The sequence below is a fragment of the Sphingomonas sp. genome, assembly GCF_029239295.1.
Taxonomy (GTDB): Bacteria; Pseudomonadota; Alphaproteobacteria; order Sphingomonadales; family Sphingomonadaceae; genus Sphingomonas.
Genome location: NZ_JAQZBC010000011.1, coordinates 1 through 57,671 on the forward strand (window position 1 = coordinate 1; position 57,671 = coordinate 57,671).

At 63.7% G+C, this 57,671-nt stretch carries 49 protein-coding genes and 2 pseudogenes (1 of these 51 running past the window's edge); 24 read left to right on the forward strand and 27 right to left on the reverse strand.

All coding sequences use genetic code 11. From position 1 onward, the window contains the following. Window positions 1-173: 173 nt before the first annotated feature. From K0S66_RS11430 to K0S66_RS11435, 4 genes and pseudogenes are all read right to left on the reverse strand, one after another. Complete coding sequence (locus K0S66_RS11430) at window positions 174-674, reverse strand: MucR family transcriptional regulator (RefSeq protein ID WP_301075528.1); 501 nt, start codon at window positions 672-674, stop codon at window positions 174-176. 244 nt (window positions 675-918) lie between these two features. Continuing rightward, window positions 919-1,092: a transposase domain-containing protein gene (locus K0S66_RS16815; RefSeq protein WP_366520825.1), complete on the reverse strand. Its 174-nt coding sequence runs from the start codon at window positions 1,090-1,092 to the stop codon at window positions 919-921. Window positions 1,093-1,104: 12 nt separating this feature from the next. Next, a pseudogene (locus K0S66_RS16820) lies at window positions 1,105-1,167 on the reverse strand (hypothetical protein); the annotation flags it as partial. Then, window positions 1,148-1,735, reverse strand: a complete 588-nt coding sequence (locus K0S66_RS11435) for a transposase (RefSeq protein WP_366520823.1) — start codon at window positions 1,733-1,735, stop codon at window positions 1,148-1,150. The pseudogene K0S66_RS16820 and the gene K0S66_RS11435, both read right to left, overlap by 20 nt. A 90-nt stretch (window positions 1,736-1,825) precedes the next feature. Between K0S66_RS11435 and K0S66_RS11440 the strand changes: the two genes are divergently transcribed. The 3 genes from K0S66_RS11440 (at window position 1,826) to K0S66_RS11450 (ending at window position 4,109) form a co-directional block, all read left to right on the forward strand. Then, entirely contained in the window at window positions 1,826-3,031 is a 1,206-nt protein-coding gene (locus tag K0S66_RS11440; protein WP_301075529.1) for a cellulase family glycosylhydrolase, read from the forward strand. A 218-nt stretch (window positions 3,032-3,249) separates the two neighbouring features. Further along, a complete protein-coding gene (locus K0S66_RS11445; protein ID WP_301075530.1) occupies window positions 3,250-3,612 on the forward strand; it encodes a hypothetical protein in 363 nt (120 codons plus the stop codon). Then, window positions 3,609-4,109, forward strand: coding sequence for a lysozyme (locus K0S66_RS11450; RefSeq protein ID WP_301075531.1), 501 nt, complete (start codon window positions 3,609-3,611; stop codon window positions 4,107-4,109). The genes K0S66_RS11445 and K0S66_RS11450 overlap by 4 nt, the downstream gene beginning before the upstream one ends. Window positions 4,110-4,990: 881 nt before the next feature. Here the strand turns inward: K0S66_RS11450 and K0S66_RS16825 are convergent. Further along, window positions 4,991-5,428 (reverse strand): winged helix DNA-binding protein, encoded by a 438-nt coding sequence (locus K0S66_RS16825; protein ID WP_366520824.1) that lies wholly within the window; start codon window positions 5,426-5,428, stop codon window positions 4,991-4,993. A 416-nt stretch (window positions 5,429-5,844) separates the two neighbouring features. Here K0S66_RS16825 and K0S66_RS11455 point away from each other — a divergent pair, with 416 nt between their 5' ends. Further along, window positions 5,845-6,156, forward strand: coding sequence for a CoA transferase (locus tag K0S66_RS11455; protein WP_366520826.1), 312 nt, complete (start codon window positions 5,845-5,847; stop codon window positions 6,154-6,156). A gap of 42 nt (window positions 6,157-6,198) precedes the next feature. Next, window positions 6,199-6,507 carry a hypothetical protein gene (locus tag K0S66_RS11460; protein WP_301075533.1) on the forward strand — a complete coding sequence of 103 codons (309 nt, stop codon included), beginning with the start codon at window positions 6,199-6,201 and terminating at the stop codon, window positions 6,505-6,507. Between the two features lie 77 nt (window positions 6,508-6,584). Here the strand turns inward: K0S66_RS11460 and K0S66_RS11465 are convergent, their stop codons facing one another. The 4 genes from K0S66_RS11465 to K0S66_RS11480 all read right to left on the reverse strand — a co-directional run bounded on the left by K0S66_RS11465 (window position 6,585) and on the right by K0S66_RS11480 (window position 14,173). Then, window positions 6,585-8,519, reverse strand: coding sequence for a glycoside hydrolase domain-containing protein (locus tag K0S66_RS11465; RefSeq protein WP_301075534.1), 1,935 nt, complete (start codon window positions 8,517-8,519; stop codon window positions 6,585-6,587). 5 nt (window positions 8,520-8,524) lie between these two features. Further along, complete coding sequence (locus tag K0S66_RS11470) at window positions 8,525-10,084, reverse strand: sulfatase (RefSeq protein ID WP_301075535.1); 1,560 nt, start codon at window positions 10,082-10,084, stop codon at window positions 8,525-8,527. Beyond that, window positions 10,084-11,508, reverse strand: a complete 1,425-nt coding sequence (locus tag K0S66_RS11475; RefSeq protein ID WP_301075536.1) for a sulfatase — start codon at window positions 11,506-11,508, stop codon at window positions 10,084-10,086. The genes K0S66_RS11470 and K0S66_RS11475 overlap by 1 nt, the downstream gene beginning before the upstream one ends. 181 nt (window positions 11,509-11,689) lie before the next feature. Continuing rightward, window positions 11,690-14,173: a TonB-dependent receptor gene (locus K0S66_RS11480; RefSeq protein WP_301075537.1), complete on the reverse strand. Its 2,484-nt coding sequence runs from the start codon at window positions 14,171-14,173 to the stop codon at window positions 11,690-11,692. A 262-nt stretch (window positions 14,174-14,435) separates the two neighbouring features. Between K0S66_RS11480 and K0S66_RS11485 the strand changes: the two genes are divergently transcribed. Together K0S66_RS11485 and treF are read left to right on the forward strand one after the other, a co-directional pair. Beyond that, complete coding sequence (locus K0S66_RS11485; protein WP_301075538.1) at window positions 14,436-15,377, forward strand: alpha/beta hydrolase fold domain-containing protein; 942 nt, start codon at window positions 14,436-14,438, stop codon at window positions 15,375-15,377. 3 nt (window positions 15,378-15,380) lie between these two features. Beyond that, the gene (gene treF / locus K0S66_RS11490; RefSeq protein WP_301075539.1) at window positions 15,381-16,973 is read left to right on the forward strand and encodes an alpha,alpha-trehalase TreF; all 1,593 of its coding nucleotides are present in this window, start codon (window positions 15,381-15,383) and stop codon (window positions 16,971-16,973) included. Window positions 16,974-17,152: 179 nt separating this feature from the next. Here treF and K0S66_RS11495 read toward each other — a convergent pair whose 3' ends face one another. The 3 genes from K0S66_RS11495 to K0S66_RS11505 all read right to left on the reverse strand — a co-directional run bounded on the left by K0S66_RS11495 (window position 17,153) and on the right by K0S66_RS11505 (window position 24,926). Further along, window positions 17,153-18,349, reverse strand: a complete 1,197-nt coding sequence (locus tag K0S66_RS11495) for a GTP-binding protein (RefSeq protein ID WP_301075540.1) — start codon at window positions 18,347-18,349, stop codon at window positions 17,153-17,155. A gap of 228 nt (window positions 18,350-18,577) precedes the next feature. Further along, a complete protein-coding gene (locus K0S66_RS11500; protein ID WP_301075541.1) occupies window positions 18,578-24,640 on the reverse strand; it encodes a N,N-dimethylformamidase beta subunit family domain-containing protein in 6,063 nt (2,020 codons plus the stop codon). Between the two features lie 61 nt (window positions 24,641-24,701). After that, on the reverse strand, window positions 24,702-24,926 hold the full coding sequence (locus K0S66_RS11505; RefSeq protein ID WP_301075542.1) for a hypothetical protein: 225 nt from the start codon (window positions 24,924-24,926) through the stop codon (window positions 24,702-24,704). Between the two features lie 23 nt (window positions 24,927-24,949). On the opposite strand from K0S66_RS11505, the gene K0S66_RS11510 reads away from it, so the two are divergent. Next, window positions 24,950-26,032 (forward strand): helix-turn-helix transcriptional regulator, encoded by a 1,083-nt coding sequence (locus tag K0S66_RS11510; protein WP_301075543.1) that lies wholly within the window; start codon window positions 24,950-24,952, stop codon window positions 26,030-26,032. A gap of 56 nt (window positions 26,033-26,088) precedes the next feature. Here the strand turns inward: K0S66_RS11510 and K0S66_RS16830 are convergent, their stop codons facing one another. The 5 genes and pseudogenes from K0S66_RS16830 to K0S66_RS11535 all read right to left on the reverse strand — a co-directional run bounded on the left by K0S66_RS16830 (window position 26,089) and on the right by K0S66_RS11535 (window position 29,254). Then, the gene (locus K0S66_RS16830) at window positions 26,089-26,565 is read right to left on the reverse strand and encodes a transposase (RefSeq protein WP_366520827.1); all 477 of its coding nucleotides are present in this window, start codon (window positions 26,563-26,565) and stop codon (window positions 26,089-26,091) included. A gap of 37 nt (window positions 26,566-26,602) precedes the next feature. Continuing rightward, a pseudogene (locus K0S66_RS11520) lies at window positions 26,603-26,824 on the reverse strand (IS5/IS1182 family transposase); the annotation flags it as partial. Window positions 26,825-26,904: 80 nt separating this feature from the next. Continuing rightward, the gene (locus tag K0S66_RS11525) at window positions 26,905-27,330 is read right to left on the reverse strand and encodes a transcriptional regulator (RefSeq protein ID WP_301075545.1); all 426 of its coding nucleotides are present in this window, start codon (window positions 27,328-27,330) and stop codon (window positions 26,905-26,907) included. 818 nt (window positions 27,331-28,148) lie between these two features. After that, the gene (locus tag K0S66_RS11530) at window positions 28,149-28,607 is read right to left on the reverse strand and encodes a hypothetical protein (RefSeq protein WP_301075546.1); all 459 of its coding nucleotides are present in this window, start codon (window positions 28,605-28,607) and stop codon (window positions 28,149-28,151) included. A 95-nt stretch (window positions 28,608-28,702) separates the two neighbouring features. Beyond that, window positions 28,703-29,254 carry a DoxX family protein gene (locus tag K0S66_RS11535; RefSeq protein WP_301075547.1) on the reverse strand — a complete coding sequence of 184 codons (552 nt, stop codon included), beginning with the start codon at window positions 29,252-29,254 and terminating at the stop codon, window positions 28,703-28,705. Window positions 29,255-29,450: 196 nt separating this feature from the next. Between K0S66_RS11535 and K0S66_RS11540 the strand changes: the two genes are divergently transcribed. From K0S66_RS11540 to K0S66_RS11555, 4 genes are all read left to right on the forward strand, one after another. Next, complete coding sequence (locus K0S66_RS11540) at window positions 29,451-29,840, forward strand: hypothetical protein (protein WP_301075548.1); 390 nt, start codon at window positions 29,451-29,453, stop codon at window positions 29,838-29,840. Between the two features lie 354 nt (window positions 29,841-30,194). After that, the gene (locus K0S66_RS11545) at window positions 30,195-31,343 is read left to right on the forward strand and encodes a zinc-dependent alcohol dehydrogenase (protein ID WP_301075549.1); all 1,149 of its coding nucleotides are present in this window, start codon (window positions 30,195-30,197) and stop codon (window positions 31,341-31,343) included. 12 nt (window positions 31,344-31,355) lie between these two features. Then, a complete protein-coding gene (locus K0S66_RS11550) occupies window positions 31,356-31,901 on the forward strand; it encodes a hypothetical protein (RefSeq protein WP_301075550.1) in 546 nt (181 codons plus the stop codon). Window positions 31,902-32,239: 338 nt separating this feature from the next. After that, window positions 32,240-33,019, forward strand: a complete 780-nt coding sequence (locus tag K0S66_RS11555; protein WP_301075551.1) for a DUF2243 domain-containing protein — start codon at window positions 32,240-32,242, stop codon at window positions 33,017-33,019. 39 nt (window positions 33,020-33,058) lie between these two features. Here K0S66_RS11555 and K0S66_RS11560 read toward each other — a convergent pair whose 3' ends face one another. Then, entirely contained in the window at window positions 33,059-33,418 is a 360-nt protein-coding gene (locus tag K0S66_RS11560; RefSeq protein ID WP_301075552.1) for a hypothetical protein, read from the reverse strand. Between the two features lie 136 nt (window positions 33,419-33,554). Here K0S66_RS11560 and K0S66_RS11565 point away from each other — a divergent pair, with 136 nt between their 5' ends. After that, complete coding sequence (locus K0S66_RS11565; RefSeq protein ID WP_301075676.1) at window positions 33,555-35,426, forward strand: M1 family metallopeptidase; 1,872 nt, start codon at window positions 33,555-33,557, stop codon at window positions 35,424-35,426. Between the two features lie 25 nt (window positions 35,427-35,451). Here K0S66_RS11565 and K0S66_RS11570 read toward each other — a convergent pair whose 3' ends face one another. Further along, window positions 35,452-36,351, reverse strand: coding sequence for an MBL fold metallo-hydrolase (locus K0S66_RS11570; RefSeq protein ID WP_301075553.1), 900 nt, complete (start codon window positions 36,349-36,351; stop codon window positions 35,452-35,454). A 66-nt stretch (window positions 36,352-36,417) separates the two neighbouring features. Between K0S66_RS11570 and K0S66_RS11575 the strand changes: the two genes are divergently transcribed. The 3 genes from K0S66_RS11575 to K0S66_RS11585 are packed head-to-tail and all read left to right on the forward strand — an operon-like array spanning window position 36,418 to window position 38,045. After that, window positions 36,418-36,735: a metalloregulator ArsR/SmtB family transcription factor gene (locus tag K0S66_RS11575; RefSeq protein ID WP_301075554.1), complete on the forward strand. Its 318-nt coding sequence runs from the start codon at window positions 36,418-36,420 to the stop codon at window positions 36,733-36,735. A 4-nt stretch (window positions 36,736-36,739) separates the two neighbouring features. After that, window positions 36,740-37,258: a rhodanese family protein gene (locus tag K0S66_RS11580; protein ID WP_301075555.1), complete on the forward strand. Its 519-nt coding sequence runs from the start codon at window positions 36,740-36,742 to the stop codon at window positions 37,256-37,258. Window positions 37,259-37,265: 7 nt separating this feature from the next. After that, window positions 37,266-38,045, forward strand: coding sequence for a sulfite exporter TauE/SafE family protein (locus K0S66_RS11585; protein WP_301075556.1), 780 nt, complete (start codon window positions 37,266-37,268; stop codon window positions 38,043-38,045). 39 nt (window positions 38,046-38,084) lie between these two features. Here K0S66_RS11585 and K0S66_RS11590 read toward each other — a convergent pair whose 3' ends face one another. Continuing rightward, window positions 38,085-40,547: a zinc-dependent metalloprotease gene (locus tag K0S66_RS11590; RefSeq protein WP_301075557.1), complete on the reverse strand. Its 2,463-nt coding sequence runs from the start codon at window positions 40,545-40,547 to the stop codon at window positions 38,085-38,087. A gap of 141 nt (window positions 40,548-40,688) precedes the next feature. On the opposite strand from K0S66_RS11590, the gene K0S66_RS11595 reads away from it, so the two are divergent. The 4 genes from K0S66_RS11595 to K0S66_RS11610 all read left to right on the forward strand — a co-directional run bounded on the left by K0S66_RS11595 (window position 40,689) and on the right by K0S66_RS11610 (window position 44,514). Next, entirely contained in the window at window positions 40,689-41,417 is a 729-nt protein-coding gene (locus K0S66_RS11595) for a hypothetical protein (protein WP_301075558.1), read from the forward strand. 145 nt (window positions 41,418-41,562) lie between these two features. Then, complete coding sequence (locus K0S66_RS11600; protein ID WP_301075559.1) at window positions 41,563-42,306, forward strand: carbon-nitrogen hydrolase family protein; 744 nt, start codon at window positions 41,563-41,565, stop codon at window positions 42,304-42,306. A 140-nt stretch (window positions 42,307-42,446) separates the two neighbouring features. Beyond that, complete coding sequence (locus K0S66_RS11605) at window positions 42,447-42,977, forward strand: MOSC domain-containing protein (RefSeq protein WP_301075560.1); 531 nt, start codon at window positions 42,447-42,449, stop codon at window positions 42,975-42,977. Window positions 42,978-43,047: 70 nt separating this feature from the next. Further along, window positions 43,048-44,514 carry a DcaP family trimeric outer membrane transporter gene (locus K0S66_RS11610; protein WP_301075561.1) on the forward strand — a complete coding sequence of 489 codons (1,467 nt, stop codon included), beginning with the start codon at window positions 43,048-43,050 and terminating at the stop codon, window positions 44,512-44,514. 173 nt (window positions 44,515-44,687) lie between these two features. Here the strand turns inward: K0S66_RS11610 and glf are convergent, their stop codons facing one another. After that, window positions 44,688-47,042, reverse strand: coding sequence for a UDP-galactopyranose mutase (gene glf, locus K0S66_RS11615; RefSeq protein ID WP_301075562.1), 2,355 nt, complete (start codon window positions 47,040-47,042; stop codon window positions 44,688-44,690). Window positions 47,043-47,252: 210 nt separating this feature from the next. Between glf and K0S66_RS11620 the strand changes: the two genes are divergently transcribed. Then, on the forward strand, window positions 47,253-49,394 hold the full coding sequence (locus K0S66_RS11620; protein ID WP_301075677.1) for a family 1 glycosylhydrolase: 2,142 nt from the start codon (window positions 47,253-47,255) through the stop codon (window positions 49,392-49,394). Window positions 49,395-49,449: 55 nt separating this feature from the next. Here the strand turns inward: K0S66_RS11620 and K0S66_RS11625 are convergent, their stop codons facing one another. From K0S66_RS11625 to K0S66_RS11635, 3 genes are all read right to left on the reverse strand, one after another. Beyond that, window positions 49,450-50,040: an NAD(P)H-dependent oxidoreductase gene (locus tag K0S66_RS11625; protein WP_301075564.1), complete on the reverse strand. Its 591-nt coding sequence runs from the start codon at window positions 50,038-50,040 to the stop codon at window positions 49,450-49,452. A 131-nt stretch (window positions 50,041-50,171) separates the two neighbouring features. Then, window positions 50,172-51,110 carry an SDR family NAD(P)-dependent oxidoreductase gene (locus K0S66_RS11630; RefSeq protein ID WP_301075565.1) on the reverse strand — a complete coding sequence of 313 codons (939 nt, stop codon included), beginning with the start codon at window positions 51,108-51,110 and terminating at the stop codon, window positions 50,172-50,174. A 31-nt stretch (window positions 51,111-51,141) separates the two neighbouring features. After that, the gene (locus K0S66_RS11635; RefSeq protein ID WP_301075566.1) at window positions 51,142-52,008 is read right to left on the reverse strand and encodes a glucose 1-dehydrogenase; all 867 of its coding nucleotides are present in this window, start codon (window positions 52,006-52,008) and stop codon (window positions 51,142-51,144) included. A gap of 265 nt (window positions 52,009-52,273) precedes the next feature. On the opposite strand from K0S66_RS11635, the gene K0S66_RS11640 reads away from it, so the two are divergent. From K0S66_RS11640 to K0S66_RS11650, 3 genes are all read left to right on the forward strand, one after another. Further along, on the forward strand, window positions 52,274-53,749 hold the full coding sequence (locus K0S66_RS11640; RefSeq protein WP_301075567.1) for an NAD(P)/FAD-dependent oxidoreductase: 1,476 nt from the start codon (window positions 52,274-52,276) through the stop codon (window positions 53,747-53,749). A gap of 71 nt (window positions 53,750-53,820) precedes the next feature. Next, window positions 53,821-54,468, forward strand: a complete 648-nt coding sequence (locus K0S66_RS11645) for an NAD-dependent epimerase/dehydratase family protein (RefSeq protein ID WP_301075568.1) — start codon at window positions 53,821-53,823, stop codon at window positions 54,466-54,468. A gap of 56 nt (window positions 54,469-54,524) precedes the next feature. Continuing rightward, window positions 54,525-55,499, forward strand: a complete 975-nt coding sequence (locus K0S66_RS11650) for an NADP-dependent oxidoreductase (protein ID WP_301075569.1) — start codon at window positions 54,525-54,527, stop codon at window positions 55,497-55,499. A 74-nt stretch (window positions 55,500-55,573) separates the two neighbouring features. On the opposite strand, the gene K0S66_RS11655 is transcribed toward K0S66_RS11650, so the two are convergent. The 3 genes in view from K0S66_RS11655 to K0S66_RS11665 are tightly spaced (each overlapping or abutting the next) and all read right to left on the reverse strand, a layout consistent with a single transcriptional unit that may run on beyond the window. Then, complete coding sequence (locus K0S66_RS11655; RefSeq protein WP_301075570.1) at window positions 55,574-56,800, reverse strand: TolC family protein; 1,227 nt, start codon at window positions 56,798-56,800, stop codon at window positions 55,574-55,576. Further along, window positions 56,797-57,096, reverse strand: coding sequence for a DUF3240 domain-containing protein (locus K0S66_RS11660; protein ID WP_301075571.1), 300 nt, complete (start codon window positions 57,094-57,096; stop codon window positions 56,797-56,799). Before K0S66_RS11660 ends, K0S66_RS11655 begins: the two co-directional genes overlap by 4 nt. Continuing rightward, on the reverse strand, window positions 57,093-57,671 hold the end of the coding sequence (locus K0S66_RS11665; protein WP_301075572.1) for a CusA/CzcA family heavy metal efflux RND transporter. Its footprint extends 2,493 nt past the window's final position; 579 of the gene's 3,072 nt are visible here — the last part of the coding sequence; the start codon falls outside the window, past its right edge; it ends in the stop codon at window positions 57,093-57,095. Before K0S66_RS11665 ends, K0S66_RS11660 begins: the two co-directional genes overlap by 4 nt.

The following is a 57,671-nucleotide window of genomic DNA, read 5'->3' on the forward strand; positions in this document are numbered from 1 at the left end:
CAGAACCGAAAACTTCCCGCACCGCCCGCGCCCTCGTCAAAGACGATAAGCATCCCGGCTACGGCCAAACGGGCAAGGCGGCCCTCACGCCACGCTTACGCTCCAAACGTGACAGTTTGCGAACCAAGTAAGGTCGAGCCGAAGAACGGCCCGACCCATCAGGCACTCGCGCGTCAGTTAGAGGCCGACTTGTGACTGAGCTTCAGCGTGCCACCATACGCCTTACCGGAGCTTCGCGTCATGCCGGGCTTGCGACCCAAGCCGATCTTTTTCGCCATGGCGCTACGTGCTTCCGAGTAACTTTCAGCAACCATCGGATAGTCCGGCTTCAATCCGTACCGCGCGCGATACTCCTCGGGCGTAAGGCCGTGGCCGGAAAGGTGGCGTCGCAGGGTCTTGTAAGGCTTGCCATCGATCATCGACAGGATGTGATCCTTTGACGCGAGAGATTTCCGAACTGAAACGGCGGGCGTGTACTCGTTCGTCGTTTCCGCTGGCACTTCTTCAAGGGTCGCGATTGGGAGCTGGTGCAGCGCTGCATGCACTTGTTGCAGGAAAGACAACACCTCAGTTTCGTCTGCTCGGGTGTTCGGATTGGAAAGCCACGCGGTGGTCAGCTGTACCGCAAGGTCGACCATGTCAACCGTCGGATCATGCTGCGAATTTACACTCATTTAGTACACCTTCATAGGGGAGGGGGTCCGCTGCCATCCCTGCGTGGTGTTTTCAAGGTCAACATGCGGGTCTTTGCGCTAAGATGTAGAAAGCGTAACGCGTTACCGCAAATATTGTTATGCAGCGCTACCGCCTCGTTACCTCGGTCAAAGTAATACTCGCCTGCGTAAGGTGGCGTGAGGACCGCAGTTTATGTGGCTTGCGCTGTTGTCTGGTCTGTCTGGGGCACCCAGTTCCACGGCGTCAGCTCGAGCAGCGACTGGTGGGCCAGTCGCCGGCGACCCTGGCGATGACATCGGCGATATAGGCCTGCGGGTCGACGCCGTTGGCCTTGCAGGTCTGGACGACGGTGTAGATGGCGGCGGCTCGCTCGCCGCCTGCGCGCGAACCCGCGAACAGCCAGTTGCGCCTTCCCACGGCGACGCGGCGCAGGGCCCGCTCCGCGATATTGGTGTCGGTCTCCAGGCGCCCGTCACCCAGGAAGCGGCACAGCGCCGGCCAGCGTTTGGTGCCATAGGCGATGGCTTGGCTTTGCCATGTCGGACTTGGGCGACAGGCGGCGAAGGGCAGCGTCGAGCACCTCGCGCAAGGCGTCGACCAGCGGCTGACCACGCACCTCCGCCTCGACGGCATAGAGCGTGCCGATGCGCTCCAGGATATCGGTGGTCAGCGGGGTTGGTGAGCGTTCGTGCAGGTCGAAGACCTTGCGCCGGAAGTGTGCCCAGCATGCGACCTCCGTGACGCCACCGCGGTACAGGGCTTCACAGCCGGTATAGGCATCGGCCTTAAGAAAGCCGCGAAAGCCGGCGAGATGCGCCTGGGGGTGCGCGCCGGTGCGATCGGGCGTGAAGCGAAACCATGTTGCGGGCGGTGTCGTGCTGCCAGACGCCTGGTCGTCGGCGGCCAGCTTACCCAGCCGCGCCTGCTTGCGCCACGTATAGCTCAGCCTGCTCGACACCTCGCGCCGGGTGATGGCATCACGGACCCGCACGCCCGGACGGAACGCCTCGGCCAGGATCTCCAGCTTCTCCGGGTCCGACCAGCTCCGCCGGCCGGACACCCGACCGACCACCTCCACACGACCAGTGGCCTGACACCCCTGTAAAGCTGGCCGCCTAAAGATTGAGGGCAACCAACGAAAGGAAAGCCGATGCTAGCATACATTCGGAAAGCGGTGATCATGTGCGCGGCGCTGTTTGCCTCGGCGGTCGGCGGCCAAGTCCTGAAGGCGCCATACACACTCCTCGACAACACGAAGGATGGCCATACCAAGCTGGTCGCGCTGGTGTCCAAGACGAACGCGGCGGTGAAGAAGGGCGCTGTCGTTGTCACGTGCCGTGACGCGCCGCCGTTCGTCTATGCGGTAAAGGGTACATCTTGCCCGGCGATGACGCGACCCGTAGAGCCTATTGACCAGCATCAGGCGCTGCTTAACCGCGGCGACCTTTGGGGCGTAAACATCAGCGGGTTGGAGTTTGCAACCGAACTGTCGGTGGTCGAAGCTGACATTGATTTTTACGCTGATGCTGGCGTCAAGAGCATTCGCCTGCCGATCAAGCGTGATCGTCTGCTAACGGAGCAAAAGCTTGCTGCACTGGATGCGCTCGTAAAGCACGCCACGGGTCGCGGTATTGTCGTCGTGCTGGACGAGCATAGTTTCGGCAACATTGGCGATCCTCGCATTCGCGATTTCTGGCTTCGGGTAGGCCCGCGATACAAGGGACAGCATCTCGTCTGGTTCGACCTTCAGAATGAACCCGGTGGTGGCACATGGGAAACGTGGGGACCGGATAGCCGCGAGTTGATCCATGCGTTGCGTGCGGCAGGTATTGATAACGTGATGGTTCTCGAATGGCGGCAGTCATCCGGCGCATCGCGCGCCGACAAGAACGAACTCTCGTCCGAACCATGTGTAAGCGCGCTGTGCAGCCTGAGCCGTGCTGGCGTGAAGACGCTGGCCGACTTGGATCCGCTCAAGCGCACTGTTCTCTCACCTCATCGCTACTTCGACAAGGACGGTTCCGGAACCAGCAAATATTGCCGCACTGATCTGTCACCGAACGGAGCATTCGGGTCGTCAGTGAGCATGGCTCAAAAGCTAGGTGTCAACCTTTATCTGGGTGAGTTCGCGTGGGGTAGCTACGCAGACGACTTCCCGGAGAGCTGCCGGACCCTTGCGCCGAAGCTGATCGAGTATCTGAAAGCGACGCCGGAGTTTATCGGTGGGGCGTCGTGGGGGTGGGGGCCGCGCTGGTCCAAGTCTTACATCTTCCGAGGCGAGCATCCGGATGACCCCGCGCGAACTTGGGCGACCGCTAACGGCCAGTTTGTGCGGTCGCTCATGGAGGCGAACTGATGTCGGACAAGGAAGCCGAGGCTGTGTGGCAGATCCGGCGCATCATGCCAACATGCCGCCCGGGATGCCCAAGGCGCGACTGCTTGAGGCGCTTGCGGCTGTGCCGGCGTGCTGAGCCGTTCCTTACCCACACACCGGAAAGCAATACGCGCTTCCAGTACGATATCATCAAAGGACGGCCGGAGAGCGTCCGCGATTTCGCCGGCAGCGTTCGGTAGATGCAGAGCACGCAGGTCGGGATGCTAGAGCGCCTGGCCAAGCTGGACGCCAACCGCGTTGGTGAAGCCATCGCGAAAATCGAGGTGGTGGGCGACGCGGTAAAGGAGCGCGTCGAGGTAGCAGTCGAGGCGGTCAAAGATCGGGTCGACAAGCTGAAGGCGGATAAGGACCGGTGCGATGGTGCCGGCTCCTTCGTCAGCCTGCTGTTCAAGTACGGGCCAACCGCCTTATCGCTGCGGACGCTGCTGTACTTGGCGGGGCGATCGATCGGCGTCGTCCCTGCCCCTCCGATGCCCGCAGTGCGGATCGAAGCGTCGGGCAATCCCGACAATAACGAACCCCGCTCGGGAGATACGCCATGAGCAACGACAAGCTGCGCGTTGGACCTGTGTCGCTTGCCACGATCCACCATTTCGAAAGCTGCCGGCTGGAAGCGTATCGGGATGCGGTGGGCGTGCCGACGATCGGCTGGGGCAACACCTATTATCTCGACGCCTCCAAGGTCCGCATGGGCGACAAGCTCACCCAGGCGCAGGCAGATGACCTTTTCGCACGCATCCTTGAGCGGGATTTCTCGGCGCCAGTTGGCAAGGCCCTTGGCGAGGCTCGGACCACACCCGCTCAGTTCGGCGCCATGGTCTGCCTCGCGTACAACATCGGGACTACGCGCTTCAGCCAAGCGCGGTATTCGCCGTGCTGTTGCAGGTTTATTTTCTCGCGAAGTCTCGATCAGCTCGTGAAGCTCCTAAGCCTTGAACCGCCCCCTTCAGATCGGGTCTTCCGATGCTCGGTCGTCTGTCATGCCGTCATCCAAGACGTAGTGATCGCGCTGGAGACGGTGACGCGAAGTACCTGCTGAAGAGCAAGGAGGCGTGGTTTCACTGCCGCCAGCCGGTCAAGTACACCGTCGGCTGGATTGACGAGGTAACGAAGCCGCAGCCGTAAGCGGAAGAGGCACCCAAACTTCGGGGGGTCAGCATGCCTCTTCCTGCCCAACGCGGGAGTTCGGCGCCGTGCACATCATGTCTGCATGGTTCCCTCCGCTCTGGCAATCACCCCAGCCGGTAGACTCATCCATTGCTGAGGCGTATTGCCAGAGCACGATTGCCAGAAGGACCTCCATAGCTGGAGCCGCTTCTACAATTGCGCGAGCGGGACGAAGGCCATGTGTAGCAAGTGCAGGCGGATAGCCGTCGCGAACGGCGAAGAATGGAGGGTGGTCGCGAAGAAGTAAGCGCGCGTGGGCGGTGTTAAGTTCAGGACGATTGGCCACTTGTCGAAGCTCGATGCGCAGCTGGGGATCACCTGCAACGGCTGCGGGCATCAGATCGTGATGGAGCGTCGGGGGGCTTCTTCCGGCACAAGGGCTGAAACGCGACCTTAGAGGCGTCCGGCTATCGGCTTCGCTGTCGCAAATGCGGGCATAAGGGAGCCTCGTTGCGCGCAGTGCAGCTCAAAGAGCGCGGCAAGGTGCCGATGCCGAAGGTGCCGTGGGAGACGTAGCTGCGGCCTAACAAAAAATAGCGGGGCGACGGCTGTGGGCACGCTCGCCGGGCAGTCCACCTCGCGCCGTCGAGGCTTGAAGGCCCAAGCACTCAATCGCGGATAAACTGGCCAGTTGGATATAAAGGGAAACCACGCAAGCGTCGACCTAGGATAGCGCCACTACTAGGACAGCAAACACCACCAGCATCTCGAAGAATCCGACCAGGAAGCGGCGGTTGATGAGGCGTCCGATCCCTAGCTCAAGCGCCGGTTGAGTGGCTGGCGCCCGGATGTCGAAAGCGCCAGAGCCAACCTCATACAGGCTTCAGGCGTCAAGCTGAGCAAGCTCCGCCGACCATCCTGCGGGTCGCCTGACCGGCTCAAGAGGTTCATTGCCACAAGCTTGTCGATCCACCGGATCGCCGTGGTCTGGGGAACATACGAGGCAATACATGCCGATGTCAGGCACGTGGACTTACCCTCCGCTCGATCAATCAGCAAAGCGAGCATGATGTCCCAAGCGGGATCTCCGAACAAACCGAGCCCATCGAAGTGGAAGTCTCGTTGTCGGCGCGCGCTGTAAATGGCACGGGCTGCCTCAATATGATCCACACCGATGCCGCAATCTGCAAGCATGTCGCTAGGCTGAGACCGCTCTTGATATTTCGAATCGGTATCGAAACGGTTAGCCATATGCGCTATTCCCCCTACAGGGCCGCTCTAACGCGGATTATGCACCCCTGAATTAACCAAAAGTAGATCAACCTATGACGAAAATTGCAAGTGCACACGACGAGTTGACGAGGAGAGTTCGTGAGGCACTCACCATCTCTGATCATCTAGGGCTTGTGGATACTAGTATTGCCCTCAATGCCGCCCTGGTTTCCTTGGATGGGAAAGGGACACCAGGCTTGGATCAGATGCCGGGCGGTGAACGCGGGCCGATTGTCGCTGGTTCCAAGCCAGTAAGGCCGTGACAGGCACTTAGCCAACTCGATCTGTTATGGAGTAGGCGTTGGGCGGTCGATGATCCTCAATGCAGCGTCACAGGCCTGACGACTGCATGGCGCTAACCCGACGATCCCGAGAGCTTCAGCGACTCGGTTACCATCTACCCCGATCATGTGGCGGCACCGCTCGGCGGGCTCACCCCGGTGGCGCTGCTGATCCGCCGTGAACGAACCGGCCGCGGGAGACAGGCCAGCATCGCTCAGGCCGAGGTCATGCTCGCCCAGATTAGCCGGGAGATCGGGCTGGCGATGGAGGGCAAGCAAGCCGATGCTCGGTCCGCCGTCTACCCCTGCCGTGGGGATGACGACTGGATAGGGATCTCGCAAAGGAACGGGGCTGAGGCTGCGGCGATCGCGTCCGTATGCGGGGCGCGCCGCTTGAAGAATGGGCAGCATCGCTGGCGCCGATGATGCGGCACGACAGCTTCAGGCGGCGGGGGTGCCGTCGCGCGGATGCTGCGCGTCGGCGATCTACCATCGTCGGACTACTTCGCCGAGCGCGGCCCTTTACGAAAGGAACATCATCCGCTGCTGGCGGAGCCCGTCACGTCGGAAGCGCAGCAATGTCTCGGCCAGCTACCCGATCCGGAGATGCGGCCCGCACCGTTGATGGGCGAGGATGGTGATAAGGTGCTACGCGAGTGGCTGGGCGTGGACGCTGACGCGATAGAGCGTTTGGTGAAGGCAGGGAGCGTGGAACGGGAAAACCCGGGGGAGCGCAGCGTGATTGAGGTGGTGCTCGCCGGAAATCACCCGACCTAGACGAGTGGCGAAGGCAGCGGCGTGACCTGCAGCCCGGCATCGCCCTCGACGATGCTGTGGAACAGACGATCGCGTATCTAGTCGTCGGCCAAGAACGTGAGGAGCATGCGCGTGCCGTCGTAGCGACGCAGTGTTGCGCGTTTGACGAGCGGCGGCGCGGCCACGAGGCTCGGGGTCCCGGGGAGGATCGGGTATAGGCCCAAGCTGCCCCAGATGTACCATGCCGTCATGGCGCCGGCGTCATCGTCCATCCCGTCCGCAAAGCCCATTGGCGCGAGGGCGAAGCTGCGGCCATGCCAGGGGCGGGGGCGCTTTCCCTCATTGGCATAAGGGTGATCGACCGGCTGGGTGAGGTAGCGGTGGATGATCGCGCTGGTCGCCGCCGGCCGGCCGAGCGCGGCGTAGAGCCAGGGGACGTGGATGTCGGGCTGGTTGGTCATGTTGTAGAGGTCGCGGGCGAAGAAGGTGTCGAGTTCGCGCAGGAAGCGGTCGCGGCCCAGCGTCTCGACCATCCAGTCGAGATCGAACACCGGCGCCCAGCGATACTGCCAGAGCGTGCCCTGATAGAGGCCGCGCGCCTTCACCACGTCCGCGTCGGCGCCGAGGTTCTCGAAGGTGGCGCGCCACATCGGGCGGTATGCGAGCGCCTTCGCACGGAAGCGGGCGGCGGTGGCGGTGTCGCCCAGATCGGCGGCGAGCTCCGCGATGGCCCAGTCGTCATAGGCGGCCTCGATCTGCTGATCGGGCGTGTCGCGCTGAAGCGTATCGGACTCGCGCACCATGCCAGCGAGCGCGGCGCGGGCGTCGAAGCCGGTGATGCCGCGGCGGCGGAAATCGAGCAGCGCGACGCCGGCATGCTCGGTGCGGACGGTGAGGAAGGGCTCGGTCCTGGTCGCCCAGCGCTGCTTGCCCTCGCCGTAGAGCGCGACGAGCGAGCGGGCGATGTCCGCCGCGCGGGCGGGATCGATGAGCGCGATGAGCGGGAGCTGGGTGCGGTAATTGTCCCACAGCGCCCAGCTGGCGTAGCGCGTCTCCCCCGGGAGGGAGCGGTGGATGCGCCCGTCGCTGCCGCGATGGCGGCCGTCCGGATCCTGGATTGCGACCGGCGTCTGCATGGCGCGGTAGAGCGAGGTGTAGAAGAGTGCGCGGCGATCGCGCGGGGCCGTGACGTCGAGGCGGGAGAGCTCGTGCTGCCAGCGCGTGTGGGTGGCGGCGAGGACGGCGGCGAAGGGGCGGGCGCCAAGCTCGGTATCGCGCACCACCGCGGCGGCGGCGGGATCGACGGTGGAGAGCCCGGTGCGAACTTCCACCACCGCCCCGCGCCTGAGAGCGAGCGGCAGGGTGGCGACGGCGCCGGCGACGGTGGCGGCGGGGGCTGGCGTGCCGTCGATCGTGACGCGGCTGGCGCTGTAGATGGTGTAGGCGCCCTCGTCGCACACGGTGCCCGCGGTCATGCTGGCGCGAAGATCTGCGGTGATGGTGGCGGCGTGGCGGCGGGTGTAGGCGTTCGCCGCGTCGAGGCGGAGGACGTAGCGGCCCGGCTTCGTGACGGTGAAGCGCAGCAGCCCGGCGCCGCGCGTCGCGGTCATCTCCGCGGTGATGCCGTTGGCGTATGTGACGCGGTAGCGGCCGGCGGAGGCGCGCTCGCTTCCCTTATCGAGCGGGGCGAGCGGCGGGGCGCCCTCCGGGAGCAGCGAGACGAGCAGGTCCCCGCCGCCGCCGCCGCAGCCGACGCCGACCGCGCGGGTGTGGGAGAAACCGTGCAACTGGCGCGCGGCGAAGTCATAGCCTGCGTGGTTCTTGGGGTGCGTGTCCGGACCCAGCTGCACCATGCCGTAGGGCGCGACGGCGGCGGGGGTGAGTTGGCCAAAATCGCCGAGCGTGCCGACGAAGGGATCGACGAGGTCGACCGCCTTCTCCCGCGCGGCAGCGGGCGCGGCGACGAGGAGGGCGGTGGCGGCCGCGAAAGCCGCGCAGACGCGGCGCCATCGCGCGCGGCAGGCGAGCATCATCGGTATCACTTGTGCGGCGGACGGAAGAAACTGGGCGGGAATGGCGCCATGGCGGGGCCGTTTGGATCGCGCAGCTCGTTGCGCTCGCCAGCGTCGGCGCTGAGCGGGATCTGCATGCCGTTGGTTTCCTCGAGCAGGCGGAAGAGCTTGGCGCTCATCCGCTCGGCGAGATCCTCATGACCGGGGCGGGCGAGGAGATTGTCGTTCTCGTGCGGGTCGACGGCGAGATCGTAGAGCTCGTCGAGATCCCAGATGCCGTGGAAGTGGATGTACTTGTAGCGATCCTCGCGCAGCGCGTGGACGGTGGGCGTCTGCGGGAAATTCCGTTCCCAATAATATTCGTACATCAGTTCCTTGCGCCACGGCACCCCGGGCGCGCCGCCGCTTGCCGGCGGGACGGTGACCAGTGGGAGCATGTTCGATCCGGCGAGGCCGTCCGGCGCCTCCAGCCCGGCGGCGGCGAGCATGGTGGGGGCGACATCGATGTTGGCGACGACCTGTTCGACGGTGCCGGCGCCGAACAGCGACGGGCAGCGCATCAGCATCGGCACGCGCATCGATTCCTCATAAGCAGCGCGCTTGTCGATCAGGCCATGCTCGCCAAACATGAAGCCATTGTCGCCCATGTAGAGGATCAACGTGTCATCGAGCTCGCCGCGCTGGTCGAGCAGATCCATGATCCGCGCGATGCCTTCGTCCACCGCGAGCAGCGTTTCCATATAGCGCTTGTAATAATCCCCGATGTCGAGCGTGCCGTGGTACGGATAATCGACGCCGTGCCAGCTGTTGCGCTGGTTCTCGACCCACATCGGGCGGCCGGGGACGCCCGGCTTCATGCTGGCGGGATAACGGAAGACCTCCTTGTCGTAGCGGCCCTTGTGTCGTTCCGCCGGGATGAATTCGGAATGCACCGCCTTGTGCGCGAGGTGCATCATCCACGGCTTCTTTCGATCGCGCTGGCCGATCCAGTCGAGCGCGTAATCGGTCAGCTCGTCAGTGATATAGCCCTTCTGCGGGACATGCCGGCCGTTGACGTTGAGCCCGTCGGGGTGAGGCAGATAATAGCCCTGGCCCTTGAAGCTGACCCAGTGATCGAAGCCGGGCTGCGGCGCATCCGTCTCGATCCCCATGTGCCACTTGCCGATGAACGCGGTCTCATAGCCGGCGGCCTGGAGATATTCGGGATAGTAAGTGAGGCTCGGCGGGATCGGGTGATTGTTGTCCACCACCCGGTGCTGGTGCGCGTATAGGCCGGTGAAGATCGAGGCGCGGCTGGGCGAGCAGAGCGCGGTGGTGACGAAGGCGTTGCGGAAATGGATGCCCTCGCGCGCCAAGCGATCGAGCGTCGGCGTCTCGCCGAAATCCTGCGCCTTCATGAAGCCCATCGCGTCGTAGCGATGATCGTCGGTGAGGATGACGAGGATGTTCTTGGGCTTCACGCCGGCCTTGCGCCGCAGCTTCAATTGCTTCTTTGGGGGTGCGGCGCCCGCGGCGAAGCTGTAGAGGCCGAAGGCGCCCCCGGTGCCGGCGAGAAGCACGCCGCGGCGGTCGACACCCTTGGTCATCAATGCTGGCCCACGTGAGAGTAAGGATCGGTCTGCCCGGCGAGCCAGGGGTCGCGGGTCTCGGCGCGGATGGCGCGTAGCCGTTCGGCAAGCTGGGCCTTGATCGCGGCATAGGCAGGATAGGCGGCGACGTTCACAAGCTCGTCCGGATCGCGGGTGAGATCGTACAATTCCTCCGCCGGGCGCTGAAGGTACGCCGCCTGGTTGCGCTTGCCGAGCGGGATCGCGGGATCGGCGCTGATCGCCTTCCACGATGGCGAGCCCGCCACGTCCCCGGCGATCGGGTACGGCAGCTGCCAGGCGAGGTTGAGGATGTAATTGTGGGTGCGCGTGCGGATGCTGCGCATCGGATAATATTGATTGATCTCGTGGAAATTATGGCTGGCGACGATGGCGTCGCGCGTGGGATCGCCGGCCTTGCCGAGGATCGGCAGCAATGACGTGCCGGACAGCTTGTAGGCGGCAGGCGGGGCGACGCCGGTCCAGTCGAGCACGGTGGGGGCGATGTCCGTCCAGCTGACCATCGCGTCGTTGACTGCGGGGGCGCTGCCCGGCGCGTGGACGATGAGCGGCAGGTGGAGGCCGGCATCGTAGAGGTTGGATTTCGCGCCCGGGAAGGGCCGGCCGTTGTCGCTGAGGAAGATGACCAAGGTATCGTCGGCGCGACTGGTAGCGGCGAGATCGGCGAGGATCATGCCGACGCCGGCATCGAGGCGGCTCAGCGATTCATAATATTCGGCGATGTCCTGCCGCACAGCAGGAAGATCGGGCAGATGGGACGGGATCTGCACGCGGCGCGGATCATAGCTTTCCGGCTTCACGCCCGGCCAAGCGCGATCGTTGCCGTAATCGACGGCGGCGCGATGCGGATCGCTGTACGCGATGGTGACGAAGAACGGCCGCTCGTCAGTCGAGCGGATGAAGCTCGCCGCGGCGATGGCGAGTTCGCGCACGTCGCGGATGCCGCCGCGTTCGGGCACCAGTTCCGCCTCATAGGGAAAGGCGCTGTCGGGCCCGACATGCTTCTTGCCCACGAGCGCGGTGGCATAGCCGGCGCGGCGCAGCATCGCGGGCAGCGTCTCGATCCCCGGCAGCAGCGACTGGTGATGCACGTCGTGCTGCAGGCCGTACATGCCGTTCTGATGCGTGTAGAGCCCGGTGTTGATCACCGCGCGGCTGGGGCTGCACGAGGAAACGGCGGCATAGCCGTGGCGGAAGAGCGTGCCGCCGCGCGCTAGGCGATCGAGCCGCGGCGTCTTCACCGCAACGCCATAGCAGCCGAGATCGAGGCCCTGATCGTCGGAGATCAGCAAGAGGACATTGCGCTGCTTCTTCCCCGGCGGGGTGACGGCCTCAGCGAAGGCCGGGGCGGCGCTGGCGGCGGCGATGCCGGCCATGCCCTTCAAGACGTTACGTCGATCCATGATCGCAACGATAGCGGCACGGGCGGCGCGCGCGAAGGCGGGAATGCGGGAGCGGTTGGGCCTGAAGGAACGTCAACCCCGGGGTCGGCGCGGGATCCTGCCTCTCGCGGGTTGGCGAGGAAGCGGGACCCCGGCTCGAGCCCGGGGTGACGAAGGTTCAGTCTAGATCACTGACGTTCGATCAGAACTCCACCGCCGCGCTGAAGCGGAACGAGCGGCCGAGGATCGGACGGGCGAGGATCGCCCCCGTGCCTTGGCCACCGATGATCCGCGGATTGCCTTCGGTGAGGCCGATCTCGTCCGTCAGGTTGTTGCCGGTGACCTGCAGGCGGATCCGCTCGTTGAGCAGCACCGAGACGCCGGCATCCAGCTGATAGAAGTGCGGCAGCAGCTGCAGGTTCTCCGGATCGGAGAAGCGATCGCCGGTGTATTGCAGCGTGGCGAACAGCGACGGGCGGATGTTGCCGACTTCGACGTCAACCGCCGGCGTCACGCGCCATGCCCATTTCGGCTGGCGCTGCACCCGGTTGCCGGTGTTGTCGATCGCGCCGTTGCCGGTGAAGAAATCCCGGTACTTCGCGTCGAGATAGGTGCCGGCAGCGGTGATGCTGAACCACGGGGTGGGCCGGATCGCGCCTTCCACTTCGACGCCGGTCGCCTTCGCGCCGCCGTTCGAGCTGGTCGGCACGTTGTTGATCAGCGTGGTGGTGGCGAGACCCTTGAACCGGTTGTGGAACACGGTGGCGTAGAGATTGGCGATCCCGGTCGAGACCTTCACGCCGCCTTCGTAGGTGTCGACTTCCGCGGTGGCGGCAAGGCCGGTCTTGTCGGCGATGTTGATCGTCGAGGCCTCGCGCAGATTGTCGAACTGCGGGAAGCTGTTGCCGCGGCTGTAGCGGGCGAAGACGCCGATCTCGCGACTGAAATCGTAGTTCGCGCCGGCCGTCCACGACCAGGCATCGTCGCGGTAGCTGACGTAGCGCGGCGGGCCGAGCACGGTGACCGAGTTGTCGTAGAGCGTCAGCGGATCGCGATCGAGGTTGATGTTGCCGCCCGCAATCGGGGTGCTGATCGTCGCGTCGATCAGGTGGCGCTGCCAGCGTAGGCCGCCGTCGATGCGCAGTTCCGGCGTGATCTGGAACTCGTCCACGGCGTAGAAGGCATAATCCTCGCCCTCGTAGAAAGCGCGCACCTGGAAGGCCGGGCCGCTCGAGAAGCCGTTGAGCGTCGCCGTGCGGCCGCCGTTCAGCGTCATGTTGAGGCGGCGTGCGTTCGGCTCCGCGGCGAGCAGCACCTGGTTGCCGAGCGCCCACTGATCACGCGAGGTGTAGTTCGCGTAATAGAAGCCGCCGGTCAGCTTGTTGTTGCCAGCCGTCCATTCGAAGGCCGAATCCGAGACGAAGGACGAGATCTTCTTGCGCACTTCCCAGATGCCGGCGCGCATCACGCGGGCGTCCGCGCCGCCGGCAACCGCGCCGCCAGCCGTGGCGTAGGTGAGCGTATCGACCGTCGAGCCGGCGCCGCCCAGCGTCACCGCCATCGCGGCGGCCGTGATCGGCGCCTCGACCGGCACGAGGCCGAAGGTGTTGGCGTTGCCGCCGAGGTAGCTCGTCCGCTCACGCAGGCGAAGGCCATCGGCCACTTCATATTCGAAGTTGATGCCGGTGTTGATGACGTTCGCGCCGCGGCCCTTTTCCAGATCGACGGTGCGGCCGACGACGTTGGTGGTCACCCGCGTGTCCGGCCCGAGCAGCGTGCCGGTGCCGGCCGGGAAGCCGGGATATTCCGAAATGTCGCCCTGGGCGTTGGAGATGATCGGGATCGGCAGCAGCCATTGGCCGCGATCGTTCAGGTAGCGGGCATAGACCTCGACCGAGCCCTTGTCAGCGAAATCGTGGTGGATGTTGGCGCTGATCTGCCCGCCCTTCTCCGCACGGAAGCGCGGATCGCGGATGCCGTTGCCCTGCGCGTAGAAGCCGCCGATCATGAAGCCGGTGTCCTCACCGAGCGGGCCGGAGACCCAGGCGTCGCCGCGGATCTCGTCATAATCGGTGTAGGACAGCTTCGCGAGCGCCTTCAGCTCGCTGCCGCCGATGCGCGGCACGACGTTGACGGTGAGGCCGGGCTGACCGTTCGAGAACAGCGAACCGGTGCCGCCGCGCACGGCCTCCACGCGCTGCACCGTCTCGTCGAGACGGATGAGCTGCGAGTTCTCGAGGAACGAGAGCGTCGAGGGCGGGAAGACCGGGGTGCCGGCATATTGGAAGGTGACGAACTGCGCGTCGCCGCCCGAGGGATAGCCGCGCACGAAGATGTTCGCGCCGTTTTGGCCGCCCGAGCTTTCCGCCATGACGCCCGGCACAGTGCGCAACAGATCTGCGGTGCTGTTGGGCGCCGCGCGCTCGATCGCGTCGTTGCTGAGCGAGGTGACGGCAAAGGATGCGTCCTGACGGCGCGTGCCGCCGCCGGCGGTGCCCACGACGATGATGTCTTCCCCCGACGGGCGCGTACTGTCGACCAGGCCCTGTTCAGGCGTGGCGCGCTGCGCACTGTCGGCGGACTGGGTGTCGGTCGGATCGGTTTGCGCGGTCGCCGGTGCCGCGACCAGCAGCGCGCCGCTCGCCGTGCTGATCATCAGAAGGCGGAAGGTGGTGATGGAAAGCATAACTGTTCCCCTTAACGAACGTGGGCCGCACTCTTTGTTGGGCAGCTCGCTAGACTGTATTAGTCCTGCCTCGGTTCTTAGTCGATCATGGAAGAGCTTGTCAGCGGCGGCACAGAACGATCAACAGATTAGTGTCGCCATCCCGCCACAGCTAAGGTTGTCTATGAAACGCCCATTCCTTGTGCTGTCCTTGCTTTTCGCCGCGTCGGCCGGCGCACAAACCGTAACGATACCGGTGACGACTTTGCCGCCATCGAACCTGTTGACCACCGAGGCCAAGCACGTGATCGTTCGGCAACAGGCGATCCGCCCCCCCGATTTCGGCAACGACATAGCCGCGGCGCGCGCCTTCTGGGGGCGGTACAATGACGAGCGGCTGGCGGAGATGCGGCTGCATTTTCGCACCGTGGAGCGGCGCGAGGCGCTGGGCGGCGTGGCGGTGGACGTGGTGCGGCCGGCGGCCGGCGTGGGCCCGCGCAACCGGGAGCGCGTGCTGATCAACGTGCATGGCGGCGCGTTCCTGTGGGGTGCGGGGAGCGGCGCGCTGGTGGAGGCCGTGCCGATCGCGGCAACGATGGGGATCGAGGTGGTGACGGTGGATTACCGCCTAGCGCCCGAGCACCGCTTCCCGGCCGCGTCGCAGGACGTGGCGGCGGTCTATGCGGCGCTCCTCGAGCGCTATCGGCCCGAGAATATTGGCATCTACGGCTGTTCGGCCGGCGGGATCATCACCGCGCAGACCGTGGCGTGGCTGCAGCGCGAGAAGCTGCCGCGGCCGGGCGCGATCGGCACCTTCTGCGGCACCGGTGCGGCCTATGCCGGGGACAGCGCGTATCTGTCAGACCCGCTGACGGCCGGGAAGCCGATCCGCGACGGCGCGCTGCTAAGCACGCTGCCAACGCCGTATCTCGCCGGAGTGGCCGCGGATGACCCGATGGCCTATCCTTTTGGCGACGATGCGGTGATGGCGGCTTTCCCGCCGGTGCTGCAGCTGGCGGGCAGCCGCGACTTTGCCGCCAGCATCCTCACCGCGCAGCATCGCAAGCTGACCGCGCTTGGCGTGTCGAGCGAGCTGCAGCTGTTCGACGGGCTGGGCCACGCCTTCTTCGTCTGGCCGGACATGCCGGAATCGATCGAGGCATACCGGCTTGTCGCCGGGTTCTTCGATCGGCATCTGGGGACGGCACAAGGCTCGAGGAAGTAGAAGATGATGCGTTCGCATTGGGTGCTGGGCATCGCGCTCGCCGCCACCGCACTGGTCACCAGCCCGCTGCCGGCACAGCAGGTGCAGCCGGCCCAGCAGGCTCAGCGGCGCCCCTCGCCCGCGGACATTTACGGGCCGCTGTTCAGCGCGGTGCAGGTCGGGCGGATCTTCCCCGACGGGAAGACCTTCGTCGATGCGGTGCCCAAGCGCGCGCCCGATGCGATCATGGCGGATTATGTGCGCGTTGCGCCCAAGGCGCCTGAGGCGCTGCGTGCTTTCGTGCTCGAGAATTTCACCGTGCCCGGCGTCAACGATCGCGGGGCGGACGAGCTGCGCAGCCACATCCGCAACCTGTGGCCGATGCTGGTGCGCCAGCCCGCGCCGGTGGCGGCCGGCAGCTCCGCACTGCCGATGACGGCGCCCTACGTGGTGCCCGGCGGCCGCTTTCGCGAGATCTATTACTGGGACAGCTATTTCACGATGCTGGGCCTGGCCGTGGACGGGCAGCAGCCGCTGATCGAATCCATGCTGGCCGACTTCACCGACACGATCGAGCGATACGGCCACATCCCGAACGGGATGCGGACTTATTATCTCAGCCGGTCGCAGCCGCCATTCTTCGCGCTGATGCTGGACCTGTCGAAGGACAATGATCCCGCGCTCGCCGCGCGGCGGCTGTCGGCTCTGAAGCGGGAATATGCCTATTGGATGAAGGGGGCCAAATGCCTGGATGCCAGCGGCGCGTGCGAGCGGGTGGTGCGGATGCCGGACGGCACGCTGCTCAACCGCTATTGGGATGATCGCGCGCTGCCACGCGACGAATCCTATGCCGAGGATCTGATCACCGCGGAGGAGGATTCCTCGCGCCCGCCAGAGACGATGTACCGCCACCTGCGCGCCGGCGCGGAAAGCGGCTGGGACTATAGCAGCCGCTGGCTGTCTGACCCGCAGCGGCTGGCCTCGATCCGGACGACCGATATCGTGCCGGTCGACTTGAACAGCCTGATGCTGATCATGGAGGAAGCGATCGCCAAGCGCAGCGCAGCGGCCGGCGACCAGGCGACCACGGCCGAGTTCACCCGGCTGGCCGCGAAGCGCAAGGCGGCGCTGAACCGCTATTTCTGGGTGGCCAAGGAAGGCCGCTACGCCGATTGGGACCGGACGGCGAGGGCGCCGACGCCGCGCGTTTCCGCCGCAATGCTCTATCCGCTGTTCGCCGGCGCCGCTTCGCCGCAGCAGGCGGCCGCGGTTGCGGCGACGACCCGCCGCACGCTGCTGGCGCCGGGCGGCGTGCGCACCACGCCGCTGCGCACCGGACAGCAATGGGACGCGCCGAACGGCTGGGCGCCGCTGCAATGGGTGGCGATCGCCGGCTTCGACCGATCCGGCCAGCCGGACCTTGCGCGCGAGATCGCCAAGCGCTGGATCGACACGGTCGCGACCACCTATGGCGAAACCGGCAAGATGCTGGAAAAATATGACGTCGACGAGCGCAAGCCAGGCGGCGGCGGGGAATATCCGACGCAGGACGGCTTCGGCTGGACCAACGGCGTCGCCAGCGCAATCCTGGAAAAATATGGCGCGTGGCTAAATTAAACGCTATTCACATCGACAAACAATCCAGCGGGCAGGTATCTGAAAATTGTGCGGCGAGGTCGTTTACGCTCTATCAATAAGATGTATACCGGCGCAGGCGTTAAGGCTGACGAACCAATATTATAGTTGCTGATCGAACCATACAATATATAATACTTCTCCTCGGCTATATTAGGTGTTTAGGACGCGCCGAATGGATCAGAAAGCTTTGCGACTGCCTCCGACGCCAGCTGGGAAGAATCGCGTATCAGACAAAGGTCGAGCGCTGCCTGAAGGCGAGGCTTATCAAGGTGGGTACCAATAAAGACCAGTTCCTGGCGGCGATCTCCAAAGGGCGCGAGCCAACGCTCTCGGATGCGATCGAGGGCGGCCTCGTCGACCGGCCACGCCCCTGGCGGGACTGCAGCCCAGAACCGACCTCCGCGCCGTACATCTACCATCGCACCTGCGAGGCTCCACTCCAGGGAGATGCCGGGCTGGGTAGCCACCCAAAAGTATCCCTTACCTCGTATAACGCCAGGCAGGCTACCAGTTAGAAGGGCGTAAATGCGCTGTGGGTGAAACGGGGCACGAGCACGATACACGAAAGAGTCCACTCCGTATTCGAGCGTCTCTGGCACATGTTCGGAGCTTCCCTGTAGCTCTCGAGCCCAGCGCGAGTTCAGGCGAGCTCGTTGCAAATCAAAGAGGTTCGTGCCGACGACGGCATCTAACGGTACCCGCCCAAAGTCAACCTCGACCACCCGGGCACTTGGATTAAGGCTTGCGAGAATGCGGCGTGCCGAAATCAGAGACTCGGGTAAAGCGGTGCCAACCTTGTTTAGTACCAGAACGTCCGCGAACTCTATTTGCTCAACCAGCAATTCCACCAATGATCTGTGATCATCCTCCTTCTGAATCTCGCCGCGGTCCCGCGGGAAGGCTCGGCCAACGAAGTCCTGCACGAGACTGGCGGCGTCAACGATTGTCACGGTTGTGTCTAGCCGAGCAACGTCTCCGAGGCAGGCCCCGGCTTTGTCTCGAAAGGAAAAAGTAGATGCAACGGGCAGCGGTTCTGAGATGCCAGTGGACTCAATAACTAGATAGTCAAAGCGCATTTCCTCGGCAAGCTTACGGACCTCGCAAAGAAGGTCTTCCCTGAGTGTGCAACAGATACATCCATTAGTCATCTCTACTAGAACTTCGTCAGACCGGCTTAGTCCAGCGCCGCCGCCCCTGATAAGTTCGGCGTCTATATTGACTTCTGACATATCGTTTACAATTAACGCTACCCGCAATCCTGCCCTGTTGTGTAGGATGTGGTTTAAAAGGGTTGTCTTTCCGGCGCCCAAAAAACCCGAAATGACTGTAACCGGTAACCTATGGTCTTTGTTCACCGCAGCACCGCGGTTTTTACAGTAGCCGGTGTTCGCCAGGACAATGACCGCAGGTGCGGTATCCTAAGATGTGAACGAATCCGCGTCATCGGAATTCCCCTGTTTGATACCGTAATAGACTTATAGCAAAACCGCATGAGGCGTAGCTCTTTAGTTCAAGAGAAGGACTGGTGACTATTGGTCCGTGGCTGACATTTCTGTGCCAGTGAAGCGGAAAGCAAGTCACTTCTAGAGAGTGAAGTCCGACGCTTTGAGCGTAAGATAATTAGACATATCAATCTGAAAGTCGGCGATCCGGTCGCCGTTCACATCGCCGTATACGGACGTGGTGCTGTTAGACTCATGATCAAACCGCAACTGGCCAGCTTTGCCACTAAATACGCTGCTTCCAATAAAAGAAAACGCTTGGTCGCCGCTCGACTTAGTGGACGCATCAACGTCCTTAAGGCTAATCTTATCGACCCCTTGCGTGAAGTCGGCGATCGTATCGGCGAGGTTACCCGTCCTGCTTTCGATGAGCAGATCAAGGTCAAAGATGTCGGCTCCGGCGCCTCCTGTCAGGGAATCTTGGCCCTCACTGAACCCGATAACATCCGCACCAGCCGACCCGAAGATGGTGTCATTGCCTTGCCCGGCGTAAATTTTAGACACGCCGGTCAACACGATCGAGCTGAAGTCGAGCGTGTCATCGCTGGCCGTTCCCGACAGCTTCAAGGCCGAGCCCGTCACAGCCTCGATCCCGCTGAAGTTAACCCATGTAATAGTCGCGCCAGCCGTCGTGACCTTGATAGTATCAAATCCGGCCTCACCGTTGATAGTATCGCTGCCCTGACCGCTCGCCAGCTCGAACAGATCGTCTCCCGCGCCTCCGTTGAGTCGGTCGTCTCCTGTTCCGCCCAGCACGACGTCTGCGCCATTAGAGCCAAAGAACTCATCGTCCCCACTGCCCAGGTTGATCCGAGCGACGCCGCTAACGGCTACGCCGGTCAGGTTGAGCTGATCGGAGCCTGCTGTTGTCACAATCGTAACGCCCGAGAAGCTTTCCCCGGAAATGCTCTCGACGCCGTTGATATTGCTTATCCCAATGACGGCGTTCGCGCTGGCAGCTTTAATCACGTCATATCCGGAACCGCCGTTGAACGTGTCAGTGCCGGCTGAGCCACCGACTAAAAACACGTCCCCGCCGTCACCTCCGCTAAGCCGGTCATTGCCGGTCCCGCCGACAATCACGTCGTCGCCAGTGCTCCCGTCAATGATATCGTCGCCAGCACCGCCATCTATCCGGGTAATCCCGATCAGATTCACGCTTCCGAAGTCCAGAGCGTCCGCTATCGCGGACCCGCGAATCTCCACGCCGACGTAGCCGTTGGCGGAAATCACCTCCACCCCCGCTAGCGACTTTAATCCGATGATCGTGCTTGCTGCGAGAGCGTTGATGCGATCATTGCCCTCGCCACCATCAATTCGATCGAAGCCCTCTTTGGCTTGATAGAAAGTAATGACATCATCACCGCCACCGGTGCTGATCATATCGTCTCCTACGCCGCCCCGAACCACGTCTCTTCCACCCAGCGTTGTGATCGTGTCATTGCCGCTGTTGCCGTTAACTATGTAGTCGTCGTCCGATTTTGCCGTGAGCGTATCGGATGAAGAGCTACCGGTTAGCGTTTGGGATTCGACGGCGTTGGTCAGTTGTACAGCGAACGACTCTTCGTAGCTTTTTCCGCCGGCGTCGACGACCTTAACGCTGATTTGATGGCTATTTGCGCTCTCAAAGTCGAGCAGGGCGCCATTCGCGACCGTGATCTGCCCCGTAGCAGCGTTGATTGCGAAGCGCCCCTTGGCGGTGTCTGTGAGACTAAATTGGTAGCTTTCGCCGACGTCTACATCGAAGGCGGTGAGCGCCCCGACCACGGTTCCCTTAGCCGCGTTTTCGACTATGGTTCCGCCAGATAGGATCAAGTCGTTTGGCGCATCATTTACTGCAGAGAGGGTCAGGCTTTGAGTGGGGCCGATACTCCCGCCCTGGCCATCCTCCACCGTATATCTCAGGGTCACCGGGCCATTGTAATTAGCAGCCGGTACCACTGTGTAGCTGCCGTTGTTGTTATTGAGTATGGCCCCATGGTCTGCGGTGATGCTGGTAACGCGTAGCAGGTCTCCATCGCTGTCTGTTAGGCCAGCGAGGAGATCCGCCTCCGTCACTAAGTAGTCAACGTCCTCGCTTCCGTTTACTAAGACGGCTGATGGATTCCCACTGGGTAGGTCGTTGACCGCTGTCACAGTGAAGCTTTGATTGGCGTTGGCCCTGCCGTCTACCCCGTCTTGGACAGTATAGGTGAGCGACACAACACCATTATAGTTAGGAGATGGCGTCACCGTGAAGGTCCCATCACCATTATTTGTGACCGTTCCGTGGTCGGCGACCAAACCGTGAACCGTTAACGCGTCGCCGTCGACATCGCTGAATCCTCTCAGGAGTGCAGCTTGACTTACCAAGTAGCCCTGATCCTCGATTCCGCTGGGCAGTACATCTATCGTAACGCCTGTCGGGTCATCGTTCACAGCGGAAATATTAAAACTTTGGATCGCGTTGATCTTACCGTCATTCCCATCCTCAACGACGTAGGTAAGGTTGACTGGGCCGTTATAATTCGCAGCTGGAGTAACCGTAAATGTACCATCGTTATTATCGACAATTGTGCCCCGATCCGTCGTAAGCCCGGTAACCTTCAGTTCGTCTCCATCGCTGTCACTAAAACCTTCCAACAGGCGGACTTGCGTGATCGAATAGCCGAGGTCTTCAACACCACCTTCCAGTACAGCGGTCGGTGCGCCGGTGGGGGAGGTATTTGTATCGCCGACCGGCTCTCCGCGCTGGAAAACAACGTCAACCCAGTAGTTAGCGGAGTTGAACGATTGCTGCGGGAACGCAGCTTGGCTTCCAACAGAATAAAGTCCATTTCCGATGCCGTTAGAGCTACCTCCGCTCGGGGCTAAGCTCGCCGGGGCCACGAGGACACCATCTGAGCCAACATGTTCCGCGGAGAAATAATTACTAGTGGCGGCATAACTCTCCACCGCACCATCGCCATTGTTGAAGACGTAGCTGTAGGAGACGATGTAGGTCTCTCCTTGGGCCAAAGCGATCGGAGTAGTTAAAAGCCCAGTTTGCCAGCCGGTCTGGTTAGGGAGCGATGTCACGGCTACCGCGCCGAGCACATTTCCCGTCGAGTCCCAAATGCGTAACGTACGAGCGTCAGTATCGTCCGCATCACTCAGGCCCCGATAGTAACGGAGAGCAGTGACTGAGCCTGCCTGGGTCGACATAAGTTTCGTGCCGAGCTCGTAGTCTGTCGGATCGGCGACGCCGGAGACAAAAGCCGTTGGCGCTTGCTCAAAAAGAGTGGATGAGTTGGAGCCGCCGCCGGATTCATCGGCGTCCGTGACGCTGACCGAAATTTCTTTGGTCACCGGGCCGGACAAGCCGTCCGTGGCGCTTACAACTATGTCGTAGACGTTGTCCCCTCCGACGTCGCCGGGCGCTTCGAAATTCGGAGGGGATTTAAAAGCTAGCGCGCCGGTGCCGCTGTTGATCTGAAACAGCTCCGCGTCCGCGCTAGGAAGGATGGCGTAAACGATCGCGTTTCCGTCGCTATCCCGGCCAGTAACAAAGCCGACGTCCAATTTGTTCTCTGCGACAACGAAGTTGCCCGAGGTGAGCTCCGGAGGAGAGTTACCATCACCATTCGCCGGTCTGAAGGTAAGATCGACCCAATAGTTCGATCCGCCGAATGTATCGCCCGGCATTTCGCCGCTATCGCCGTAACGATAGACCCCGTTACCTAATGTAGCCGATGCCTGCGAGGCGCTTACGATCCCCCCCGATCCAGTGAAGGCATCGTTGTCTAGGCCATCGAATGCGACTTCATTCTCGGGATTAAAGAATCCGTTAGTTGATACGTAATTGTCCGCCGTCTGATAAGAGACAACATATTGATCGCCGGGAGTTAATGCTGTAGGAGATGAAAGGGCGGCGAACTGCCAGCCGGATTGGCCAGGCGTCGAGGTGAAGGTGGCCGTCGCCAGCAAGGCGCCATCGCTGACTCTCCACAGATGACCGTCGCGAATGTCGGTGTCGTTAGCATCTGTCGCGCTTCTATAATAACGGAGTTCCGTTACGGCTCCCGCCTGAGCCACGCTAAACCGCAGACCGAGCGCGATCGACTTCTTGTCGTCGAAGGTGGTCGCGGTGACTAGCTGTTCGTCGAACAGGCTGGCGCCGCCTGCAGTCGCCGCGGGGGCGACCGTGACCATCTCTTCGAATGAAGTGGCGTTATAGACGTTCAGGCTGTCATCAACGGCGCGCGCCTTGACGGTGTAAGTGCCTTCGCTGACTGGGTGCCACACATAGCTCCACTCCGTGGTGCCGGTCGCGACCTTCCAAGTAGCCCCGCCGTCAAACGACAACTCCACCAACGCCACAGCGCCATCAGATGTTGTCGTATCCCCATCATCATCGGTTGCGTTGCCAGTTATGGTGACGGCTGCGCGCGCATTCACAATCGCGGCGATGTCATCGATCGAGATTGATGCCGGGGTAAGATCAGCAGAAGGCGTCGCTCGGATAAGGCCAGGCTCAAGAGAGGCCGGTTGGATGCCCATGTCGGCAAACATGTTGACCGAGAACTGCTTTATAACCGTGCTCTCGATGTTTGCTTCATAGGGGGAGCTGTCATGTTCGTCGCTCAGCCCCCAACTCCAAAACACTGTGCCGGACGCGAATACTAATGCACCGCTTTCCGCGCGGTACAGAGTAAGATTATGGGTCGCAGTGCCGGGCTCAGTGCGGTTGCCTTGGTCAACTAGGATGGCGTCCCAGTCTAGTGTGGTTTCGGAGAGTTTAATGAGCCCGGCGGGGCGATTAATATCATCCGGTGCCACATCCCATTCGTATCCGAGTATACCGGCGGAGATATCTTGTTGGCCGTCACTGGCGAGGGTATCTCGCCAAAAACGGAGATTGCCATAACTAGCAGGAACGTCGATTGCGCCTCCGAACTGGCCCGTTCCATCAGGTCCAAACAACTGCCCAGTTAGGGTAGTCTCAGCGCAATGGCAGTTTGGGTAGAGCCCCGAGATTGGATCCGGGTCGGTGCCACCAGCGATGTAATTGCCGTTCTCATCCTGGGCAGCAAGGAACCGAACATCACGCCAAGTGCCGGTCCAGACATTACTAGGGTCGATATTAGCGTAGTCCTCAGGCGCTGCATTGGGATTGCCGTTCGCCCAAGTCTCCTTATAGCACACTAAGGTGCGGTACTCTGTGCCGTCAGCACTTATTGCAGTCTCCCACCGCGTCTTCCAATATACCTCATTGCCGCTCCAAAACAGAACGTTGACGCCGGAATCGCGGGCGGCCTCGACATTTAACCGCTGGTCGCCAGACCAGTATTCATCGTGGCCGACAGATATAAAGGCCTTATAGTTTTTGAGATAGTCTCCCCCGAGACGATCTGTATCGACGCCAGAAATGTACGATACATCGTATCCGTTTTCTTCCAGCCACGAGATCGCGCCGTAGTCGGCGCCAAACAAATAATCCTGCGCGCCGGCTGCTGCGCCGCCGCCGTCCCGCGTTAATAACGGGCGATTGTAGCTGACCGCATAGGCTCGATCCTGCACGCCAAGGCCCGGATCAGCCACCGGTTCATGATCGACCATATTGGCCGGATCACCATAGAAGTTGGGACCGACTTTACCGTTATTGCCTGCCCATCCGTTATACGCCTGCCATGTTGTGTCTGACGTCTGCAGGACGATGTCGGCTGCAACTCCGTCATTTCGTACGACAAACGGCACTTGATTGGTGGCATCACCAATAGCGTCTCCGTTCGCGTCGAGGCGCTGTAATCGCGCAAGATATACGCCTGAAACGGCATCTGAAGGAACTTGCCAACTGTCTGTGACAAGCCAGTTCCCTGCGTCAACCAATCCTCTGCTCTCGTCGAACAAAGGCTCTGATTGCACAGTGCCCTGCGCATTGACTATTTCGGCAACTTCACGGGCGCCGTTCCCGCCATAATGGCCGAGACGAAAGATCTCGACTTTATAAGAAGAACTGCCGGCAATCGCGGCGTTAATATTAATTTTGAAGTCTACGGTCGTACCTGCGTTGACGCTGAATTCGGCCGCAAATCCCTCAATGCTGTTGCTGCTGTCGGCGTCCCAATAGGACTTTTCGGCAACGCCATCGGTCTTTAAATTTTCCTGAACTATACGCTCCGACATCACGGTGCCCCTCGCCCTGGCTGCTGTAAGGAGAGCGGCCCTTTGTCGCTCGTAAGTCCTTCTACATCATGGCAAACGGTCCTACGTCACCGACATGGGTGAGGCCGCTGAAAGACATTTGATCGCCTTCGGCGACCGAAGTTAGAAGCGATCCGGAGGCTTCCATTGCGTCGATCTGCGAAGCAGGCTTGATGCCTCCGCTTTGGTCGAGAACTCTCTCTAATATAGCGACGGCGATGGTAAACGGGCCCATGTCACCGATTCGGGTGAGGCTGCTGAAAGACATCTGATCACCTCGGGAGATCGAAGTTGGAAAGCAACCCTGAGGCGCTAATCGCGTCGATCTACGAAGCAGGCTTGATGCCTCCGCTTTGGCCGAGAATTCTCTCTGATATAGCGAGAGCAGTAGACGCGCGCGGGGGATTGCTGATGGCAAAGCGCGGTGACGCGGAGCGCTGGGTAGCTTCGAAACAGATTGCTCCTGTAGTGACGGAATTTGTTGATCAAGGATGGGCTGAGCACAACGTGCGGGCAAGTCGTTGCAGGTCTAAGTCTTCTTATGCTGGCTTTTTAACTGATACGGACATATTCACGACACAAGAGTTGCAGACCCTGCCGATCTACTCAGAGTTCTTGAGGCCGCGTGGGTTGGACGCTGGAGCAGGAACAGCCATTCACGGTGTTAAAACCGACAGCCTAATGATTACGGTCGAAGGCTTTAAAAGCCATTCCGCAGCAAAACGTGCTGTGTTATTCCTGGACAGTATCAGGCCCCACTTAGCCCGGGCGGCCGCGATCTCTGCTCGAATGAGAATGGAGCAAGCAAATGCTGCTACCGAAGCGTTGGCCACTATAGGGGTCGCTGCGGCGGTTCTCGCAAGCGATGCGAGCATCGTTAGCGCGAATTCACCATTTAAAGCTCTGCTAGCAACTCTCGGGGGAGATGGCGCGGGCCGCTTTAGACTTTCTGACGTACAGGCGAATGCAGAATTCCTTGAAGCACTACGCTTGACGAGCTTCGGTTCGGGGCGATCTCTCGCCCTGCGAAGGAGGGCTGACAAACCATGCGTTCTCCATCTCGCACCTCTAATTAGATCGGTTAAAGACGTTTTTCAGGAGGGCAGCGCTCTTTTAGTTCTCGACGTGCCCGGCACTTCCGAAACTTACGATTCAGAAACGATTCGCCGGCTCTACGACTTAACTCCGGCCGAGGCGAAAGTTGCACACCTAGTTGCAGAAGGTCAAACACCGGCAGAAGTAGCCCGATCGCTGGGGGTGTCGATAGAAACGATCCGTACGCATTTAAAGCACACGTTTGCAAAGACGGGTGCAGACGGGCAGATTCGCCTTTCGGCGCAATTTAGAAGCGTAGCCTCGCGCCGGCCAGAATGAGGCGGACCCGGTAGAGCTACCAATGTGGGCGCGCTGACTTTCTACTGCGACATTCCCTAAGTGTAGCGGAAACTGCCTTCCCGAGGAACGGCTCCGAAGAAGGCGAGACTTGGAGGCCGACTCATAATTGGAGTTTGGCAATATCGCGCGTCATTCGCCTGATGGATGAGGCGACCATCCAGGCTTCGGACGATGCAACGGAGGCTTCCACTCCTTCGCGAGGCGCCGGCACCGATGAGCCACGCCAGGGCGCGTTCAATGACCCAGCGCCGGGTCAGAATGACAAAGCCCGCCAGATCGGAGCGCCTGATGATTTCGATCGTCAGCTGATCAATGTGCGCGACTGCCGCTTCGAGCTTCTGTCCGACATCCCCGCGATCGGCGAACAGCTTGGTGAGGGTGGGCAACGCTTTGCAGGATCGCTTAATCAGATCAGCCGCCCCGTCGCGGTCCTGAACATCGGCGCCGTGCACCACGCCTTCCAGCATGTTGCCGAGCGTGCCGGTTACGATGTGCCGCTTGCGCCCCTTGATCTTCTTGCCGGCGTCGTATCCCCGTGGCCCACCCGCCTCCCATGCAGTAACCGATGATCAGCATCCGGATCATCAGCTCCGGGTCGATCGAGGGTCGTCCCGTCTCGCTGTAGAATGGCCGCAGTTGCTCGCGGATGTCGGATAGGTCCACGAACCGGTTGATCGAACGCAGCAGGTGCTCCGCCGGCACATGCCGCTCCAGGTTGAAGCTGTAGAACAGCGCCTCCTGCGCCACCGTCCGCTCCCCTCCGCCTGCTATCCAACGATGCTACGCATCCTTGGAGCCTTAGCAGGCTACGCCCATCATCAGCTCATCTCCGCACCTGCGGAAACACTGAATCAGCAGTCCGCGACTACTTCAACCCTGCCTTTTTCAACACAATCGGTCAGCAATGCGATCATACGCTCCCGAGTTGCCTCCGTGAGCCTTAAGAATGAGCGGCGCGCATCAAACGGGTCGTCCTCACGGTAGAGAAAGCCCTCTTTAATCAGCCTGTTGATCCACCTCAGAGCGGTAGTCGGCGCCACGTGTGAGGAGTAGCAGGCGGACGATATCGAAGTAGCCCGCCCCACCATTTGGTCGATGAAGATAGCAAGGATCATGTCCCATGCCGGATCCTCAAATATCTTGGAACATCCAAATCGCTGGTTGCGGAGCCGGCGAAACCGATAGATCGACTTCGCACTTGCCAAAGCGGCTTCTTCAATGCTGGGTTGATCTCTGTAAACGAGGTCGTATCCCTGATTGTAGAGACTTTCCTCCATAACCTTCCCCAATACCTTTTTGTTATACCCTGCATTAACCTTGTTTCTGGCACTAAAACCAGATGGAATTTGGATGTAATCCGGATGAATCAGGAGTTGAAGTGTGAGTCGAACTCAACTATCATGAATGCCCTTAAAATTCCCGATGCTCTTGGCCGAACGAGCGTAGGTATTGCGTTGAACACGACCTGGGTTGAGTTTGGTGGCGCTGGCGTAAAGCCAGCCGATGATGGCCAGCTAAAGCAAGTAGGCGGTCATCCCGTTATTCTGCGGCGCTCACGGTAGATCTGGTCGTTCATTTAAAAGTGCAATTGCAGCATCTTAAGCGTATTGTGCTCTCGTTCGCTATTCGAGCGTAGCCAGATAGCGTGAGTCGAGAAGTGCGTAGTGACTACCTTTCCGGTATGTTTCGGGCATTGCTATGATAGCTTGCCAAGCTACCATGGCGCCGCGGCCTTATGAATCGCGTCGTCATTTCTGACGCGAAGCGCTTATTGATCTGTGCTCGGCGATACAGCTTTGGCGTTAAGGTTTGCGAATGTTCTCAAATCCGCACTGGACAGATTCTCTCGGTCTGATTGATCTACGCGCGTGCTGGATGCGAACGTACTTTGGCGCGCTCGTACTTTGTTTTTCCGATAGCTCGATAGGATCGCTGGAACCATAATTCCTCACCCTGCTAATTGCGAAAGATCACCGATCCAGTGTTGGGCGCAGAGGATGAGCCCGACTAGCGGTTCTGACTTGGCCTCAACCTCACCTGCGGCACGGGGCAATAAGCGCGAGGCGCCATTGCGCGGGTCAGCAGTTGGGGGGCTTCAACGGCGGCCGTCACCCGGGCCGCAACGCATGTGATCTCCCGCCCGGCATGCTGCGACACCCGCCGCAAAGCGTTCGCGGTCGGCGCGGGCAGCGTTCAGTTGTGCGCCATACTCCGCCATGGCGGTCGCGTGAGCGGCAGCCTCTTCACGATACTTGGCCAAGCGCTCCTGCTGCGCGTTCTGGTCCGCATTGATCTTGTCGAGTTGCGCCTTCGACGCTGCCAGTTGCGCTGAGTTGGCGCTGCGCAGCTTTGCCGCTTCCGCCGTCGCGATCGCCTCTAAAGCGAGCTGCTCGGCGCTTGGATCCGCGGCAACCGGTGGCGCGACGGGTGATCCGCTTGCTACGTCATCTTCGGAGCGGTCGAGCGCCTCAAGATCAAGCGTCAGCCCTCCCGGCGGCAGTGTCGGCCCTTCCCGCGGCTCGGTGCGCGACGGTGGGATTTCGATGGTGCGCATGTGCGTCGGGTCGGACTGCGCGGTTGCGGGCAGCGACCCCGACGAACAGGGATGCGGCTAGATATAGCGAGATCGGCGAACGACGGGATGGAATATCACAGCTTAACGCTCGTGGGATGTCGCGTGGCTGAACGAACGCCACAGGCACGTGCCCTAAGCTCAACTACCCTCGCGGCCCAGTTCGGAGGCGGGCCCGACGCCTTGGGTAAGGGCATCCATTGACAAGCACCCGGGACCGCATGGGGTCCATCAACTTCGCCACGTCCGTGCGCCTCGTGCGTCATGCTGAGGAAGCCGTAGCGGTCTAGGTCGCGAACCTTGAAGATGCCCCAATCTTGGACGAGAAGGATCGGCACCTTGGTTGTCAGTAATGCCACCCGCATGATGATGATCAGCGGTACGACCGCCGCAGGGGTGGACCCGCCAACCAGGAACAATCCACCGCATGTAAACTCAACCACACCGACGAAGGGTCCCATTTGGTCGGCGTAGGGAATTCCGATCTTCGCCAAGCGTCCCGCTCCGAGAATCTCCTGAAAGGCGAGCTTCTGATACCCTTCGCGGATGAACACGAAGGCGAGGTTCAGGCGGATCAGGATTGCCCAGTCTACGGTCCCGGGGTTTCGCAACCAATCACTCGCTCGCATCATTAGCTCCCTCGCAATCCCCGCTTGTGCTTGCCGCTGAACCACAGCCACGTTCCCCACATGCGTAAACCGTCGAGCCGACGGAAGAGGCCTTCTTCCTCGCCACCTCACGAGTGGCGCGCTCGGGTCCCTCAGCCTAGGAGTGTCAGTGATAGCCCTGAATTGACGGTATTTGGTCGCTACCGCACCACTGCTGATGGATTTGCGGATCAATCTGCAGGAGTTTTCCATGACACTAGCCCCCAAAGTCGCGCTCGTAGCCCTGCTGCTGCTTGGCGCGTGTGGTCAGTCGAGCAAACAACTGACCTGTCCGGATCCGTCGAGCGTTGCGCCGCCGTCCATCGGTGCGGCGTTCGTCAACAATCTGACGACGCGGCTCGCTGGCCCGGATCGTGAAAACAGCATCACCGAAGCAATAGGCGAGATCCACCGTCGGGATCCGTCACTTGATGCCACCGCTGTTACCAACATCCTAGTCGCCGCCGACTGCCCCAATGTCATGGCACAACCCGATCATGACGCAAACGCGGACCGCGCCCGGATCGCTGTATTTCGCGCGCAAGTGGATCAGTTACTGGGGAGCTAGAGACGGAGGCTGGCAACGTTGTTCAGCCTTGCCGAAAGCAGGCGCTGTTCGGCACTGCCATTTAAGATAGTCTAGTCGGCAAAAGCCATATCCACCAATCTGCACGTCTTATCTGCTCGCCGCCTGCGGTGCCCAAGGGCGGGGCAAGAGGGCTACCGGGGCGGCACCCGCAGTCTTAAGACTTGGGCGTTTGCCGAGGACGGTGGAAGCCGTCCTCAGAGATGCAGAACCGTTCCTGCACCTGCAGATCTCGAAACCGACCTGATCCTTGTTAGGCGACGAAACCGCGACAACAAGCTGGCGTTCACCCCTGAACAAAACCGCGTTGCAGTGATTGCTGGAGGATACTTTCGGATGTTGGCGATGAACTATCGCGGGCCATACCGCGTCCGCGTCGATGAAAAGCCTATGCCTGTCATACTTCATCCCGAAGACGCCATCGTGCGCGTCACGCGATCGTGCATCTGCGGTTCGGACCTGCACCTATACCACGGCATGGTGCCCGACACACGCGTCGGCATGACTTTCGGTCACGAGTTTTGCGGGGTCGTGGAGCAGGTCGGGGATGAGGTGCGGAACCTCAAGGTCGGTGATCACGTCTTAGTTCCTTTCAACATCGCGTGCGGCAAATGCCATTTCTGCCAGCAGGGGCTGTTTGGGAACTGCCACGAGTCCAATGCACAGGCGACCGCGGTGGGCGGCATCTATGGTTATTCGCATACTGCGGGCGGCTATGACGGCGGACAGGCGCAATATGTCCGCGTGCCCTATGCGGATGTCGGACCGACGGTGATCCCCGACTGGATGGACCCCGACGATGCGGTATTGCTGACCGACGTAGTTCCTACTGGCTATCAAGCCGCCGAGATGGGCGGCATCAAGCGCGGCGATACGGTCGTCGTATTCGGCGCGGGGCCTGTCGGGTTGATGGCAGCGAAGTGCGCGTGGCTATTCGGTGCGGGTCGGGTGATCGTGATCGACAGCCAGGATTATCGGCTCGAGTTCGCACGAGTCTTTGCGCACGCAGAGGTCTACAATCTCCGCGAAATTGACGACATGGTGGTCTTCCTCAAAAAACAGACGGACTCACTGGGCGCCGACGTGTGCATCGACGCGGTAGGGGGAGACGCTGTCGGCAACGGCTTGCAGTGGCTCCTTGGCACCAAGCTGAAGCTGGAAGCCGGCAACGCGATTGCGCTGCACTGGGCAATAAACTCAGTGAAAAAGGGCGGAATCGTCTCGATCGTTGGCGTCTATGGTCCGACCGGGAACATCATCCCAATCGGAAATGTCGTCAACAAGGGCATTACGATCCGGGCCAATCAGGCGTCCGTCAAACGTCTGCTGCCCCGATTGATCGAGCATATTCGCAACGGCCACATCAACCCCAAAGCGATGATCACGCACCGCGTGCCGCTGGAGGACGCGGCCGACGCTTACCACATCTTTTCGTCGAAGCTCGACGGCTGCATCAAGCCCGTCCTGATCCCCAACGCGGCCTGAAGGAGACGAGGGATGACCAAGGCCATTGTCGACACCGCTGCTATCCCAGGTTGGGGCGTGGACGCCGATCCGGACAACAATCCGGCCTATCCGATGCGGCATATCGAAGATCAGCAGACCCGTGGACTCACATGGGAGCGTCCAGCGTTGCAGCGCCCCACCGTAGAGATCCTGCGGTCTATCGAACACAATCGCTTGCCCGCGGTGCTCGGTACATCCACTCCGCCTGAAGGCCTCAGTGGTGCAATCCGTCGTTACGCTTTTCGTCGGAGCGAGTCCGACTGGTGGCATTGGCTGCTGTTGATGGGCGCGGACCGGCTGAACGTGCTCGAGGGGGTCGCCCAGGATCTCGCGCGTGGCAAAGTCCCGAACGTGCCTGCCGAACTGGGGTGGCGGTCCGAATTGCGTCACAACCCCGCCGGGATAGCCAAGAAGGCAGGAGTGGCGCTCGCGCTTGGCGCTGCGTTGTTCGCCTGGTCGCGCCGCACCGGCGCGCGTTCGCAAAGTTCAGCGGAGACCCCTGCCGGCACCGACGAACCGGCCTTTCCACGGTATTGAGGCTCTAAAGCGAGCCGATAACAGCGCCACGAACGCCGGCATGCCGCCGCCGTTCGTGGCCATACTCTTGTTTTCGGGCGTAGGCCTTCTCTGCTCAGCAACTTCTGTGAGCATCGAAGATGCGGTTGGCTGATATCGGTATACGCGGAGCCGTCTTGACTGACCGGCGATCTTTTTGCGCCGTCAGTGATGGTCGGCTTGGTTGCGCCATCTAGGAACGCGGGGAGAGAATTTCGAGAAGGCGGAGCCTTGCACCGGGGCGAGGGGCGAGGTGCGGGTATCGAAGACCGTTGGGGCAGCGGACAACGCGGCTTCTTGTCCGCTGGCGTTCCTCGCCTGTGGTCAAAGCAGCGGTTTCCCGCGCAGGAGGCGGCTCTCCACCCGCATCATTCCGTTCCGTCCGGCCAGGCTGGCTCATCGGCTTTGCCTTAGGCGGGTTTTTTGACGGAATCCTGCTGCACCAGATCCTCCAATGGCATCATCTCCTGAGTCTGGTCGATGGCGTCAGCGATCAGGTGCTTTTCGATGGGCTGTTCCACGCGTTGATGTACATCGTGGCAGGTGCTGGCCTTGTAGGACTCGTTCGTAGCCGTACTGCATTGTCGCAGCCCGGAAGCGGCCGCCGGCTGCTCGCAGCGGCCCTGGTGGGTGCTGGTCTTTGGCATGTGCTCGACGGCGTTCTGTCGCACTGGCTGCTTGGCATCCACCGGATCAAGCTCGACAGTACAAACCCGCTTTTCTGGGATGTCGCGTGGTTCGTGGTATTTGGCGTGGCCTCCATTCTGCTCGGCGTAGGACTTGATCGAACACGGCGCGGTCGGGTGCCCGGCCGCAACATTGCGCTTGGCTTGGGCGTCGCTGCACTAATCGGCGGTGGCTGGGCCGCCCGGCCGCCCGCAAATGCCGACACTGCAATTGTATTCTTCGCGCCGGGCACCAGCCAGAGCGAGGCCGTCAACGCGATCGTTGCCTCACATGGGCGGCTACTTTGGCAATCGGCGGGAGTGTGGGCGGTGCGCTGGAACGGGCGCCCTAAGTCAGCCCTCTTGTACCGCAACAACGCCCTGTTCGTCAGCAGTTCGCTTGGCGGGGCAGGCTGCTTTGCTTGGTCGAAGTAAACAACCAAGCTTTGACGTAGAGACAAGGCGCCGTTCCGCTCAGCGGAGGGTGGCCCGACACAGGTGAACCGCACGACACACGCCGAGTATCGCTAGAATCAGCATGGCCCCCAGAACCGTGAGGTAGATGGGCCCTGCTGCCTTGACTGGACCATGCAATTGATGGTCCGCCGTCTCCACCAGCAGCACCAGCGTGAGGCCGGCAAGAGCTCCCCAGGCGGCGACGTGCCAGATCGCCCCGTCATAGCGCGATCGCCACGCTGCCCACCCCAGGAGCGCCGCGACCGCAAGCTCATCAAGCGCCATCGGGATGAACCGGGCGCTTCCCCAGAAACGTGCCATCTCACCGGCGGCGATGATCACCGCCACCACGCAGGCCAGGATATTCAGAACTTTCATGCGCGGGTTGATAGAGGGCATCGCGACCCAGCACCAACATCCGGCCGTGGCGAGCAGGGGGCGCCTGACCGATGCCCTTTTGCCGGCCGGCCGGAAGCGGCTCGACGTAGCTGCCGACATGCGGCACGTGATGGTGATGAAGAGATTTGCCCCTGCTATCCTTGCGTTGCTCGTCGTGCCCGCGATCGCCTACGCCGACCCGACCGCCCCCGCTGTTTCACCGGTCCTGACCACGCCAGACGCGAAAGACGTGCTGTCCTATGCGCGGCCGGAGATCGCGCGCGTGACGCATGTCGATCTGGACCTGACCGCCGACTTCGCCAGCAAGACGATGAGCGGCACCGCGGCGCTCGACGTGCTCGCTGCCCCGGGTGCGAAGGAAATCATCCTCGACACCGACGGCCTGACCATCTCCTCCGTTACGGACGGGCAGGGCCGTACGCTGGCGTGGAAGGTCGGCGCCAGCGAGGCGTATAAAGGCGCGCCACTCACCATCCAGCTGAACGGCGCCAGCCGGATCGTCATTGCCTATCGCGCCGCGCCCAGCGCACGCGCCTTGCAGTGGCTGCCGGCGCAGCTGACCGCGGGCAAGACCAAGCCCTACCTGTTCAGCCAGGGGCAGTCGATCAACAACCGCAGCTGGATCCCGACCCAGGATAGCCCCGGGATTCGCCAGACCTGGACCGCGAAGATCACCGTTCCCGCCGATCTAGTGGCGGTGATGAGTGGTGAGAGGCTGACGCCCAAGGGCGAGCCGGCGGCCAAGGGACGGCGAACGTACCGCTTCGCGATGGACAAGCCGGTACCGCCGTATCTGATCGCGCTGGCAGTGGGCGATCTCGTCTTCAAGCCGCTGGGCAATCGCACCGGCGTCTGGACGGAGCCGACGATGCTCGATCGCGCGGCCTACGAACTGGCCGATACCGAGAAGATGGTCGAGGCGGCGGAGGGGCTGTACGGCGCTTACCGCTGGGGCCGGTACGACGTGCTCGTCCTGCCGCCATCATTCCCGTTCGGCGGGATGGAAAACCCCACGCTGACCTTTCTGACGCCAACCTTCCTGACGGGGGACCGTGCCAATGTCGGCTTGGTTGCGCACGAGCTGGCGCATAGCTGGTCGGGCAATCTCGTCACCAATGCCACCTGGGCGGACAGCTGGCTGAACGAGGGTTTCACCAGCTACTTCGAGAACCGGATCATGGAGCGGCTCTATGGCAAGGAGCGCGCCGATGTGGAGGCGGATCTCGCCTGGGACGAGCTGGAGACGAACTTCCGCGCTGCCGGGGGCCGCATGGCACCGGGCACGCGACTGCATGGCGATCCCGAGGGCGGGCAGGTCGATTATACCAAGGGTGCGATCTTCCTGCGGACGATTGAGGAGACGGTCGGGCGCGAGCGGTGGGACGCGTATCTGCGCTCCTATTTCGACCGGCACGCCTTCAAACCGCAGACGACAGCTGGCTTCCTCAAGGACCTGCGCGCCAATCTGATCCGTGGCGATCAAGCGCTGGAAGCCAAGCTGCAACTCGATCGCTGGGCCTATGAGCCCGGCCTTCCGAACAATGCCGTCCACGTGAAATCGCCTTCCCTGGCGGCGGTGGAGCGGCAGGCGGCGGCGTTTGCGGCTGGCGGACCCGCGTCGGCGATCGATACGAAAGACTGGTCGACGCAACTCTGGTTGCGGTTCCTGGCGCGCCTGCCGCGGACGCTGCCCGCAGCGCGACTGGCCGATCTCGACCGTACCTTCGGCCTCTCCGAACAGACCAACGGCTATGTCCGCTCGGCCTGGCTCGAGCTGGCGATCGCGAACCGCTACGAGCCGGCGGTGCCGTCGATCGAGCAGTTCCTCACCAGCGTCGGCCGCACCTTGCTGGTGCGACCGCTGTATAAGGGGCTGAGGGCGCAGGGTGATTGGGGCATGCCGATCGCGCGCCGCATCTATGCGAAGGCGCGCCCGACCTATCATCCGGTGACGGCTGCCGCGATCGACAAGGTACTAGGCGAATAGGGGGCGCGCGGCGCGCAAGGTGGCCTTAACGCGTGCGCGCCTCCGGCGGCGCGGCGCTTGCTTTCTTCCACGTCACTGGAATGCGAAGGTAGCTGACGCCGTTGGCTTCGGCCGGCTGGAACGCGCCAGCGCGGATGTTGACCTGGATCGCCGGCAGCAGCAGCTTGGGGACGGAAAGACCCGCATCGCGCTGCACGCGCATCGCGACAAAGTCGTCCTCGCTCACCCCGTCATGTACATGGACGCTTGAGCGACGCTGGTTGCCCACCGTCGTTTGCCAGCGGTAATCGTCGCGTCCGGGCGCTTTGTAGTCGTGGCACAGGAACAGCCGGGTCGCGGCGGGAAGCGAGAGCAGGCGGCGGATCGACCGGTAGAGCCTGCGCGCATCGCCGCCCGGGAAGTCGGCTCGGGCGGTGCCATAGTCGGGCATGAACAAGGTGTCCCCGACGAAGGCGGCATCACCGATCAGATAGGCTACATCGGCGGGGGTATGGCCCGGCACGTGTAGTACCTCGACCTCCAGCGTGCCGATTGCGAAATGGTCGCCATCCTCGAACAAGCGGTCGAAATCGGTGCCATCGGTCTTCAGATCGTCCATCGCGAACATAGGGCGGAAAATCTTCTGCACGTCGCGAATATGCACCCCGATCCCGATCCAGGCACCGGTGTGCGCCTTGATGAACGGCGCGGCGGAGAGATGATCGGCATGGGCATGCGTCTCCAGCACCATCTCGATCCGCCAATCATGATCGCGGGCGAAGGCGACAATCCGCTCCGCGGAGGCTGTGTCTGCAACACCGCTCGCCAAATCGAAGTCGAGCACGGGATCGATGACCGCCGCGACGCGCGTCTCGGGATCGCCAACCAGATAGCTGACGGTGTTCGTGGGTTCGTCGAAGAAGGCTTCGATAAAGGGCTTTGTCATCATCACTTCCATTAGGTCTTGCTAATATACGGAGACGCGCTATATAAGCAACACCTAATGGAAGTGATGATGCTGAAGCCGCCGATGGACCTGGCGACGTTCGAGACGAAAGCGACCGACGTTGCCGACACGCTGAAGGCGATCGGCAACGCGCGGCGGCTGATGCTGCTGTGCAAGCTGGTCGAGCATGGCGAAATGACCGTGGGAGATCTCTCGCGCGACGTGGGCCTGTCGCAGTCAGCCTGTTCGCAGCATCTGGCGAAAATGCGGGCCGAAGGGCTCGTGCGCTACCGGCGCGAGAGCCAGACGCTTTGGTACGCCATCGCCGACCCGCGCGTCGAAACGCTGCTCGCCACCCTCTACCAGCTTTATTGCAAGGACTGATGAAATGACGCTTGCCACCCTTTCTCCGGCCGACGCGCGCGACATGGTCGCGGCAGGGGCGCGGTTGATCGACATTCGCGGGGCCGACGAACATGCGCGTGAGCGCATTCCGGGCGCCGCCAACCTGCCGCTCGACCGGATCGATACGCTGCCGCATGACGCGCGTCCCGTGGTGTTCCACTGCAAGTCCGGGATGCGGACTGCGGGCAACGCCGCCCGGCTGCGCGCCGCTGCGGGCGACTGTCAGGCCTATATCCTGGACGGTGGGATCGACGCCTGGCGCAACGCCGGCCTACCCACCGCATCCGATCGCTCGCATCCGATCGAGATCATGCGTCAGGTACAGATCACGGCCGGCGCGCTGGTCCTGATCGGGGCGCTGCTGGGCCTGTTTGTCGCACCGGGCTTCTTCGGCCTGTCGATGTTCGTGGGCGCGGGACTGATGGTTGCCGGGGTGACTGGATGGTGCGGCATGGCGAACCTGCTTCGGATCATGCCGTGGAACCGCAACACGGCATCCTGATCCAGTCATGACCACGGCCACTATCCTTGCGGCCCTCGTTTCCGGAGGGGCGATCGGCCTGATCCTGGGACTGGTGGGCGGTGGCGGGTCGATCCTGGCCGTGCCGCTGCTGGTCTATGTCGTTGGTATTGCATCGCCCCATGTGGCGATCGGCACCGCGGCAGTGGCGGTGGCGGCCAATGCGCTGGCGAGCCTGGTCGGCCATGCGCGCGGCGGGCGCGTGAAGTGGCCGTGCGCGAGCGTGTTCGCGGTGGCCGGCATGATCGGCGCGGCGCTGGGAGCCGCGCTGGGCAAATCCGTGGACGGGGACAAATTGCTGGCGCTGTTTGGCCTACTGATGATCGGTGTCGGCCTGTCCATGGTGCGCAAGCGGAGAAAACCGGCCGCGCCCGATGTACGGCTGGCCAGCAACACTGCGGCTACCCTACTGCCGCGATTGATACCCACCGGAATGCTCGTCGGACTGGCGGCGGGCTTCTTCGGGATCGGCGGCGGGTTCCTGATCGTGCCCGGACTGATCTTCGCCACCGCCATGCCGCTTCCCTACGCGATCGGCACGTCGCTGGTGGTGGTCAGCGCGCTCGGCCTGACCACCGCGCTATCCTACGCCGCGTCAGGCCTGGTCGACTGGAGCGTGACCGGGCTGCTGATCGCCGGCGGGGTCGGCGGGACAACCGCCGGCATTGCGCTGGGCAAGGTGCTTGGCGCGCGGAAGGGCGTGCTCGAACGGGGTTTCGCCGGCCTGGTGATCCTGATCGGCGGATATATCGCGGCCACCTCGCTCTGACCGGCCAACGCCGGGCAGCGCGCGGCTGCGGCGATCACATCATCCCTGATCAGCGCCGATCGGCATGCCCGGCGGCACCGTCACCTCGTTCGTGCTGTCGCGCAGCGCCTCAGCCAGCGCGTCCCGATTGCCGAGCAGCCGCGCAGTGGCGAGCGCCCAGGCGCGGTCCTCTGCATTGGCGAAGCGCCGCCCGGACTGCGCCGCCGCCCATTCGGCAAGCGCCTGGTCGATTGTGGTGGCAGCATCGGTGCCGCTGGCCGGCGCCGCAGCCGCGCGGGCAAGGTTCAGGACGATGCGGGTGCCGACCGCGCGGCGCACCGCCGCCAGCCTGGCATTGGGCGCCGCCGCACTGGCGGTCGCCAGCAAGCGGCTGGCGAGCAGCGCCGGGCCAGGCACCGCGGCATCACGGCGGTGCTGATCGGCGAGCCGGGCAAGCCGTTCCGGCGCGAGCAGCGCGGCGAGGCTGATCTCCGCCGCGACCTCTGCCGCCACTAGCGGATCGAACACGGCGCTGCCGGCCGTGCGCATCACCTCGATATCGGTCTGGCGGTCGCGGTCACCCGACCAGCCGGCAGACAAGGGCGCGATCAGCGCCTCCGGCACGTCCAGCACGGCAGGGTCGAGCGTTGCGAGGAGGGCGTCCAGCGCGCGGTGTTGCGCGGCACCGTCAACTGCCACCGCAGCGCTCGCATCGCCCGCGCCGCCGGCCACCGCATAGGTCGACAGCGCGCCGCCGAGCAGCTTGCCCGCTGCCTCGACCTGGTAGCGGTGGAGCAGCCAGATCGGCACGAACTTTCGACGCAGCGCCGCGACCGGCTCCCCTGCGGCGAGCGCGCCGGGACCAAAGCGCGCGAGCGCAGCGGTGCGCACCTCCATCATCCGGCCCAGCTCAGCGACCGGATCGGCGCCATCGTCCCACAGGCTGCCCCACGGCTGAGACGCCGACGCCGTACGGGCGTTTTCATCGGAGACGAAGCGCAGGCCGCGGCGCTCAGCCTCCGCCGCCTTCGACCGCGCGGCCGCGTCGGGATCGGCACTGGCGGGATCACCGTAGAGCCAGTCAATCGCATAATCGTCCCACGCGCCCAGACCGACACCATAAGCGTCCGACAGGTCGGGCGCGCCATCGACCAGGCCGATCCGCGGCGCGGGATAATCCATCACCGAGGCGCGCGCCTGCGTGCTGCCGGCAAAATTGTGCTGCAATCCGAGCGCGTGGCCGACCTCATGCGCGGCGAGCTGGCGAATGCGGGCCAGCGCCACGACGGCCGGATCGTTAGGACCGCCCGTCCCGGTGCGGCCGGCGCCCACCAGCCCTTCGTAGATCAGCATATCCTGTCGCACGCGCAGCGACCCGAGCAGCACCGATCCCTTCAGGATCTCACCCGTGCGCGGATCGGACACGGCATAGCCATAGGACCAGCCGCGCGTCGCACGATTGACCCAGTTGACGACATTGTAGCGGATATCGAGCGGATCGGCGTCCGCGGGCAGGATTTCCACGCGATAGGCGTCGATGAAGCCGGCGGCTTCGAAGGCGGTTTTCCACCATGACGCGCCTTCGAGCAGCGCGGTGCGGATCGGCTCTGGCGCGGCATTGTCGATGTAGAAGACGATCGGCTTCTTCACGCGTGAGCGCGGCGCGGCGGGATCGACCCGTTCCAGCCGAAAGCGATTGGCGAGGTTCTGCACGATCTGCCCGCCCAGCGGCGCGCCGAAATCAAGCACTTGCGTGGCGAAGCTGCCACCGCGTGGATCGAACGCGCGGCTGACATAGCCCGCGGGCGGCATGGCGATGAAGCTGTGACGCACCACCAGCGTGACCTGTCGGGGATCGGGCGCGATGTTGCGCACCTCCGCCCCCGGCGTTTCGCTGGCGTAGGTTTGCCGCGCCTCGAATTCCAAGTTCAGCGGAAAGGCGCGGACATTGTTGGTGTCAGCGGCGCTGAGCGCATCGACCAGCTTCCAGCCCTTTTCCCCGCCGCTGTTGAGCTGCGCGGTGATCCCCTTCGTATCGCGCGCCAGAAAGGGCGCGATGTCGACCAGCAGCGTGCCGTCCGCGGCGTCGATGGCATCGCCCAGCCACAAAGTGGAAGTGGCAAAGGCGTCGCTGGCGGCGGCCTGCTCGGCCGCCGACGCGCCGGTGGCGCGGAAGCGCGGGTTGGCCAGTTCGAACGCCACCTTCTTGCCCAGTCGGCGGATGACCAACGCCTGTGCCGGCCCTGGCTGCGCGCGATCGAGCCCGATCGGCGCCGAGCCAAGCCCGGTGCGCAGCGCAGTGGTGTATAGCAGCCGCGCGGCCACGCCATCAGGCGCCGGGGCGGGGAGCGACAGGAGGATACGACCGCCCTTGCGATCGACATGGAGCGGAAGCAGCCCGTCGAGCCGCTGCGTACCTGCGCGGGGATCGCTGCCCTGCGCGGCACCGCCAGCCGGGCGCTGCGCCACCGCGGCCTGGGACAACAGCAAGAGAGCACTGACGGCGATAGCGTTACGGATCATATTTCCCCCTGCCGGCCGTGGTGCCGGATGGGCGGGCCCGTCGCAAGGGGAGGGCGCCGTCGCCCGGGTGCCCCCGTCGATTTGACAGGGTGGCGGGGGCAGCCTCATGTCGTCGCTCCCGTCCCGCCATGAGGCGTAGCAATGGCGCGATTTCCCCCTCGTCCGACCCGGTTCGTCATTCTGCCGGCGCTTTTCCTGCTGGCGCCGGTTGCGCTGGCAGCCGCGCGGCCGCACGCGGCGGCCTGCGCAGTGCTGGGCGCGATGCCGCTCGAACGGCTGGCGGACGGCAGCTTGGCCGATGCCGGCCTGTCCGGCGTCGCCCGCCGCGCCGTTGTCGACGACCGCGCGGCGGCGCTGCGCCGCATCGCCACGACCTACGGCCCGGCGCGCGCCGAGCCCGTGATCGTTCACCTCAGCCGGGCGGATGCCCTGTGGCCATTTTCCTATAACAGTTTCGGTTCAACCGATTTCCTGCCCGGCCGCAGCTGTATCGTGCTGGGTCCCGATGGCCGCGGCGTCGACGTTTATGCCCACGAACTGCTTCACGCGGAGATCGCCGATCGTGTCGGCTTCTGGACACGCTGGCGCCAGATGCCGGTGTGGTTCGACGAAGGCGCGGCGATGCAGGTCGACCATCGACCGGCGTTCGATCACCCCGAGGCGGCCGGTGCGGCCGGCGGTGGGCGGATCGAGGAGAGGGGTAGCGCCGACAGCTTCTTCGCCGTCCCGCCCGATCAGCTGACCCGGCATTACGCGCAGGCCAAGGTGGCGGTCGCCACGTGGTTGGATCGTACGGGGCGGAAGGGGTTCTACAGCCGGCTGGCCGAGATGCGGGAGGGGAAGAGCTTCGAGGCGATATGGGCCGAGTAGCCTGCCGGGATGCACGAGCGCGCGGGGCAAGGTGGGCGCGCTCATTGGGGCGGACTGACGGGAGACGTCCGTTCGACATTCAAACCGTTTACCGCACCCCGAAAGCCGCACTTCGTCATGACCTTGAGCGCGGGTAGGGTGCGGTATGCGCATCGCTGCCGTCCAGTGCCACGCCGTTGCCGACGATGCAGCCGGCGCGTGCGCGGAGATCGTTCAGCGTGTGCGCTGGGCCATGGATCAGGCGGTTGATCTGATCGTCTTTCCGGAGGCGTTCCTGCTGGGCCACTCCTACGATCCCGACACGATCTATTCCCGCGCGCACGAAGCGTCCCGCACCGCCCTGCGCGGATTGTGCGAACGGGTGGCCGCGTTCCCGGTGACGGTGGTGGTTGGCGCCTTCGATGTTGATCCCCCGCGCATATTCAACAGCGCGTTCGTCATCGAGCACGGGCAGATCACCGGACGCTATTCCAAGGCGCATCCCAATGAGCCGGGAGTGACGGCCGGTCACTCCTTCCCCACGTTCGTGAAGTCCGGAACGCGCTATGGCATCAACATTTGCAACGATGCCAACCATCCCGATGCCGCCAAACAGCTGGCGCAGCAGGGTGCCGAATTGATCCTCTACCCGCTCAACAACATGCTGCCACCCGCCACGGCGGAGCGATGGCGTGCAAAAAGCCTCGCGAACCTCACCAACCGAGCTCGCGAAACCGGGTGCTGGATCGTTTCCTCTGATGTGACCGGCACGTCCGGTGATTTGCTGAGCTACGGATGCACAGCGATCGTGGCGCCAGACGGCGACGTGGTCGCGCGCGTGCCGGAGCACAGCGCGGCGGTGGCGATCTATGACATGCCAGAACGGCAGCTTCGGTCCGGGAAAGTATGAAACTGGCCGGACGCCTTTCACCCAGCCACTGCCATTCCTGACCGCCATAGCGAAAGCGGGTAGTCTGTGGGCGCCCGATTGCGGACATCGGGCGGCCCGCCTAGATTCCAGCTCGGGAGGGTTGGATGTCGGAACCCCAAGTGTGCGCGGTCGCTCGCGACAATGTCCATCGGTTCTCCAAGCAGACCGCACCAGAGATCGAGGTGATGGCGGGGCTGGGCGTGCTCGGCGACGCTCACGAAGGCATCACGGTCAGGCACCGATCGCGCGTGGCGGTTTACCCGACACAGCCGAACCTCCGGCAGGTGCACTTGATACAAAGCGAACTGTTCGAGGAGCTTCGAGCGAAGGGCTTCAACGTCGGACCCGCCGACCTTGGCGAGAACGTCACCACAATGGGCATCGATCTACTCGCCCTGCCGAGGCATGCCTTGCTTCGGATCGGTTGTGACGTGGAGTTGGAAGTGACCGGTTTGCGAAACCCGTGCGCTCAGATCGAGCGGTTCCAGCCCGGGCTGCTCGCCGCTGTGCTGGATCGCGGACCGAACAACGAGGTGATCCGCAAAGCCGGTATAATGACCATCGTGAAAGCAGGGGGGATGATCCGCCCCGGCGACCCGATTGACGTCGTGCTGCCGTCGCTTCCTCATTTGCCGCTGGAGCGGGTCTGACGCGGGCTTTGCGCCGCAGTCTGAGACCGTCAGCGTTCGGCCAAGCCGTGCATCGTAGATATACCAATTTATGCGCCATCAGGGCGGCGTCACCTTTCGCCTGGATCCGATCTGCGGGGAGTGTCAGGCACAAACCGTTGCGAGCCCGTCGCCGGAAGCGTTCGAGGCTTTGCAGGCCGAGGTTCGCGAGCTGCGGCAGTCGGTGACCGAACTGAAGACGCTATTGCGGCAGGAGACGGCGCAACGCACCAGCCCGGCGGCAAGCGCGGCCGCGCCATCCTCCAGCGCCGCACCCGCCGCAAGCCCGCGGCTGGCACAGAATGTCCTGACGCCCGCGCCGCTCACGCCCTCTGGCGACGCCGGATCGGGCCGGAGCGCCCCGGCGAGCCGCGGACCAACGCGCGAAACCTTCAACGACGAATTGACCGGCGTGGCCCGCGCCGACACCGAGGCGCCGCCCAACAACCCGAACCTGCGCGGCTTCTTCGCCATTCCCGGCACCGAGACGATGATCAGGCTGGGCGGCTTTGCCAAGGTCAACGGGATCTATGATTTCAATCCGGTGGGTAACCGCGACACCTTTGTCACATCGTCCATCCCGGTCGATTCACGCGAGGGGAAGAACGCCACCATCAACGCCAATGCGACGCGGTTCAGCCTGGACATTCGCCGGCCGAGCAGCCTGGGCGGGCTGCGTTTCTACCTGGAGAACGACTTCTACGGCAATTCGGGCGACACCGATTTCCATCTGCGGCAGGCGCACGGGCAGGTCGGCAACACCTATGCCGGCTATGGGTGGAGCGCGTTCATCGATGCGGATGCGCTGCCGCAAACGCTCGACGACGAAGGGCCGAACGCGGCGTTGATCCTGCGCGTGGCGACGTTGCGGCAGATTTTCAAACTGGGCAGCGGGTGGACCGCGACGGTCTCGATCGAGAACCCTTCGTCCGACCTGACCTTGCCCGCCGGCGCCACCGACGACCAACCCATGCCCGATATCGTCGGGGCCGTGCGCGTCCAGCGTGACTGGGGCCATGTGCAGGCGGCGGCGGCGGTCGTGCGGCGGATCGGCTATCGACTGAACGAGACTGACGACAGCAGCTTTGCCTACGGACTTGCGCTGACCGGGCTGCTCAAGGTGGAAGGCGATTTCATGATGGGCGGTTTCGCCTATGGCGAGGGGATCGCCCGCTATTTCAACGACCTTGGCGGCACGACCTATGATGGCGTGGTAGGACCGGACGGCAAGGTACATACCCTTAAGAGCTACGGCGGCTTTTACGGGTACACGCATCATTGGGATGCGAGCTGGCGGTCGAACATCGCGGGCGGTGTGCTGAAGCTGGACGATGACGCGCTGCTGCCGACCACCGCCTTTCGGTCCAGCCGATATGTCGCGGCCAACCTGATCTATCAGCTGAGCCCCAATTTCTCGCTCGGCGGGGAGGGCCTTTACGGACGCCATGGGTTGCAGAACGGGCAGGATGCCGACGCGGTACGCCTTCAGGTCAGCCTGAAGTACGATCTGGTCCGCTGACACATTCGATCCGTTCGCGCGCGACGCCGGGGCGATTTCGCGCGAGATTGTTCGCCCAGGCGCAGGTCTGCGATCGCAACGGTGCAGAAGCCGGGGCAACATATGAGCCGACAATAGCGTCCGCCTCCAGCTCCCTGTGCCGCTCAGCACAGGTGCGAGGAAGGATCGACGGCTCAGGCGGCGACAGTGGCGGTCGAGGGTAGCGGGTCGGCATTGGGGGCGAACTTTTCAGCGATCCGCTGATAGGTGGAGAGCGCCTGGCCGACGACCTGATCCATATTGTAGTAGCGGTAAGTGGCGAGCCGGCCGACGAAGGTCACATCCGTCTCGGCCAGCGCCAGCGCCTCGTATCGTTTAAACAACGCCCGATTTTCCTCACGCGGAATCGGGTAATAAGGATCGCCTTCGCTGCTCGGATACTCGTAGGTTACGCTGGTCCGGGGCGATTGCTGACCGGTGAGATGCTTGTATTCGGTAACGCGGGTGTGCGCGACGCTTTCGTCGGGATAATTAACCACGGCGACTTCTTGGAACTGTGTCGTGTCGATTGTCCGATGCTCAAAGCGCAGCGAACGATAGGGCAACCTGCCGTAGCGATACCCATAATATTCGTCGATCGGACCGGTGAAGACGAGATGATCGTGTGGATAGGCCTCGCGCGCTTCCACGTAATCGACGCCGAGCAGCAGGTCGATGTTCGGATGGTCCAGCATCCGCTCGAACATCCGCGTATAGCCCTCGGCAGGCATCGCCTGGAAGCTGTCCGTGAAATAGCGGTCGTCGGTGTTGGTACGTGTCGGCACGCGAGCGGTCACGGATTTGTCGAGTTCACTGGGGTCCATGCCCCATTGCTTGCGCGTGTAGCCTTGGAAGAAGGTCTCGTAGAGATCACGGCCGACGGCCGAGATAACGACGTCGGCCGAGGTTCGGACAGTCGCGATGGGCTCCGCGCGAGCAGCCAGAAACGACTCCGCCTCGGTCTCAGTTTGCAGGTTCAAGCCATAAAGCAAATTGAGGGTCGTACGGTTAATCGGCATCGGCACCCGCTTCCCGCCGAGGTCAGCCAGCACGCGATGTTCATATGGCCGCCAGCTGGTGAAAAGCGAAAGATAGTCGAAGATATGCGCCGAATTGGTGTGGAAGATGTGCGGACCATATTGGTGGATAAGGATGCCGGCATCATCGACACGGTCATAGGCATTGCCGGCAATGTGCGGCCGGCGATCGACCACCAACACCTTTTTCCCGGATTCTGAGGCGAGCCGCTCCGCCATGACTGCGCCGGCAAACCCAGCACCAACGACCATTATGTCATAGCGCTGCGCGGGGCCGGCGGGCCAGGTGGTGGGCGAGACAATCGGCTGCACCCGGCTGGCTCTGATCAGCACTTCCTCGACCAGCGCGGCCATGAGACCGTGTGTCTGGTCCCAGCTGCCCCGGGCGAGCAGCGCGTCGATCTCGCGCAGCCATTCACTATCCCGCGCCACCGCGAGCGCTTCCTCACACGCGGTGACGAAGCCGGGCAGATCGGCGGCTATTCTGACTGCCGGAACATCACCGTAGTGGCGGACGACATCGCGGATCGGCGTCGAGACAACCGGGCAGCCACCCGCCAGATACTCGGGCGTCTTGGTCGGGCTGATGAATCTCGTCGCGTCGTTGATCGCGAACGGCATCAGCGCAACGTCCCAGCCGCGTAGGTAGCTGGGCAGATCGGAATAGCTCCTGCCCCCCATGAAGTGCAGGTTCGACCGACGTGGCAGGTCTGCCTCGCTGATCTTGACTACTGGGCCGACGATCACGATCGACCAGTCTGGATGCGCGTCGGCAAGGCCGGCGAGCAGATCCAGATCCATTCGTTCGTCCACCACCCCAAAAAATCCGAGCCGGGGACGTGGCAACGCTGCTTGATCCGATGGTTCGCGCCCGACCTGCCGCGCGGTGGAGAAGTGCGCCACGTCAACGCTGGATGGAAACGGGTGAACCCTGGGGTGACGGTCGCGCTTTGCTTCGTAGAGGCTGTAGCCGCCGGTGAAGACGAGATCAGCCCGTTCAAGAAGCTGTTGTTCAAGTCCGAGCAGTTCGGGAGGTGCCTGATTGAAGTTCGCCAGCTCGTCCATACAGTCGTAAACCGTACAGGCCGCCCGCAGCCCATCTGAGAAGGGCAGCATCATGGGGGTGTAGTACCAGCGGATGACCGGTCGAACGGCGTCCAGGCCGAGCGTCTCGAGGAGTTGACGAAGCACGGCGGTCTCGTTCTCGGGATCCCCCCCGGCGGCAAGTTGGGGAACGATCACCTCCACCCCCGTCGCGGGGCAGATTTCCACAACCAGCCGCGCAGCCTCAAGCCCCTCCACTCGAACTGGCTCTTCCCAGAACAGTACACGCATGGAGCGTGCGAAACGGCTCATCAAATGCTGCGGGCGCTGAACCACGAAGTTCCATCGCAGGTGGGAGAAGCAGATCAACACGGTGTCGAAAGGAAAACTGATCGGGTTTAATGACACCGGCGGGAGTTGCTGCTGCATTCCGAGGCCCCTTGCTACCGAAGTCAGAAAAACCCTCGCATCGTTGCTCTTGTTCCAGTAAGTCGTTGAAACACAACGTAGATTAGTCGTTTCTTCCGCAACGAATCATTTTCCGTTTTGTTTAAGTTTGACTCGCGACTTGTTGCGAACGCAGCACGGGGACGAAGCGCTGTGGAACTTTGGGGTGGTGTCGAATGCACCGTGAATCGCGTGGGGAATGGGTGGCGTGATCAACTCCGCGCCAGCGGACATGACACTCGGCCCGGCGACGTTGAGCTAATCGCGCAACTTGGCATGTCGGCGGTTCGCTATCCCATCCTTTGGGAACGCATTTCCCCCGATCATCCCGACGAAGGCGACTGGTCGTGGACCGACGATCGGCTGAGTCAGCTGCATGGCCACGGAGTGCGCGTCATCGGGGGCCTCGTGCATCACGGCAGCGGCCCGCGTTACACCGACCTTACGCAGCACACTTTCGCGCCAGGGCTGGCGTCGCATGCCCGCGCCGCGGCGGAGCGCTACCCCTGGATTGCTGACTGGACGCCGATCAACGAGCCGATCACGACCGCGCGCTTCTCGGCGCTTTACGGGCATTGGTATCCACACACCCGAGACGAGCGGATGTTCTGGCTGGTGTTGCTGAACCAGATCGACGCGACCCGGCTGGCGATGTCTGAAGTGCGGGTGGTGAATTCGGCAGCGCGACTTGTCCAGACCGACGATCTCGGACGGACCTATGCGACCGCTTCGTTGCGGGAGCAGGCGGCGTTCGACAATATGCGCCGTTGGGCTGGCTGGGATCTGTTGTGCGGCAAAGTGACCCAGCATCATCCACTGTTCGAACGACTGTCGCGTTTCGGGCTGGGGGATCGCCTGCGCGCCATCGCCGACAGTCCCTGTCAGCCGGATGTCATTGGCGTCAATCATTACCTGACCAGCGACCGCTTCCTCGATCATCGTACCGAGCTTTATGAGAACGAGCCCGTGGGGGGGAACGGTCGCGACCAATATGTCGACGTTGCCGCCATCCGCGTGCTCGATCCGGCGCCGCAGGGCCTCGCCGGCGCTTTATCGGAGGCGTGGGCACGCTATCGTATTCCGCTGGCCGTCACCGAAGTACACAACGGTTGCACTCGCGACGAGCAGATGCGGTGGATGCGGCAAGCCTGGGACATCGCGTCCGAGCTGGCGAAGACGGGGGTCGACATCCGTGCAGTGACGAGCTGGGCGCTGTTCGGAAGCTCCGGTTGGAATACCCTGCTCACTGCGCCAGGAGTCTACGAGCCCGGTGTGTTCGACGCGAATAGCGGGGTTCCGCGGGCAACCGCGATGGCGAGCATGTTGCCAGCACTGGCGGCCGGAGACCGGATCAATCCGGTCGCCACGAGCAGAGGCTGGTGGCAGCGAGATGTCCGATTTGCGCATGCCGCGGTTCCCAGACCTGCACCGTTTGCCGCGCGTAGCCCTGGTCCGTGCACCGAGCGCCAATCCGCATCGATCCTGATCTGCGGTGCGACCGGTACGTTGGGGCAGGCGCTGGCCCGCGCTTGCGGGCACCGCAATCTACCGTTCGTGCTCACGGATCGCCGGCAGATGTCGCTGGACAGTCGTGAGATGATCGAGCGGACTCTCGATCGGTATCAAACATGGGCCGTGATCAACGCGAGCGGATGGGTCCGCGTCGACGACGCCGAAGATCAGGCAGACGCGTGTTTCGCAGCCAATACCAATGGCGCAATCGCGCTGGCTGCCGCCTGTGACGAGCGAGGCGTCACAACGATCACCTTTTCCAGTGACCTGGTATTCGGGGGGAGGCCGGGGGGTGGATATGCCGAGGATGACGAACCCGCGGCGCGTAACGTGTATGGGCGAAGCAAAGCCGTTGCGGAGCAGGCGATCGCCATGCTCGGCGGAACCCATCTGGTCGTCCGGACGGCGGCGTTCTTCTCGCCCGACGATCGCTACAATTTCGCCTGGGCTGTCGCCGATGCGTTGCAGCGGGGCGAGCGATTTCGGGCAGCTTCGGACCAGATCGTCTCGCCCAGTTACGTTCCCCATCTCGCCGACGCGGTGCTCGACTTGGCGATCGATCGCGAAGGTGGGTTCTGGCATCTTACCAGTGGCAGCGCCGTTAGCTGGAGTGAGTTTGCGCGGCGGATCGCCGAGGCATGCGGTTTGCCGCCCTCATTGATCGACGCAGTGCCCGGCGACACCTTGGGCTGGCGCGCTGTGCGGCCGGGGAATGTTTCACTTTCCAGCCGCCGCGGATCACCGATGCCGCCGCTCGACCAGGCGCTAGCGGCATTCGCCCGCGGCTGGCGCGCACAGCTCGCACAACAGAAAGCGTCATGAGCGTGGGGCGGCCCGACGGCGCACAGCAGGCGCCCTCGTCACGTGCACTTGGTCCTCAATACGGTGGTTCGGCGCGGGCGCGCTGCTCGCGCGCGGCGGCGGTCCACCAGGCGAGATCGTCGGCGAAGCGCGGAAAGGCGCGTTCCAGCGAGGCGCCGCCGTCGCCGGTCGGCTGGCCGTCGCCATCCAGCGCGCGGCCAATACTGCCCACCGCCAGCGTGCTCGACACCACGACCATACCCATTTCGGTGAGGGTGCCGTGCCACGCCACGCTGGCATGCGCGCCCGCGAGGCGGCCGGCCGAATAGCTGGCGATGGCGGCGGGCCGCCAATACCATTCCTCCAGGAAATGGTCGGTCAAATTCTTGAGGCCCGGCTGCTGGCCCCAATTATACTCGCCCGTCACGAAGACGAAGGCGTCGGCAGCCCGGATCTTGCCGGCGAGCGTCTCCAGCGCCGCCGGCGCCTCGCCCTTCGGATATTCCTTGTACATGCGGTCGAGCATCGGGAGGCCGATCGCCTTGGCGTCGATCAGCTCTGCATCGGCGCCGCGATCGGCAAAGGCGCGGACAAGATAGTCGGCCAGGCGGATGCCCTGTCGATCGGAGCGGTAGGAGCCGTAGAAGATCAGAATGCGGTCGGCCATCGCGACACTCCCGTGATGAAACCGCCACGCTATCAGGCCGTCGGAGGGATGTCTTGACCCGCGATGCTCGGGGCGTCGCGGTGAGGGGCACGCGACGCTACGGCGAGGGGCGGGGTGTCTGGATTACGCGGTCAGGCGGCGCCCGGGGTGGTGGGTTGCTGGAGCCAGGGCGCGACGAGTGCCGGATACGGATCGCTGGCGGTGACGCGGCCCATGGCGATCGCGCGGGCCTGTGCCTGCGAAGCGTCACCGGTGAAATTGGGCAGGACATAGAGGTCACGCGCCATGACGGCGGCATAGACCTGATTGACCAGCTCCGCGACGGGCAGGCCGTCATCGACCCCGGCGCGCATGACCGCTTCGAGCGCGGCGAGCACGGGATTCTCCTGCCGTGCCTTCAACTCGTCCTGAAGCGCGGCGTGGCCGGTCTTTTCGGGGAACATGATGTTCGATTGAACCACGCCGGGCATCACGATCGTGACCCCGACGTTTGGCACGCGCTGCGTCAGGAGATCGAGGTACAGCGCCTCGGTAAGGGCGACGACCGCATGTTTGGTCATCGAATAGGAGCAGAAGCCGGGATTGACGGTGATCCCGGCGCCCGACGCGATCGTGACGACATGAGCGTCGTGCCCGCCAGCGATCATGCGCGGCACGAACGCCTTGATGCCATGGATCACCGAGCGCTGGTTGACGCCGATGACCCAGTCATATTGCTCCAGGCTGACCTCCCACGTCAGCCCGCTGGCGAAGACGCCGGCGTTGTTGACCAGCAGATTGACCGCGCCGAAGCGATCATGCGCGGCATCGGCGAGGGCGGCGACATCCGCCCAGTTCGAGACGTCCGCCGGCACCGCCAGGACCTCGCCATCGCGTGCCAGATCGGCCGCGGCATCGGCGAGCGCATCGGCGCGGATGTCGGAGATCACCAGCCTTGCGCCGCGCGCCTGTGCCCCGCGCGCGAGCGCGAGGCCGATCCCGCTGGCGGCGCCGGTAATCACCGCCACCTTGCCGGTCAGGTCGCGCATCATGGCATCTGCCGCGCGATGCGCCCGTCGATCATCGGCCACCTGTGCAGACGCGATCCCAGACCGTGGGTGCTCAAGCCGGAAGGTCCGGGGCGTGCGCCAGCAACGTATGGTGGATCGGCAGCAGCGCCTCCGCATCCCAGCTGATCCGCTGTCCGACGGTAATCCCGCCGTCGACCAATTGATGCGTGCCGGTGACGAAAGCCGCATCGTCGCTGGCGAAATACAAGGCGGCGGCGGCAATGTCCTCCGGGCGGCCAGCGCGGCGCAGCGGCTGCATCTTCGCTGCCGCATCGGTCAGTTCGCCGGTCATCTGATCGGCAGCGGCGCGGCTGAGCCCGACCGACATGCCGAAGATCGGCGTAACGATGACGCCGGGGCAGATCGCGTTGATGCGGATGTTGGCGGCGGCGAGTTGCGGCGCGCTGAGCTTGGTAAGGTGGATCACGCCCGCCTTGGCCACGCCATAAGCGAGGCCCCAGCCCGCCTCCAGCCCGGCGATCGAGGCGATGTTGATCACCGAGCCGCCGCCGCGCGCCTGCATCAGCGGCACGGCGTGTTTGGTGCCGAGCATGGGGGCGCGGAGCAGCAGGGCCATGGTGGCGTCCCAACCGTCCACGGTCATATCAGCCGGCCCGTGCGGCGTGCCGCCTGCGCCGGCATTGTTGACGAGGATATCCAGTCCACCGAGCGCGGACGCCGTGGCAGCGGTGGCGGCGGCGATATCCTCTTCGCGTGTGACATCGCAGTGCTGGTAGACGACGCTGTCACCAAAGCGGCGGGCGAGCATCGCGCCCTTTTCATCCTGCACGTCGGCCACGAGGACGCGCCCGCCCTCGGCGACGAACCGCTCCACGATGCCAAGGCCGATGCCCGAGCACCCCCCGGTGACCAGCGCGATCTTGCCGGCGAGCCGCGACGAGGCGGTGCGCGCGCTCATCGCCGTTCGATCGCGTGACGGAGACGGGTGAGGCGCGCCGGGAGCCCCGGACGTGACGCATCGAAAAGCTCGCGCAGCTTTCTCATCAGCTTCCTCCCCGCACGGCTCACACCGGCATTTAAGTCGTTCGACCTATTTTCAGCGGGGGTATTTCATCGCGCCGATGCAAGTCAATGGCGCGGCCGGGCGGCGACGGGGCGGCGATCCTGCGCCTGATCCAGGTTGCAGGCGGGAACGTGTGGCGCCGTGATGTATTCGCAATGACATGGCAGCAGCGCACACAAGCAGCAGCGCAGCGCACCAGCATGGCGTCGCGACCTACCGAGCAGGTGAGGGCGGATCGCCGGATCGGCGCTTGCGCGTCGTGATCCTGGGCGGTGGGTTTGGCGGGGTGGAAGCGGCCAAGGCGCTGGCCCGCGCGCCGGTCGAGGTGGTGTTGATCGACCGCCAGAACCATCATTGTTTCCAGCCGCTGCTGTACCAGGTCGCGACCGCGACCCTGGCGCCGTCCGATATCGCCTGGCCGATCCGCGCGATCCTGTCCGGCCAGGACAATCTGACGGTGCTGATGGCCGAGGTGGAGGATGTTGATCCCGAAGAACGCGTGGTGCGCACCAGCGGGGGCGATTTCGCCTATGACCGGCTGATCGTCGCGACCGGCGCGACGCATGGCTATTTTGGTAATGACCAGTGGGCGCCGCATGCGCCCGGGCTGAAACGGATCGAGGATGCGACCGAGATCCGCCGCCGCATCCTGCTGGCGTTCGAGCGCGCCGAGCTCGCGTCCGGGCAAACGGCGGGCGAGGGAGCCTGCACCTTTGTGGTGGTGGGTGGCGGCCCGACCGGGGTGGAGATGGCGGGCGCCATTGCCGACATGGCGCGCGAGGCGCTGCCGTGCGATTTCCGCCATGTCGATCCCGCCCAGTCGCGTGTCATCCTGGTGGAAGCGGGCGAGCGCGTGCTGGCGACGTTTCCGGAGGAACTGAGCGATTATGCGCTCCGTGCGCTGGAGCGCAGGGGAGTCGAGGTGATGACGGGCGAGCCTGTCAGCGACATCGGCCCGGATCATGTGACGGTAGGCAAGCGGCGGATCGCGGTGGACGCGGTGGTCTGGGCAGCGGGCGTTGCCGCCTCGGATGCGGCGCGCTGGCTGGGTGCCGACAAGGACAAGGCCGGGCGTGTAAAGGTGAGCCCGGACCTCAGCCTACCGGGCCGGCCCGAGATCTTTGTCGTCGGGGATACGGCCGCGGCGACGACGCCGGATGGCGAGCCCGTGCCGGGTATCGCGCCCGCTGCCAAGCAGATGGGCCGTCATGTCGGCGAAGCGATCGCTGCCGAGGCGGCGGGACGACCGGCCCCGGCATCCTTCGTCTATCGCCATCAGGGCGACCTGGCGACGATCGGGCGCAAGGCGGCGGTCGTACAGTTCCCGCGGCTGACGCTGACGGGCTTTCCCGCCTGGGCCGTGTGGGGCGTGGCGCATGTGTATTTCCTGATCGGCATACGCAATCGCCTTGCCGTCGGCTTCAACTGGCTGTGGGATTATCTGACCTTTGGCCGTCGCGCGCGGCTGATCACCGAGCCGGCGGAAAGCGCGCGGCATTGGCAGGAGGACGATCTGGATGGCACGAGCGCCTCGCCCAAGACACGCGACGGCGATACGACCGATGACGGCGAGCCCATCGGCGATGCCCCTGCCGCGCGCGAGACGGCGGGCGCTGCGGCGCGGGTATGGCGCTGAGGCAGGGGAGGCGCTGAGCAGGGAGATGCAACGTCAGTGACAGCCGGTGCGACAGTCCCTAGCCTTTGGTGATGACCGCACGCATCCTCATGGCGGGTGGCACCGGCCTCATCGGCCGGTTGCTGACCGCGCGTCTTCTGCGGCGCCCCGATGTCGAGCTGGACAGCCTGGTGCGATCGCCGACGCTGCCGTGCGAGCGACGGATCGACTTCGAAGCGCTCTCAACGGATCAGGGCGGCGTGGCCGCGGCGCCTGCCACGGTGGGCATCTCCTGCCTTGGTACCACGCTTCGCGCCGCTGGATCGCCCGATGCATTTCGCCGGGTCGACCATGATTATGTCCTGGCCTTTGCCAGGCTGGCGCGCCGCTCCGGCGCGACGCGGTTCATCCTGGTGAGTTCGGTCGGGGCGGGCGGGCGCGGCCTATACCTGACGACCAAGGGCGAGGTGGAAGCCGCGATTGGATCGCTCGGGTTCGATCGGGTGGATGTCATGCGTCCCAGCCTTTTGCTGGGGCCGCGCGCAGACCGTCGGCCGGCCGAGTTTCTGGGGCAGCGGATTGCCCCGATGCTCAACCCATTGCTGGTGGGTCGTCTCGCCCGCTACGCCGCGTTGGACGCGGATATTGTCGCGGGGGCGATGGCCGAGCTTACGACCGAAACGGCGCCGGGCGTTTACGTGCATCATGTGCCGGAGATCCGCGCCCTCGCCCGTCGTTAGAGCTGCGGCGCCGCAACGACGGCCATGCCGACCATCACCATAAACAGGAGAGAAACATGCCCACGAACGATCATGGCACGCCCAGCGATATCCAACCGGTAGAGGCAAAGGCGGTCAGTTATTCGGGCATCGGTGGCCCTGAGGTGATCAGCATCGCGACGCGAACGGTTCGCCCGCCGGCGGCTGGCGAGGTGCGGTTGCGGGTGCAGGCGGCGGCGGTCAATCCGACCGATGTGGCGTGGCGCGATCCGGGCCGCCCGGACGGTCACTGGCCGCTGACGCCGGGGATGGATGCGGCGGGCGTCGTGGAGGCGGTCGGCCCCGGCGTGTCGCGGCTCGCGGTGGGCGATCAGGTGATGGCAGCCGTGATGCCGGCGCGACCGGAAGGTGGGGCGCAGGCGACCTATATCGTCGTTCCCGAAGTGTCGGTCGTGCCGATACCGGCGGCGACCACGATCACCGAAGCCGCCACCCTGCCGATGAACGGCCTGACTGCGCTGTACGCGCTGGAGAACGCCGGCCTATCCAAGGGGCAAGTGCTGGCGGTCAGCGGCGGGGCGGGGCTGCTTGCCCATTATGCCATCGCCATTGCGAACAGGCGCGGGATCACCGTGGTGGCGGACGCGAAGCCCGAGGAGCACGACCTGGTTCGCGGTTATGGCGCAACCGTCGTGGTCACGCGTAGCGACGATTTTGCCGGCGCGGTGCGAGAGCAGTTTCCCGATGGCGCCGACGCGCTGCTCGACACCGCGCTGCTGGGCGAGCGCGGGTTCGGCGCGCTTCGTGACGGCGGCGTGTATCTGCCCGTGCGCGGCTGGGCGAAGGAGAGCGAGCGCGGCATTCAGGTGAAGCCGGTGTGGGTGAGCAAGGTGCTCGATCGCACGGACTGGCTGGAGCAGCTGCGCGGGTGGGTCGAGGATGGGACGATCAAGCTGCGGGTCGCGGCCGAGTTCCCGCTGAGCGAGGTCGCGGCTGCGCAACAGGTGCTGAGCGCAGGCGGGCTTCGCGGGCGACCGGTCCTGACGCTCTGACCCCCTGACCCTCTGGCACTCTGGCACTCTGGCACTCTGGCGGGCGGTGGCGCGGGCGCGCTACCGCTCGCTGGTCAATCGATCCACATCGTATGCGCGTCGATGCGCAGCTTCAGGATCAGCCGGGCGGCGGCGGCGCGGGCGGTGAGTTCCTGCGCGCGCGCCTCGTTCGCTTGCCGTTCGGCATAGAGCCGGTCGGCAAGATCGATCGCGCCGAGTTGCTGCCCGCGCGTCGCCAGCGCCGCGCTGCGTTCGGCGCGCTCGACGGCGGCGCCAGCGGCGAGCCACGCGGTCTGGCGGGCGCGGAACTCGGCGACGTCGGCGGCGGCGTTGCCGGTGACTTCGCGTTCCACCACCACGCGATCGGCCCGTGCCGCGCCAGCCTCCGCCGCGGCCTGTTCGGACAGCGCGCGACGATAGCCACCACCGAGCGGCAGCGACGCAAAGAGGCCGGCGCCCTGTTCCTCGCCGCCACGTTCGCTGAACAGCCGGACGCCGAGTGAGGGGTCGGCAAAACGATCCGACCGCGCGCGACGCGCCATGATCGACTGGCGCTCTGCCGTGCCGGCCGCGGCGGCGATTTCGTGGCTGCGCGCGACGATCAGCCGCTGAAGCTCGAGCAGGCCCTCGGGCGGGATCGCAGGTGCCGCAAGGGACGGCGCCTCGGCGGGAAGCGGCAGGTCGGGGAAGCGGGTTTCGAGCAGCGCGCGGGCGCGATCGCGGCCGGCCGCGGCCTCGGCGACCTGCGCCTCGGCCAGCGCCAGCGCGGCACTGGCCTGTTGCAGCTCCAGCTCGGCCGCGTCGCGCACCTGCACGCGGCGCTCGGTAGCGGACACGAGCGCGCGCTGATTGTCCACCAGCCGCGTTGCATTGCGCTGGAGATCGGCGGCGAGCAGCCAATCGTACCAGAGCGCGGCGAGCGACAGCGCGGCCTGGTGGCGGGCATCCTCCATCCGGTTCTGCGCGACATCGACGCCGAGCGCGCCGGCGCGCCGATCGAGCGCCGCCTTGCCCGGCAGGCGGAAGGCACGGCTGATGGTGGCGTCATATTCGACAAAATTGCCCTCGCGATCAACGCGGCGGCGCGACAGTGTGCCCTGGGCGGTGATTTCGTGCGGGCCGCGGCGAAGCGCCTCGGCCTCCGCCTCGGCTGCGCCGATCCGCGCTGTCGCCGCTTCGACGCCGGGCGCCGTGTCGAGCACCCGAATGACGAGATCGGCCGGCGGCAGATCGCTGGATTGTGCAGTCGCAGGGGGGGCGGGGAGCGCAGCACCCGCCAGCAGCAGCCAGGCCCATTTCATGCGATGCGCCCTCCATCCAGCACCGCAACGGTGTGCCAGCGGAAGGGCAGGCGGCGGCGCGCTTCGGTGGCGATGCGCAGCGCCTGCGCCACCTGATCCGCCGGAAGCTCCAGCACGATCGTGACGCGCGCGAGCGCGCCGGCGACGCGCTCCACGGTGCCCGCATCATCGAAGTCGCGGCCCAGCACCGTCTCGGCGCGCTGGTGCACCGGCGCTTTCAGTGAATCGCGCAGCGCCGTGGCGATCGCCTCCGCATCGGCGACACCGCAGGTCAAGGTGAGCAGCACCCGGCTCATGCGGCCAGCTCCTTCCGGCTTTCGCCAAATCGTTCAAAGAGGATGGGGAGGAGGACGAGCGTCAGCAGCGTCGAGGTGACGAGGCCGCCGATCACCACGATCGCCAGCGGTCGCTGGATCTCCGATCCCGGGCCGGTCGCGAAAAGCAGCGGAACGAGGCCGAAGCCGGTGATGCTGGCGGTCATCATCACGGGTCGCAGCCGGCGTTCGGCGCCGGTTCGCACGGCCTGCGCCATCGGCACGCCCTCCTCGCGCAGCTGGCGGAAGTAGGCGACCAGGACGAGGCCGTTGAGCACCGCGATGCCGAGCAACGCGATGAAACCGACCGAGGCCGGGACCGAGAGATATTCGCCCGTCAGCCACAAAGCGATGATCCCGCCAACCGCCGCAAAGGGGATGTTGGCGAGGATCAGCAGCGATCCGCGCACCGATTTCAGTGTCAGGAACAGGACGAGGAAGATCAGCAAGAGCGCGATCGGGATGACCGTCGCCAGCCGGGCAGAGGCGCGCTGCTGGTTTTCGAACTGCCCGCCCCATTCCAGGCGATAGCCCTGCGGCAGCGGCACTTCGTGGGT

Coding starts and splice junctions, on each gene's coding strand:
- K0S66_RS11525 (WP_301075545.1), bottom strand. CDS start 27,330: ATGGAGGAAAGTCTCTACAATCAGGGATACGACCTCGTTTACAGAGAT.
- K0S66_RS11460 (WP_301075533.1), top strand. CDS start 6,199: ATGCTGCGCGTCGGCGATCTACCATCGTCGGACTACTTCGCCGAGCGC.
- K0S66_RS11600 (WP_301075559.1), top strand. CDS start 41,563: ATGCGCATCGCTGCCGTCCAGTGCCACGCCGTTGCCGACGATGCAGCC.
- K0S66_RS11595 (WP_301075558.1), top strand. CDS start 40,689: ATGGCGCGATTTCCCCCTCGTCCGACCCGGTTCGTCATTCTGCCGGCG.
- K0S66_RS11655 (WP_301075570.1), bottom strand. CDS start 56,800: ATGAAATGGGCCTGGCTGCTGCTGGCGGGTGCTGCGCTCCCCGCCCCC.
- K0S66_RS11500 (WP_301075541.1), bottom strand. CDS start 24,640: ATGTCGGAGCGTATAGTTCAGGAAAATTTAAAGACCGATGGCGTTGCC.
- K0S66_RS11530 (WP_301075546.1), bottom strand. CDS start 28,607: ATGCGCACCATCGAAATCCCACCGTCGCGCACCGAGCCGCGGGAAGGG.
- K0S66_RS11440 (WP_301075529.1), top strand. CDS start 1,826: ATGCTAGCATACATTCGGAAAGCGGTGATCATGTGCGCGGCGCTGTTT.
- glf (WP_301075562.1), bottom strand. CDS start 47,042: ATGCAGCAGCAACTCCCGCCGGTGTCATTAAACCCGATCAGTTTTCCT.
- K0S66_RS11585 (WP_301075556.1), top strand. CDS start 37,266: ATGACCACGGCCACTATCCTTGCGGCCCTCGTTTCCGGAGGGGCGATC.
- K0S66_RS11430 (WP_301075528.1), bottom strand. CDS start 674: ATGAGTGTAAATTCGCAGCATGATCCGACGGTTGACATGGTCGACCTT.
- treF (WP_301075539.1), top strand. CDS start 15,381: ATGATGCGTTCGCATTGGGTGCTGGGCATCGCGCTCGCCGCCACCGCA.
- K0S66_RS11465 (WP_301075534.1), bottom strand. CDS start 8,519: ATGATGCTCGCCTGCCGCGCGCGATGGCGCCGCGTCTGCGCGGCTTTC.
- K0S66_RS11560 (WP_301075552.1), bottom strand. CDS start 33,418: ATGAAAGTTCTGAATATCCTGGCCTGCGTGGTGGCGGTGATCATCGCC.
- K0S66_RS11660 (WP_301075571.1), bottom strand. CDS start 57,096: ATGAGCCGGGTGCTGCTCACCTTGACCTGCGGTGTCGCCGATGCGGAG.
- K0S66_RS11610 (WP_301075561.1), top strand. CDS start 43,048: ATGCGCCATCAGGGCGGCGTCACCTTTCGCCTGGATCCGATCTGCGGG.
- K0S66_RS11470 (WP_301075535.1), bottom strand. CDS start 10,084: ATGACCAAGGGTGTCGACCGCCGCGGCGTGCTTCTCGCCGGCACCGGG.
- K0S66_RS11545 (WP_301075549.1), top strand. CDS start 30,195: ATGTTGGCGATGAACTATCGCGGGCCATACCGCGTCCGCGTCGATGAA.
- K0S66_RS11580 (WP_301075555.1), top strand. CDS start 36,740: ATGACGCTTGCCACCCTTTCTCCGGCCGACGCGCGCGACATGGTCGCG.
- K0S66_RS11635 (WP_301075566.1), bottom strand. CDS start 52,008: ATGAGCGCGCGCACCGCCTCGTCGCGGCTCGCCGGCAAGATCGCGCTG.
- K0S66_RS11550 (WP_301075550.1), top strand. CDS start 31,356: ATGACCAAGGCCATTGTCGACACCGCTGCTATCCCAGGTTGGGGCGTG.
- K0S66_RS11535 (WP_301075547.1), bottom strand. CDS start 29,254: ATGCGAGCGAGTGATTGGTTGCGAAACCCCGGGACCGTAGACTGGGCA.
- K0S66_RS11570 (WP_301075553.1), bottom strand. CDS start 36,351: ATGACAAAGCCCTTTATCGAAGCCTTCTTCGACGAACCCACGAACACC.
- K0S66_RS11480 (WP_301075537.1), bottom strand. CDS start 14,173: ATGCTTTCCATCACCACCTTCCGCCTTCTGATGATCAGCACGGCGAGC.
- K0S66_RS11475 (WP_301075536.1), bottom strand. CDS start 11,508: ATGGATCGACGTAACGTCTTGAAGGGCATGGCCGGCATCGCCGCCGCC.
- K0S66_RS11625 (WP_301075564.1), bottom strand. CDS start 50,040: ATGGCCGACCGCATTCTGATCTTCTACGGCTCCTACCGCTCCGATCGA.
- K0S66_RS11590 (WP_301075557.1), bottom strand. CDS start 40,547: ATGATCCGTAACGCTATCGCCGTCAGTGCTCTCTTGCTGTTGTCCCAG.
- K0S66_RS11565 (WP_301075676.1), top strand. CDS start 33,555: ATGAAGAGATTTGCCCCTGCTATCCTTGCGTTGCTCGTCGTGCCCGCG.
- K0S66_RS11640 (WP_301075567.1), top strand. CDS start 52,274: ATGGCAGCAGCGCACACAAGCAGCAGCGCAGCGCACCAGCATGGCGTC.
- K0S66_RS11575 (WP_301075554.1), top strand. CDS start 36,418: ATGATGCTGAAGCCGCCGATGGACCTGGCGACGTTCGAGACGAAAGCG.
- K0S66_RS11645 (WP_301075568.1), top strand. CDS start 53,821: ATGACCGCACGCATCCTCATGGCGGGTGGCACCGGCCTCATCGGCCGG.
- K0S66_RS11445 (WP_301075530.1), top strand. CDS start 3,250: ATGCAGAGCACGCAGGTCGGGATGCTAGAGCGCCTGGCCAAGCTGGAC.
- K0S66_RS16825 (WP_366520824.1), bottom strand. CDS start 5,428: ATGGCTAACCGTTTCGATACCGATTCGAAATATCAAGAGCGGTCTCAG.
- K0S66_RS11650 (WP_301075569.1), top strand. CDS start 54,525: ATGCCCACGAACGATCATGGCACGCCCAGCGATATCCAACCGGTAGAG.
- K0S66_RS11450 (WP_301075531.1), top strand. CDS start 3,609: ATGAGCAACGACAAGCTGCGCGTTGGACCTGTGTCGCTTGCCACGATC.
- K0S66_RS11505 (WP_301075542.1), bottom strand. CDS start 24,926: ATGTCTTTCAGCAGCCTCACCCGAATCGGTGACATGGGCCCGTTTACC.
- K0S66_RS11540 (WP_301075548.1), top strand. CDS start 29,451: ATGGATTTGCGGATCAATCTGCAGGAGTTTTCCATGACACTAGCCCCC.